We start from the raw sequence: 57,021 nt of genomic DNA, 5'->3' as shown, positions 1-57,021 counted from the left end.
CGTGCGCAGCCTTGAGCTTTGCGCCTTCGTCGGCGGTGATGACACCTTTCTTCACGGCTTCGCTCCAGTCTCGGATTTTTGCGGCGTGCATTTTCTTCTCGATCGGCTCGTTGGCGGTGACCAGCAGGAACGCACGCTCCAGCCGCGCCAGCGGACCATCGTCGTTGCCATGATAGAGGCCCGCGGTCAGCCGGTCGCGCACCGCACCCGGCGCAAGGATCATTTGCGCGCAGTGGTGCACAACTTTATCCGACGGTCCGAGCGGATTGGCGCCGAGCGGCTGGATCAGGAATTTGAGGATCACGCCCACAAAGCGGTTCGGCAGGTTGGCGATCACCTCCGCAAGACGGCTCTCGATGGTGCGGATGCCGTTCGCCATCACCCATTGGAGCGCGGGGAAGTCGGCGTCCTGACGGCCCTCGTCCTCCCAGCGTTTCAATGCCGCCGAGAGCAGATACAGTTCGGAGAGAATGTCGCCGAGCCTTGCCGACAGCATTTCCTTGCGCTTGAGCGCACCGCCGAGCGTCAGCAGCGCCATGTCAGAGCACAGCGCAAACGCTGCCGAATAACGCGAGAGCTGGCGGTAGTAACCGGTCGCGGCGCCAGCCTCGGGCGCCGGGGCAAACGCGCCGCCGGTCCAGCTCCGGCCCCAGGCGCGGAATGTATTGGTGATGGCGTGGCCGACATGCTTCCAGAACGACGCGTCGAAATCGGCGAGACCCTTCTTCCGGTCGGGATCGCCGATCGCATTCATTTCGCTAAGCAGATAGGGGTGCGCGCGCACCGATCCCTGCCCGAACACAATGAGATTGCGTGTCAGGATGTTTGCGCCCTCCACCGTGATGGCGACCGGCACCGATCGGTAGAGATTGCCCATGTAGTTCTGCGGCCCGTCGATCACGGCCTTGCCGCCATGAATGTCCATCGCATCATCCACCGTGATGCGCAGCCGCTCGGTGGCGTGCAGCTTCATGATGCCCGACACGACAGCCGGATGAATGCCCTGATTGAGCGCGGCGCAGGTTAGCCGTCGTGCGGCGTCGAGCTGGTAGGCCGTGCCCGCGATGCGCGCCAGCGGCTCCTCGATACCCTCGAACTTTCCGATCGGCACATGGAATTGCTCGCGGATGCGCGCATAGGCCCCCGTGGCGCGCGCGCAGTACGCCGCGCCTGCGGAGGATTGCGACGGCAGAGAGATGCCGCGGCCCGCGGCCAGCGCTGTCATCAGCATCTTCCAGCCCTGTCCGATGCGCTCCTGTCCGCCGATGATGAAGTCCATCGGAATGAAAACGTCCTTGCCCCAGTTCGGACCGTTCTGGAACACCTGCATTGCCGGCAGATGGCGATGACCGATGCTGACGCCGGGCAGGTCAGTCGGAATCAGCGCAACCGTGATGCCGAGTTCTTCCTCGCTGCCGATCAGATGATCTGGATCGTAGGCCTTGAACGCAAGACCAAGCAGCGTCGCCACCGGGCCAAGGGTGATGTAGCGCTTGTGCCAGTTCAGCCGCAGGCCGAGTGTCTCCTTGCCGTTGAACGTGCCCTTACAGATGATGCCGGTGTCGATCATCGACGCGGCGTCGGAGCCGGCCTCCGGGCTGGTCAGCCCGAAGCAGGGAATCTCGCGGCCTTCCGCAAGACCGGGCAGCCACCTGTCACGCTGCTCCTTGGTGCCGAAGTGCATCAGCAGTTCACCCGGCCCGAGCGAGTTGGGCACCATCACCGTGACCGCCGCCGTCACCGACCGCGACGAAATTTTCCGAACCACTTCCGAATGCGCATAGGGCGAGAAGCCGAGGCCGCCATAGTCCTTCGGGATAATCATGCCGAGGAATTTGTTGCGCTTGATGAACTCCCAGACTTCGGGCGGCAGGTCGCGCCATTCCCAGTTCACCCTCCACTCGTCGACCATCTCGCAAAGCTGCTCGACCGGGCCGTTCAGGAAAGCCGTCTCTTCGTCGGTGAGCTTTGCCGGAGCGAAGGCCAGCAGCTTCGACCAGTCGGGATTGCCGGTGAACAGATCGGCATCCCACCAGACGTCGCCGGCCTCAAGCGCCTCGCGCTCGGTGTCGGACATCGGCGGCAGCGCCTTATGCGCCCACGCGAAGATCGGACGGGTGATGAGATCGCGGCGGAAGGAGAAGCTCATGGGACGATCCTTTTGTGGAAAGGCCAGCGTAACCACGGGACTGAAATGCTAGGGCATGAACCCGAAATGCGGGAGTGGATTTCGTTTAGATCATGCCTCATTCTAGCGGCGGCAGTGCTGAAAATAGCTTCGGCGGTGTGTCGCGTTTAAAGCGAAAGCCCCCAAAAATTCCTATGTTTCAATAACCTGCAGAGCGGCGCAGCGTTCCGCGCCGGCCTCCCGAACAATCGGAAAACGGTCAAAAATCACCAAGACTTGAGCCAAAACGCCGCTACCGCGGCCGGATCATCTCGAACATTATGTCGGGCCGGATCTGGGCGTAGTCGCCCATCCGTCCCGCGCGCAGGATCGGATAGGCCTCGGCAGTCTGATAGACGCCGTCCCTGATCAGGCTCTTGTCGATATGGACCGCGACAACTTCGCCGAAGGTGACCCAGGCGTCGGCTTTTTTTCCGTCAGCGCCCTCGAGCTGGATCATCTGGGTCAATTTGCACTCGAACGAGACGAGACTTTCGCCGACGCGTGGCACATCGACCTTGCGGCTCGGCGCCTTGGTCAGCCCGGAAATCGTAAATTCGTCGGTTTCGTGCGGCACGCTCGCCGACGTCATGTTCATCTGCTCGGCGACGTGCTTGGTCACCAGATTCCAGGTGAACTCCTTCGTCTCCTGAATATTGGAAACGCTGTCCTTCCAGCCGGTCGAGGAAAAGCCGATGATCGGCGGCACATAGCAGAAGGCGTTGAAGAAGCTGTAGGGCGCAAGATTGATGTGTCCCTTGGCATCCTTCGATGAAATCCAGCCGATCGGCCGGGGACCAACGATGGCATTGAAGGGATCGTGCCGGAGGCCGTGGCCTTTTGAGGGTTCGTAGTAGTGAAAATCAGCCATGACCTGCTTTGCCTTGCCTGGTGGAGTGGATTTGACATTCGCGCCCCGCTGGCAGCGAGTCCCCAAAGCGAATGTCAAATCCTAAACTCCACCAGAAACTTATATTTTGCTAGTGGTTCTTTGATTCTAACATTCGCAGGAATGCCTGCTGAAACGCGATGCGAATGTTAGAATCTAACCACTAGCGCTGGCCACCCGAGAGGTCGGGAGTGCCCAGCGTAAGGCCGGCGATAATAAAGTCTATCATTTGATCGAGGCTCGGCCCCGGCTTTTTCGCGCTCTGTTCGATCATCTGCGGATGGAAGAACCGCAGCATCCCGGCGCAGACACACTTGGCGGCCAGCTCTACGTCCTTGACGTTGAACACCCCAGCCTTGGCACCGTCGGCAATCACGGCGCCGATGGCCATGACGATGCGCTGGATATGCGCATCGCAGACATCCCAGCTTTCTTCCATTGCGATGGCGACCATCTCATGGATCTTGGCATCACCAACGAAGCGTTCGGCATTCATCACACTGACCGTGGCGAGCAATTCCTTCATCCGCTCCCGCGGCGGCGTCGGTTTGGCCGCAATCGCGTCCGCGGCATCCTCGACCTCAGCCATCAGCCGCCGCGCCACACCTTCATGGATCGACTTCTTGGAATCGAAGAAGCGATAGATGTTCGCCGGCGACATCTTGAGCGTCTTGGCGATATCCGCGACCGTGGTCTTGAGATAGCCGACATCGCGAAACAGGCGCTCCGCAGTCGCGAGAATGCACGCCTTCTTTTCGGAATCGGTATCGTTGTCGTGAAGCAGAGTCATGTCAGTGTCATACTCAAGGTTCGATTATTCGGCGGCGGTCGCCAGCGGCGGCGCTTGCCGGATCTGGCCCGGTTGCGCGGGCGCCGGAACCACACCCTCACCCCGTTCGTCCAGACTCTTCCTGAACCATAGCGCATAGAGGCCGGGCAGGAACAGCAGGGTCAGGAATGTTGCAACGAACAATCCACCCATGATGGTGATGGCCATCGGGCCCCAGAAAGCCGACCGCGACAGTGGAATCATCGCCAGGATCGCAGCCAGCGCCGTCAACACCACCGGCCGCGCGCGGCGAACCGTGGCTTCGACGATGGCTTCGCGCCGGGTCAGGCCATGCTCGACGTCGGTCTCGATCTGATCGACCAGAATCACCGAGTTGCGCATGATCATGCCGGCCAGCGCGATCAGCCCGAGCAGCGCCACGAAACCGAACGGACTGCCCGCGACGTTGAGGCCCAGCGAAGCGCCGACGATGCCGAGCGGCGCGGTCAGGAACACCAGCACCAGGCGCGAGAAGCTCTGCAACTGGATCATCAGCAGCGTCAGCATGCCGATCACCATCAACGGGAACAGCTTGTTGATCGAGGCATTGCCCTTTTCGGACTCCTCGATCGCGCCGCCGATCTCGATGCGGTAAGCCGGTTGCAGGCTCTTGCGGATGCCTTCAAGCTTCGGCCAGATCGCATTGGTCACGTCCGGCGCCTGTACACCGTCGACGATGTCGGCACGCACGGTGATCGCCATGTCGCGGTTACGCCGCCACAGGATCGGCTCCTCGTGTGCGTATTCGATCTTGGCGATCTGCGACAGCGGCACGGCAACGCCGCCCCGCGAATAGATCGTCAGATCGCCGACACGGCCGAGATCGAGCCGCTCCGACGGCACGGCGCGGGCGACCACACCGACCTTCTCGATGCCGTCGCGCAGCGTCGTCACCTGCACGCCGGAAATCAGCATCGCCAGCGACTGCGAAATGTCCTGCGGCGTCAGGCCGAGCACACGGGCGCGATCCTGATCGACGGCAAGCTTGAGGTATGGGGTCTGTTCGTTCCAGTCGAGATGCGGATCGACCACCTTGTCGTTGCCGCGCATGACCTCGCGCACCTTGTAGGCGATGTCGCGCACAGTCGTTGTGTCCGGGCCAACGACACGGAACTGAACCGGGAAGCCGACCGGCGGGCCGAAATTGAAGCGGTCGACGCGCACACGCGCTTCAGACAGCGCGCCATCGGCCACGGCCTTCTCCAGCCGCGCCTTGATGCGCTCGCGCGCCGCGACGTCCTTCGACACGATCACCGTTTCCGAGAACGCCTCGTTCGGCAATTGCGGATTGAGGCCGAGCCAGAAACGCGGCGAACCCTGACCGACATAGGTCGTGTAGGTGGCGATGTCCTTGTCGTCCTTGAGCAGCGCTTCCGCCTTCTTCACGCTCTCCTTGGTGACGTTGAACGCGGTGCCTTCCGGCAACCGCAGTTGGAGGAACAGCTCCGGCCGCTCGGACAGCGGGAAGAACTGCTGCTGCACATGACCGAAGCCGACGATCGACAGCGCGAACACACCGACCGTCGCCAGCACCACGGTGCCGCGGCGACGCACGCACCATTCGATCACGCGGCGCAGGCCGCGATACATCCGCGTCTCGTAGATCGCGTGCGGATCATGGTTATGCTTGCCATGATTGAAGTTCGGCAGCAGCTTGACGCCGATATAGGGCGTGAAGATCACCGCGACGAACCATGACGCGATCAGCGCAATCGCCACCACCCAGAAGATGCCGCCGGCATATTCGCCGACCGACGAATTGGCAAAGCCGATGGGGAGGAAGCCAACGGCCGTGACCAGCGTTCCCGTGAGCATCGGAAACGCGGTAGATTCCCAGGCGAAGGAGGCCGCCTTCACGCGGTCCCATCCCTGCTCCATCTTCACCACCATCATCTCGACCGCGATGATCGCGTCGTCGACCAGAAGGCCGAGCGCGATAATCAACGCACCGAGCGTGATGCGATGCAGGTCCATGCCCATCGCATTCATCACGATGAAGACGATCGCCAGCACCAGCGGCACCGACAATGCAACGACGATACCGGTGCGCCAGCCGAGCGCGAGGAAGCTGACGAACAGCACGATCGCCAGCGCCTCCACGAACGAATGCACGAACTCGCTGACCGCGTGCTCGACCACTTTCGGCTGATCGGCGATCTGCTCGATCTCGATGCCCTGCGGCACGGCGGACATGAATTCTGCGGTCGCCTTCTTGATGCTCTCGCCGAGCTCGAGAATGTTGGCGCCCTTCGCCATCACCACGCCGACGCCGATCGCGGGCTTGCCTTCCTGGCGCACCTGATAGGTCGGCGGATCGACGAATCCGTGGGTGACCATGGCGATGTCGCCAAGGCGGAACACGCGGCCATTGCCCTCGACCGGAGTTTCGGCCACGGCCTTGACGCTGTCATAGGCGCCGGTGACGCGCAGCGGCACGCGCTGCGACGACGTTTCAACCGTGCCCGCCGGAACCACTGCGTTCTGCTTGGCCAGCGAATCGAACAGCGCCTGCGTCGTGATGCCGAGCGTCGCCAGCTTGGCGTGCGAGAACTCGACGAACACGCGCTCGTCCTGCGTGCCGTACAGGTTGACCTTGGTGACGTTCTCCGTCTTCAGAAGGCGCTGGCGCAGGCCTTCGGCCACTTTCTTGAGCTGGGCATAGTCCGTGCCCTCGCCCGTCAGCATGTAAAGAATCGAATCGACGTCGCCGTATTCGTCGTTGATGTTCGGACCGATCAGGTTCGGCGGAAGATCGTTCCTGATGTCACTGAGCTTCTTGCGGAGCTGATAGAAAAGCTGCGGCACTTCCTTCGCAGGCGTGTAGTCCTTGAAGGTCAGGGTCATCGCGGTGAAGGAAGGCTTGGTGTAGGTCTGCACCTTCTCGAAGTACGGCAGTTCCTGAAGCTTCTTCTCGATCGGATCGGCGACCTGCTCCTGCATTTCCTTGGCCGTCGCGCCGGGCCACATCGCGTTGACGATGACCACCTTGATGGTGAACGACGGATCTTCCGCGCGGCCGAGCCGCTCGTACGAGAAGAAGCCCGCGATGCCGAGCATCACGATGAAGAACAGGATCAGCGTCGGGTGCGCCACGGCCCAGGCGGAAAGATTGAATCGCTTCATCGGACCCTCGGTATGTCTGTGCGTTAAATCAGAACGACAGCGACGAAACGACACGGACCTTCTGGGCCGGGTCGAGCTTTTGCACGCCGAGCACCACGACCTTGGCGCCTTCCTCGACACCGCTGGTGATGATGACGTCGTTGGTCTCATAGGCCTTCACCGCCACCGGCTTCAGCGAGACCGCGCCGGTGTTGGCGTCGGCGACATAGAGTGAGGGTCCGTCGCCCTGGCTGAACAGCGCCGACAGCGGCAGCCGCGCCACGCGCTCGGTCACCGGATCGGCCAGCGTCAGGGTCGCGGTCATGCCGAGCGAAACCGCATCATCCGCGCCGGGCAGCGAGAACTTCGCCAGATAGGTCCGCGTTGCGGGATCGGCGGCCGGCGCGATCTCGCGCAGCTTGGCGACATATTTCTTGTTCGGCTCGGACCACAGCGTCACGCTCGCTTCGCCGGTCTTGGCAAAGCTGACCATGGTTTCCGGAATCGCGACCACCGCTTCCTTCTCGGCGGAGCGCGCCACGCGGATCGCGGTCTGACCCGATGCCACCACCTGGCCCGGCTCGATCAGCGTCGCGGTGACTACACCGCGCGTGTCGGCGACCAGATGGGCGTAGGACAGGCTGTTCTTGGTGAGTTCAACCGAACGCTCGGCGCGGTTGAGACGCGCCCGCGCCTCGTCGGCTGCCGCCTTCACCTGATCGAGCTGCGCTTCGGTGGACCAGCCCCTGGCGCGCAGTTCCTTGGCGCGGCCCTCGGCGGCGCTTGCCTGCGCCAGCACACCGGTCGCGGCGCGGAATTCAGCCTCGGCCTGCTCGGCCTGCAATTTGAGATCGACCTCGTCGAGGGTCGCCAGCGGCTGACCGACATCGACCATCTGCCCGACCTCGACGAGGCGCTTGGCGACCTTGCCGGGGACGCGGAAGCCCATGTCGGTTTCGATGCGGGGGCGGATGGTGCCGACGAAGCTGCGCTCCGGCGACTGCGACTGATAGTGGACCGTCGCCACCAGAACCGGGCGACCCTTCTCGCCCTCCTGGGCCTGCTCCTTGCTGCAGGCGCCGAGCGCCAGGGCAGGAATAATCAAGGCGAGAATGGCCAAGCCATTGCGTTGGCTTGCGAATTCGGAGATGCGGCGCATCGGAAGCTCCCTTGGGATTATCCCGGGAGCTTCTAGTAACGACTGACGATTGTCAATATTCGTCAGTAGTCAGAATGTCGCACTGCAAACACTTGGCTTCAAAGGCGTTTTTGGAACCGTTCCTTTTTATCCATCCTCGGATACCGGTGATTTCAGGCCTTCTCCGCAGGGTCGCGGTGAATCGGATCGACCCACAATACAGTCTCCGGCTTCTCCACCGGCTCGATGTCCAGATTGATGGCGACGGCTTCGCCGTCACTGCGCACCAGCACGCATTCGAGCACTTCGTCGGGGCTGGCGTTGATCTCCTGATGCGGCACGTAAGGCGGCACGAAGATGAAATCGCCCGGCCCGGCCTCGGCGGTGAACTGGAGATGTTCGCCCCAGCGCATGCGCGCCTTGCCCTTCACGACATAGATGACGCTTTCCAGATGACCGTGATGGTGCGCACCGGTCTTTGCATCCGGCCTGATCGTCACCGTTCCGGCCCACAGCTTCTGCGCGCCGACCCGCGCGAAATTGATCGCAGCCTTGCGGTCCATGCCGCTGGTGGACGGCACATTCGAGTCGAGCTGATTGCCGGGAATGACGCGCACACCGTCATGCTTCCAGCGGTCGTCGCCATGCGCATGGGAATGATCGTGCGAGTGATCGTGGGAATGATGATGATCGTGCGATCCGGACATGGCTTCCTCTAAGTTTTTGCGAGCGCTGACGCGCGACGTTGCCGGCACGTCACCAGATATGTCAGTGGTCGTCAATGTATCGGCGCGTCATGCGCAAGACGCGCGCCGTGCATGGCGTGCATCAATAAGACTTCGGCAGTCCCAGAACCTTCTCGCCGATAAAGCTGAGAATAAGCTGCGGGCTGATCGGCGCAATGCGCGGGATCATCACTTCGCGCAGATAACGCTCAACATGATATTCCTTGGCGTAGCCGAAACCGCCGTGGGTCATCACCGCCTGCTGGCAGGCGTCGAAACCCGCCTCGCCCGCGAGATATTTTGCGGCATTCGCGGCGGGGCCGCACGGCAATCCCTGATCGTATTGCCAGGCCGCCGACATCGTCATCAGCCATGCCGCTTCAAGATCGATCCAGTTCTTCGCCAGCGGATGCTGGATCGCCTGGTTCTGACCGATCGGCCGGTTGAACACGATGCGCTGCTTCGCGTAAGCCGCTGCACGATCGAGCGCGAGCTTGCCGAGACCGACCGCTTCCGCCGCGATCAGCACCCGCTCGGGATTCATGCCGTGCAGGATGTATTCGAACCCCCGGCCTTCCTCGCCGATACGGTCCTCCATCGGAATCTCGAAGTCGGCGAAGAAGAGTTCGTTGGAGTCGATCGCCTTGCGGCCCATCTTCTCGATCTCATGCACCTTCACCCGCTCGCGATCGAAATCCGCATAGAACAGGCTGAGGCCGTGGGTCGGATTCTTCACTTCTTCCAGCGGCGTGGTGCGCGCCAGCAGCAGAATCTTGTGCGCGACCTGCGCGGTCGAGATCCAGACCTTCTGGCCGTTGACGATGTATTTGTCGCCCTTGCGCACCGCGCGGGTTTTGAGTTGCGTGGTGTTGAGTCCGGTGTTCGGCTCGGTCACCCCGAAGCAGGCTTTCTCGCGGCCCTCGACAATGCCGGGCAGCATGCGCGCGCGCTGCGCATCGTTGCCGAACACCACCACCGGATTGAGCCCGAACACATTCATGTGGATCGCGGAGGCGCCCGACATGCCCGCGCCGGATTCGGAGATTGCGCGCATCATGATGGCGGCTTCCATGATGCCGAGACCGGAGCCTCCGAATTCCTCGGGAATGCAGATGCCGAGCCAGCCGGCCTGCGCCATGGCGTCGTAAAACTCGTGCGGAAAGCCGCCGGTGCGATCCTTCTCGAGCCAATAGGTGTCGTCGAAGCGGGCGCAGATTTTCAGAATCGCATCGCGAATGGATTCCTGCTGCGGGTTCAGGGCGAAGTCCATTGTGATCGATCCTCCCGATTGCTAGAAACCCTTACGGCCTAAGCAGCCCCCCGGACAATCCCAAAAAGAACAGGCAAGCCGTGCGTATCGACATCTCGAAATTCTCCGCGACCATGTTCGGTATGGTTCTTGGCATCGGCGGGCTTGGCGCCGGCTGGCGTGCCGCCTCTCATGTCTGGGGCGTGCCGGGCATCGTCGGCGAAACGCTGGCCCTGACGGCGTCCGCCATCTGGCTGATCTGGTTTTCGGTCTACGTCCTGAAATGGATTCAGGCCCCCGAAGCCGCCATGGCCGAGATCGTTCATCCCATCCAGTCCTTCTTTGTCGTGCTCATTCCCATGACGACAATGATCGCCGCCTGGTCAATCGCGCCGTACCTGCCGCGCATTGCATTCGGCCTGTTTATCTGCGGCGTGGTCGGACAGCTTGCGTTTACTGTCTGGGGCGTCGGCGGACTGTGGATCGGAGGCCGGCCGACCGAAACCACAACCCCGGTGCTTTACATGCCGACCGTGGGCGGTAGTTTTGTCAGCGCGATCGCCTGCGGCCTTTTCGGTTATCCCGACGCGGGACTGCTGTTCTTCGGTGTCGGCTTCTTCTCCATCATCGTGATGGAATCGGTCATCCTCACGCGGCTGCTCGCGCATGGCATTCCGGTTGCACTCCGCGCCACCATGGGAATTCATCTCGCGCCGCCCGCGGTCGGCTCGGTCGCCTATCTCGCCGTGACCAGCGGACCGCCCGATCATCTCGCCCACATGCTGTTCGGCTACGCGCTGTTTCAGGCGCTGGTGATGCTGCGGCTGATTCCATGGCTGCGCGAACAGCCGTTCTCGCTCGCCGCGTGGGCCTACAGCTTCGGCGTCTCGGCCCTGCCGCTCGCCGCGCTGCGGTTCATTGAGCACGGCGAAACCGGCATCATCGCCCATCTGGCGTTGCCGATTTTTGTGCTCTCCAATCTGATCATCGGATGGCTTACACTGCGAAGCCTGCTGATCGGATGGCGCTACGTGTTCTCATCCATCGGGCCGAAAGCGAAGCCGGAGACGGAGGTTCTGCCATGAATTCGGATCACGACATCCTCACTGCTCTCAACCGCGATTACATCAATTCGGTGCAGACCTGCGACGTCAAATGCTTCGATGAAATCCTGGCGCCTGACTTCTACTGCTCCAATCCCGATCGCTCGCTGGTCGATCGCGCGGGTTTCCTGAAACAGACCGCGCAACCGGTCGCGATCAGGAATCTCAAGGCCGAGGACGTGCTGATCCGGATCATCGGCGACGCGGCCATCATCCACGCGCGTACGAGCTATGTAATGCCGGACGGCAGCGCGGGCGGCGGGCGCTACACCGATGTGTGGGCGAAGATCGGCGGCCAGTGGCTCGCCGTCTCGGCGCATGTGACGCGCTAAACCTGGCGCGAGAATTTCGCTTCCATCGCGCGGCGGAAGGCGACGGCATCGTCCTTCGCGTCGATCTCCACATCCGCCCATCGGACCACCGCGCCGTGCGCGACGTCATTCGTGAGCTTGACGCGATGCGCAAGGCCGATCGGCAATGCGCCGGTCTTGAGGCTTTCAGCCGCCGGCATCAGCTTGCCCCACACCGTGTAGCCACCTTCCCCGTCAAGCATTTCACCTGCGCGCAGATTTTTCTTGGCGACAGCCGCGACATCACCGCGGAAACCTTGGGGCTGCCCCGTCGGCTCGCCGCGCAGCGCGGCCGACAGCACCGAGATGTTCAGCTCAAGCCCGATCAGATGATACGGCTTGTACATCGCTGCATAACGCCCTGAGGAATCGGTCTTCAATCCATACTGACGGAAACAATCCGCCGCATAATCGTTCGGCGCTTCCAGCACGACATAGACGCCCCAGCGCAGATCGCGGAACACGGGACGGCCATCCCGCTCCAGCGACGAAACGACCTCCACTACGCCGGATTTCTCCAGCACGCCGCCCTTGTCCGTTGGGCGCATCACATGCGGCAGATCGTCGACGCCGCAGGGCGGAAACAGAAGGCCGGTCGAGGGAACGTCAAGGCCGGTGGCGTTTGCAATCGCCGCCATTTCAATGGCCGACTTGGTGCCGTCCAGAAACGAGTTGAACATCTGCGGATTCATGCCGGCCGACTGCGCTTCGGCAGCGGTCAAACCATAGTGCCCCCAGACCCCGGCGGGCGTCACGTCGTGATAGATCGGCAGGTACTTGGTGCCCTTGCCCGCAGCGACAACCCTGAAACCGGTGGCGCGCGCCCAGTCCACCATCTCGGCGGTGAGCGCAGGCTGATCGCCATAGGCGAGCGAATAGACCACGCCCGCCTTCCGCGCTTCGTCCGCCAGCAGCGGCCCCGCGAGCACGTCGGCTTCGACATTGACCATCACGATATGCTTGCCCGCCGCAATCGCCGCGCGGGCATGGCGGATGCCGACAGACGGATTGCCGGTCGCCTCGACGATCACTTCCACATTGCCTGCGATCGCTGCGGCGCCATCCTTGGTGAAGGTGGTGGCGGCGATCCGCGCATCATCCCAGCCCACCGTGCGGCAGGCGTCCCGCGCGCGCTCCGGATCGAGATCGACAATCACCGGCACTTCGAGGCCCGGCGTATGCGGCACCTGAGAGAGAAACATCGAGCCGAATTTTCCGGCGCCGATCAGCGCGACACGCACGGGCTTTCCCGCCACGCGGCGCTTTTCAAGAAGGTGATGCAGATTCATGGAGACGAACTCTCGGAAGAAAGATGGCCGTCACCTTGTCATTGCGAGCGAAGCGAAGCAATCCACTCTCGAACTGACTGGATTGCTTCGTCGCAAATGCTCCTCGCAATGACGAGGAGTGCTATTCCGCCGCCTGACGATGGCTGCGCGCGTAGCGAACCAGCGCGTCGTCATCCACGGTCTGGATCGGCGTGAAATCGCGATGTGCGATGAACTCCGGCCGCGTCGGCGTGCGGATGTAGTTCGAAACCGAGTTCAGCGTGAGATAGACGATCTTGCGCGGATACGGCGTGATATTCCCCGCCGAGCCGTGCACCAGATTGCCATGGAACATCAGCATGCCGCCCGGCTTGCCGGTCGGCGCGACAATGCCGCCCTCCTTGACGAGGCGCGTTACGGTCTCCTCATCCAACGTCCAGAGCGGATACGACGTGGTCGCAAGATCGTGCGATGCCTTGAGGTCGCCCGCGTTCTGGCTTCTCGGCACCAGCATCAGGGGGCCGTTGATCGGCATCACTTCATCGAGGAAGACCGCAATGTTCATCGCGAGCGGCTGCGGCATGCCGTCGTCGCGCTTCCAGGTGCCGTAGTCCTGATGCCATTGCCAGACGTCGCCGGTGAACGCGGACTTCGCGTTGATCTTGTACTGATGCATGTAGACCTTCTCGCCGAAGATCTGCTCGACCGGCTCGATCATGCGCGGATGTGCGCCGAGAAGACGGAACGCTTCATTATAAAGATGCGCGGCAAAGGCGGTGCGCGGCGCACCGCTCTTCTCGCGCCAGACCTCGGGGCGTTGCTCGTCATAGATCGACACGGCTTCACGCCGCAGGACATCGACTTCCTCGGCGTTGAAAAGCTCAGGCAGGAACAGCCAGCCTTCGGTACGGAATTGCTCGAGCTGTGCGGGGGTCAGTTTCATGACGATCCTCCTTGTTTGTTGTCAGGTCGTTTCCCGGATCTTGTTCTTCGTCCCGGAGCGCTTGCTGCACCCTCGGCCGCCGGCGGCGCGAACCACCCCACGGTAAGTCAGTATTGCATTCTGAATTCAGTATTCTAAACTCAGGATGCGGCTTGCACCCCACCCTGTCAAGCAGCAACCATGCTGCCGCGCAGCGATGATTCCATCGGAGGAGAAGTGCTCGAGTCCCTGGCCCCGCCAAAAAGTCTGGTCGATCAGGTCTATGAGGTGATCCTCGATGCCCTGTGCGACGGCACGTTCAAGCCGGGCGAGCGCCTCACCCAGGAGAACATCGCCGCGCGCCTGAATGTCTCACGGCAGCCGGTGACCCACGCGCTGGCGGTGTTGAAGGCGCAGGGATTTCTTGCGCAGGGGCGTCAGGGATTGACCGTCACCGCGGTCGATCCGGATTTCTTCGCGGCGATCTACCAGATCCGCTCGGCGGTCGAACCGCTTGCGGTCAAGCTGGCGACGCCGCGCCTGACCAGGGAATCCATCGCGCGCGGGCGCGCACTGGTTGAAAACGGCCGCAAGCTGGTGGCCGCCGGCGACAGCCGCGCCAGCCTCCAGGCCGACATGGACTTCCACTCGTTCATTTACGATCTTTCGGGCAATCCGCTGATTGCGGAGACCATGCGGCTGCACTGGCGGCATCTGCGCCGCGCGATGGGCGAAGTGCTGCGCCATCCGGGCATGTCGATCAGCGTCTGGAAAGAACATGGCCGCATTCTCGAAGAGATGATCCGCGGCGACGCCGACGCCGCCGCCGAACTGATGCGCCGTCATCTGGTCGAAGCCTATGAGCGCGTCGGAAAGGCCGGCCGGTAGCGGGATCGTCCGCATCGGCGTGAACTGTCATCTCAACTGAAACGAGTTCACGCTTCCTGATCGGCTTTCAGAAGCGAGCATCCGGTGATCTTGATGGTCCCGTCAGGCTGCTGCTCCAGCGTATAGAGCGCCTCCCACGCCACCCCGTCGCTGTCGACGATGTGCACATGCTGCGCGATCTTTCCGTCGGACCCCGCCGACTTGCCGAACTCGACGCGTTTCGGACGAACGAGCGGCGCATAGTTTTGCCGGACCATGCTCATGAAAATGTCCGGCCCGGTGAAAAGTCCCTGGATGGCCGGCGCCGCGTAGGAATAGGCCACCACAGCGTCGCCACGGCCGATCGCCTCGAGCTGGGAGCTGATGACCGCTTGCGCGGACCCGGCATCATCCGCCGCCCGCACGCCGGGCACGCCGCTGAACAGAAGTGCGATCGCAAAAATAAACACGCGCATGAGAACGATCCTGACCGGCGGCTATCCTCGCAGGGATTGAACACCGTGAACAGGATACGCGTCAGCGGCGTTCAGGGTTTCAGGAACAATACTCGCCTAGACGGGCTCCGGGCCGAGCGCCCTGGCGCTCTCCATCCAGATCGGCAATTCCTGCTGATACAACGCGTTGGTTTCCTTGAAGCCCAGTGCCGGCTCCAGCACGAAAGTCGCGAGAACTTCCTTCACCTTCGAATCGCTGTTCGCCGCCACGCAGAGCTGCGCCAGCCGATCTAGGATCGGTTGCGGCGTGGCCTTCGGCAGCGCCCAGCCGGAGAAGCCGCTCACGGTGAAGAACTTCGATGTCGCGCCTTGTTCAGGCAGAGTCTTGACGTTCGGAAGCGCGTCGACCTTCTTCGAATGCACTGCGAATAGAGTGCCGCGATCGCTTTGCAGGACGGGTTGCGCAGCGGTGCAGCTGCCCATCGCGACATCGAGCGTGCCTTCCAGCAGCCCCGTCCACATCGGCGCTCGTGCTTCACGAGCCCCCAGGCCAATCTTATCAGACATAGCCCGACGAAGCTTCAAGACCATTTTGACGATCGCCTGACCTGCCGGCGCCTCTTGACCGTCGTCAATGACAAGAGGGCTCGTCCGATAAACCCTCCTTAGCATTCCTGTCGCGGTTCAGGGCCCGGGCCGCCTCGATCCGCGCGCCAGCGTCCACTCGCCCCGCGCACCTCAATAAAATCGGGGAATCGGACCAAGATGCGGGGTGGGCCGTTCCGAAAGATCGAACATCACTTCATCGACGTAACACCAGCCCCACCCTTCCGGCGGATCATAGCCCTCGATGATCGGATGCCTTGTCGCGTGAAAATGTTTTGTTGCGTGTCGATTTGGCGACTGATCGCAACAACCGACATGGCCGCAGCTACGGCAGACCCGTAAATGCAGCCAAGGGTCGCCCAATTTCAGACATTCTTCGCACCCCAGGGCGCTCGGAATAACATCACGGATAACCGAGAGATGTTTGCAAAATATCGCCATGTTCAACCGACGCGTAACGGCGCGCCGCTCTCCTTTCGTCTCAGTGTTAATCCGTTTGCAAAGCTGCGCTCTGCCATCGGCTCGAGCGACGAACTCCCTTTCCGTCCCGCAGCGAGGGCAACGTGATGCCGATGCGACGTACCCGCTCCATCGCACAAAATCGGGCGACGATAATGCTGCAGATCAGCAAGACCACCGCCGGTGCACCGAGGCAAGCCAGAGACGCGCGAAACTGAACTCCTTGTTTTGCCTGTTTCTAAATATTAGCCGATCGCGCGCCTACATCAGCTTCTCCATCGTAATCGGCAGGTCCCGCACCCGTTTGCCGGTGGCATGGAACACCGCATTTGCGATGGCAGCAGCAGCGCCGACGACGCCGATTTCACCAACTGTCTTGCCGCCGAGGGCGCTGGCGTGAAAGTCCGGCTCACCGACTGAAATGACCTCGATATCAGGCACGTCAGCGTTCACCGGTACGACGTAGTCGGCAAGGTTATTATTGGTGATTCGCGCATAGCGGCGATCGATGTGTATGGCTTCGAGAAGCGCTTCTCCCATTCCCATGATCATGCCACCCTTCCACTGACTTTCGGCGAGCTTGGGATTGTAGAGCCTGCCGCAATCGAAGGCTCCGACCATGCGGCGGACACGCACGGTTCCATAGTCTTCGTCGACACGAACCTCCACGAATTGCGCGCACCATGCATACGTCGCATGACTTGGTGACGATGGGCGCATATATTTGAAGCTATTGTAGGCATCGCGCTGCTCTGTTTCCGATGACGCCTTGTCGGCCGGCATGGTGTTGCGCGTGACCTCGATCCGATCACGCCCGACCATCCGCATCAGCTCGGCAACCGTGACGGCTTCTGCGGAGCCATCGGTGGGTGCGATCTTTCCATCCTTGATCGTGAAGTCGTTCACTCGCTTGGCCTTGAACGGTGACCCGGCGTGACTGGACGCTAGCGTCAACAGCTCCTCGCGAGCAGCGCGTGCGGTTTTATCCACGGCGCCGGTAAGGAGATTGGCAATCTGTGAGACTCCGGCGACCGGTGCGCGCGGCAGGCTGGTGTCGCCGAGCCGAACGCGCACCTGCTCGAACGGCACGCCGAGCGCGTCGGCGGCTGTCTGAGCAAGGATAGTGTAGGTACCGCCACCGATGTCAGGGCCGCTCGATGCAACTTCGACCGAGCCATCGGCGGCAATTGTGACCTTCGCCTCGCCGGGCGTATGCACGTTCGGGAAAGCTCCTCCGGCCATTCCCCATCCGATCAATTCGTGGCCATCCCGCATCGAACGCGGCTCCGGCGAGCGTCGCTCCCAGCCAAACGCCCGCGCGCCGGCTTCATAGGCTTCGCGGAGCCTGCGTGTCGACCAAGGTTTCGCAGATTCAGGATCGTGGCCAGCATAGTTGCGTAGCCGCAATTCGATCGGATCGAGCTTGAGCTTGTAGGCAAGTTCATCCATCGCACTTTCGAGCGCATAGGCGCCGATCGCTTCTCCGGGCGCGCGCTTCCAACTCGGCGTAAAGGAACTGACCCGCACCAGTTTCTGCGTCGCGCTCAGGTTCGGCACGATATACATGACCTTGGCGGTGGCCGCGCCACCCTCGACATAATCGTCATCGACGGAGGTCTCACTGGTGTTCTCGTGAATGAGCGCCAGCAGCTTTCCGTCTGCGCTGGCACCGAGCGTCAGCTTCTGCCGTATCGCAGGCCGCAAGCCGTTGCCGGTGAAGTTCTGCGGACGCGGCAGCGCCAGCTTTACCGGCCGTCGCATTTCCCGCGCAGCCATCGCCGCGAGGAGCGAGTCCGCGTGAGCTGTGACCTTGACTCCGAAACCACCGCCTACGAACGGCGAAATAACGCGGACCTTCTCCATCGGAATTGCAAACCAGTCGGAAAATGCCCTTCGTGCGCCCTCTGCCCATTGGCTCGGCATCCAAACGGTCAGACCGCCGTCATTGCTCCAGGCTGCGATTGCTCCAAGCGGCTCCATAGGACAGGAATATTCGCGCGGCGTCGTGTAGACGGCCTCCATCTGCACCGCTGCCCCCGCGAGCGCACCCTTTGCGTCGCCCCGGCCCCCACCGGATGACGGAGCCCCGGGGACGTCAATTGGTCTGGCCGTGGGGTCATCGATGTCGGCGACAGCCAGCCCGGTCTCGTAGGCGATGCGCACGCGGCCCGCAGCCTCAGTCGCATGATCGAAGCTATCGGCGACCACGAGAGCGATGGGTTGGCCGTTGTACCGGATGCGATCGTCCTGGAGCGGCAAGAAGCTCTCCATGACACTACCGGCTGGAACCATGGGACAACTCTTGAGCGGCAGAGCGTCGGCATGGGTCAAGATCCGGAGCACACCCGGCATCGTCCGCGCCGCGGCAAGATCGATCTTTTCGATCCGCCCAGACGGCACGGTGCTCTCGACGATCACCGCATGGACCATACCTGCCAAATCGTGTTCGAGGGCATAGTCCGCTTTCCCGGTGACTTTCGCGACGCCGTCAGCACGCGAGATGCGACGACCGAGAAACGCTCCGTTGCTCTTCGGCGATTCAGAACTGGTGACAGCCATCATGCGATTCCTCCAACGGTCAGCAGCGCACGCGCGACGACGCGGGGAGCCAAGTCGATCTTGAAGCGATTTTCGCCATGGTCGACGGCGCCTTCGGTGGCCAGGCGACTGGCGGCCCGCACCGTGGGCTCGTCGAAAGTACGTCCGACAAGCGCCTCTTCGACGGTCCGAGCCCGCCACGGCTTCGTGGCGATCCCGCCGAGCGCGATCCTGACGTCACGGATCGTGCGACCGTCCGCCTCCAGTTCCAGGCCGACAGCGGCGCTTGCCGCCGCGAACTCGTAAGATTCGCGGTCGCGTACCTTGAGGTAGTGCGAGCGGCGCAGCGCTGCGCTGGTCGGAACCTCGACCGCGACGATCAATTCACCGGACGAAAGGGGGTGCTCGACATCGGGCGTGTCACCGGGCAACAGGAAGAAGTCATCGATCGGAATGCGACGTTGTTTGCCGTTTTCGACATGGACAGTGGCGTCGAAGGCGACAAGAGCAACCGCAAAATCACCAGGATTCGTGGCGATGCAACTTGGACTCGTGCCCAAGACAGCATGGCCGCGATTGATGCCCTCAAGGGCTGCGCAGCCCGAACCGGGATTGCGTTTGTTGCATGCGCCGTAGACCCCTGGTTCGCGGAAATAGCTGCAGCGTGTCCGCTGCATGAGATTGCCACCGATGGTGGCCATGTTGCGCAGTTGCGCCGAAGCGCCGCGCCACAGCGATTCCGCCAAAACCGGGAAATCCTTCCGGATCGTGGGGTGATCGGCGACATCGCTCATTTTTGAGAGAGCGCCAATGCGCACGCTCGCCGGACCAGCTTCGATGGTATCGAGTCCGCGCACGCGCGTAATGTCGATGAGCGCTGAAGGAACCTCTACCCCGCATTTCATGAGGTCGACCATGGTCGTGCCGCCAGCGAGGAAGCGGGAACCAGCCTGACGGGCAATGGCGCCAAGCGCGTCGGGAATGGCGGTGGCCCGAACATATTCGAAATTGTTCATCGTGCTCGCCCCCTATCAGACTCCATCGCCTGCGCCGCTTCGCGTACAGCCGCGACAATGTGCGGATAGGCGCCGCAACGGCACAGATTGCCGGACATATATTCGCGGATGCTCGTGTCCGTCTCGGTCCGGCCTTCGTCGATACAGGCGACGGCCGACATGATCTGACCAGGCGTGCAGTATCCGCACTGGAAGGCATCGTGGCGGATGAACGCCTCCTGCACCGGGTGCAGGCTGCCGTTGACTGCCAAACCCTCGATCGTCGTAATCGACAGCCCTTCGACCTGGGACGCAAGCGTGAGGCAAGCGAGGACGCGCCGTCCATCGACGTGAACCGTGCAGGCCCCGCACTGCCCCTGATCGCATCCCTTCTTGGTACCGTTGAGATGCACGTATTCTCGCAAAGCATCCAACAGCGTGACCCGCGGCTCGATCTGCAACAGATGATCGGAGCCGTTAATGCGAAGCCTGACCCCCGCGCCCGTGATGGATGATTTCGCCATGGGTCGACTCCTGCGATGATTGTTGCGCCCAGAACAGTTGATCGGTTTCGAAGGCAGCACTCACTCTCGTGACACCCGGATGCAACATGCGCCTTGACAACCGTCAATTTCAGCAACGCCTACACCGCCTCAACCGATGCCGACGCAATATTGCGCACGGATTCTTGAGGAGCCGGCTCCAAATTGGTTTGAGCAGCAGCATTGTTGCCACCGAACCATCGACCATTGGTGATTGCCGAACGGTTCGGCACGCTCGAGCACCCAGGAGAGAGGGAGCCTGCCGCCACGTTGGCTGATCCTGATCAGAATGGTCTACGGCGTGGAACAGTCGCTCGCCAAAATTGATGGCCGTCATGGCGCGCCGCGAATACGAGGACTTCATGACCGGGGTCGTTATTTCCGACAAGCAGGTCTGCGGCTGGGCCGTCGGCGTCGCGGCCGCGAAGCACGGTTCGCTCCTTGTCACCGAAGACAGCAACGGCAATATCTGGCGCGTCAACCATCAGAAGGTCGCGTCCAATAATTGACAGGATCCGGCTCAAGCGCTGCAGGTGCGACGACCATCCTCGCACCACTGATCGAAAGGCTCAAGCGATGACGATCAAAGCAATCAATCCCGCCACCGGCGAGACATTTGCGAGCTATCAGGAGATGACGGAGGATGGCATTCGAGAGGCTATCAGCAGAGCGCACAACGCGTTTCTCGATTGGCGACGAACAGATTTTTCGAGCCGCGCCGCCCTGATGCACCAGGCAGCGGAAGTATTGCGGAAGAACGCCGGCAAATATGCTGATCTGATGGCGAGGGAAATGGGAAAACCGATCCGCGACGGTGTTGCCGAGGTCCAGAAATGCGCCGCTGCCTGCGGCTACTACGCCGACAACGCCGAGCAGTTTCTGGCGACCGAACAGATCAAGACCGAAGCCCGCAAGAGCCATGTCATCTTCCAGCCGCTCGGAGTCGTGCTCGCGGTGATGCCGTGGAATTTTCCATTTTGGCAGGTTTTCCGGTTCGCCGCGCCGGGGCTTATGGCCGGCAACGGTGGAGTGATGAAGCACTCCTCGAATGTGCCGGGCTGTGCGCTTGCCATCGAAAGCGTTTTTCAGGATGCGGGTTTTCCAAAGGGTCTGTTCCGGACCTTGATGATCTCCAGCGCGCAGGTCGACGCGGTGCTCGAAAACCCGCTGGTGCGCGCGGCTACCCTGACCGGCAGCGGCCCCGCCGGACGCGCGGTAGCCGGCAAGGCCGCCTCGCTCCTGAAGAAGACCGTGCTCGAGCTCGGCGGCAGCGATCCCTATCTGGTCCTTGAGGACGCCGACCTCGAGCTCGCGGCAGCCGTCTGCGCCAGAGGACGATTGATCAATGCCGGCCAAAGTTGCATTGCCGCCAAGCGCTTCATCGTCGTCGACAAAGTGCACGACCGGTTTGTCGAACTTTTCGTCAAACGCATGGCCGCCGCCAAAATGGGTGATCCTCTCAAACAAGACACTGAAATCGGTCCGTTGGCGCGCCATGATCTTCGGGACGCGTTGCATCGACAGGTCGAGAGCAGCACCGCAAAGGGCGCGCGCTGCGTGCTCGGCGGAGAGATTCCGAGGGGGCCGGGCTCCTATTATCCGCCAACCGTCCTTACCGGCGTGACGAAAGGCATGCCCGCTTATTCAGAAGAATTGTTTGGCCCGGTAGCGTCGGTGATCCGGGTCGGCAACGAGGATGCTGCGATCGCGGCGGCTAATGATTCGATATTCGGACTTGGCGGCGGCGTCATCACAGGCGATATCGCGCGCGGTGAGCGCGTCGCCGCCGAGATCGAGAGCGGCAATGTGTTCGTCAACGATAACGTCCGCTCCGATCCGCGGCTACCCTTCGGTGGTGTCAAGCAAAGCGGCTTTGGTCGCGAGCTTTCGCACTATGGCATCAAGGAGTTCGTCAATATCAAGACGGTCGTGGTAAGCTGAGGCGGAGCTAAGTTGATGCCCAACGCGGCGATTGACCGCCGCGCGATCGTGATGGCTAAACCGGCTGAAAGGATAATGCGATGGACGTCGGCTTCATCGGGCTCGGCAACATGGGTGCGCCAATGGCGCGGAACCTGCTAAAGGCAGGCCATCGTCTCATCGTCTACAATCGTACGCGCAGCAAGGTTGAATCCCTGGCGCGCGAGGGCGCGCAAATTGCTGATCGCATTGCCGATGCCTGCCAAAGCGAAATCCTCATCACCATGCTCGCCGACGACCCCGCCGTTGAGGACGTCGTGTTCGGAGAGCGCGGCGCGCTTTCTGCGCTTCGCCGCGACGCCATCCACATTTCCATGAGCACGATCAGCGTAGGACTGTCCGTTCACCTGACTGAGGCGCATGGCAAAGCCGGCCAGGGTTATGTCGCTGCGCCTGTGTTCGGCCGGCCGGAGGCTGCGGCGGCAGCCAAGCTTTTCATTATCGCGGCCGGCGCTGACGCGATGCTCAAGCGTTGCCATCAGCTGTTTGATGCGATGGGTCAGGAGACTTTTGTTATCAGCAACAGACCTTCCGATGCCAATCTGGTAAAATTCTCCGGCAATTTCCTGATCGCATCGGTGCTGGAGTCGCTGGGAGAGGCATTCGCGCTGGTGCGCAAATCTGGTATCGACCCGCACCGTTATCTCAATATTCTGACTAGCACGCTGTTTTCAGCCCCGGTCTATCGAACTTACGGAACAATTATCGCCGACGAGAAGCTACCCGTTAATGGCTTCAAGATGTCGCTCGGGTTGAAGGACATGCGGCTGGCGCTCGCCGCAGCCGAGGCGCTGGCGGTCCCGATGCCGGTCGCGAGCCTGTTGCGGGATCATTTCATCGAGGGCGTCGCGCAAGGCGAGAGTGACGCCGACTGGTCCGGTCTGGCGCGGCTCGCCGCGCGAAGGGCGGGCCTGTAAGGCCGCGCGGCAAAGCCGGCTGTTCTCGGTCTCCGGCAGCACCGGCACCTACTTCCGCAAACCGGCGGGCGAATTCGAGAGATAAGCACCGGGCAGGCAGTCTATGGCATTGCTGACGAAGTGCCGACAGCAGGACCATCCCTTGCGGGCCGATTGGCGTTGCTCGAAGAAGACACCCTGATCGCGATGCGTCCCCTTGTCGACTTCGCCGTGCGACATTTGCCGGTCAGCCCCGATCGCGATCGTCGGCGCGGCGCTGTGCTTTGGACTTCGCGTCATAGCGATCCGGCCCACGCTCCTACTGATTAGTCGATGAGGTTGCTCGACCGACCGAGCCGCTCACTCTCCAGACCGTGTTCCCGACATCGTCAGCGACGACAAGAGCACCGGTCCGGTCAAGTGCCACGCCGACCGGTCGCCCGTGAACAGTGCTTTTATCCGCCGCAAGGAAGTTCGTCAGTACCGGGGTCGGCATCCCGCTCGGCCGTCCATTGACGAAGGGGACGAAGATCACCTGGTAGCCATTCAGCGGGTCGCGGTCCCAACTGCCATGTTCACCCACAAACGCGCCGTCGGCGAACTGCGGTGACAGCGTTTCTCCTTGACTGAATGCGAGGCCGAGTGCCGCAACGTGGGAGCTAAGGCCGTAATCCGGCTTGATCGCCTTCGCGACCATCGCAGGATCCTGCGGATGGACGCGTTCGTCCACGTGCTGTCCCCAATAGCTATAGGGCCAGCCGTAGAAACCGCCGTCCTTGATGGACGATAGATAATCCGGAACCAGATCCGGCCCGATCTCGTCCCGCTCGTTGACCACAGCGAACAATTGCCCCGTTCCAGGCTGGATGGCGAGGTTGGTCGGATTGCGCGTTCCGGTCGCGAAAAGGCGCTTGGCTCCCGTCAGGCGATCGACCTCGTAGATGGCCGCTCGCCCTTCTTCGATGTCTATCCCATTCTCGGTGATGTTGCTGTTCGAGCCGACCCCGACATAGAGCTTCGAGCCATCCGGGCTGGCCGCCATCGACTTGGTCCAGTGGTGGTTGATCGGGCCTGCGGGCAAATCGGCAAGCTTTGTGCCGGGCGCCGTGATCTCCGTCTGTCCCGGCGTGAACGGAAAGGCGATGATCGCGTCGGTGTTGGCGACATACAAGGTGTCCGCCACCCACGCTATGCCGTACGGCGAGTGCAGGTGGTCGACCAGAACAGTCTTCATCTCCGGAACGCCGTCGCCATTAGCGTCCCGCAATAAAGTGATGCGATTGCCGCCCTTGTTGGACGCCCCTGCGCGCGCCTTAATTTTTCCCGAGATGTAATCCTTGGGGCGGAATAACATGGTGCCGGGACCGTTGCTTTCGACGACGAGGATATCGCCGTTGGGCAACGGGTAGACGATGCGCGGATGCATCAGTCCGGTCGCCATCGCCTGGATGCGCATGCCGGCGGGAACCGTTGGCGCTTCCCCGGTCTTCCAGCCAACCGCCTGCGGTACGCTCATGGGCGGCACCAGATATTGGTGCGCTTCGGGAAGCTCCGGATTCGGTCCATATTGTTTTGATGGATCGCCACCTTGGTCACTACAGGCGGAGGCCAGTGCGGAAAGCATCAGTCCCGAAACCGCTCGAACTCGATTCGCGATCATTTGCTTTCTCCTCAGCCCGCAGTCTTTACGGCGGTAACACGCCAGCCTCGAAGACCGGCGGCAAGCAACAAGATCGTAACGATGGTTGATAGGGTAATGCCGGTCGGGACAACCGAGGTCCACGCATCTCGCGTATGAACGAAGACGTTGACCAGCGAAAGAATTGCGGCAGCCCCGACCAAACCAAAATCGAACCAACGGATCGGCCCAGCCCTCCCGAGCGCGAAGTCAATTACCAGGAAAATCGTGGCGATCAGCGCCAGCACGAGACCCCCAGTGATCAGCCAAACAGAGAAGTTGGCCCACTGCATCAGCGAGTTGCTCGTGTACATATAGTCGGTGAACAGAGCGGCCATGAGCAACGCACCCCCTAGGCCAACGAAAAACGGATGCAGTGGCGAATCCGCACGGCTCTTGTCATTTGGACCGGCCATATTTTTCCTCCTCGTTTCGACACTCGCCTGAGATCTATTGCATAATTCTGCATGAACTCCGGGCGATAACAACCGGCTTCGCCGTCTCTATAAAATAGCGGAAGGGCCTTATCGGCATGCTACGCGATAACAATCACTATAAATTGATGCTGAGGCGGCGAAGGAAACGCAGCCTCCGTTGAACAATGCCCGCCGTTATCAGCAACGTGTCGCCCGCACTCAATGGTGCAAGTGAGACGCGTCGACGCAAGACGTTGAACAGCGAGCGACACGTTCCATACTTTTTCGATTACATTTCGAACAAGTTATCCAACAGTGCTCGGAAGCGCTCGGCGTCTCCGAATGGAGAATTATGAGCGTGCTGGCACGCACACCAAAGCTCAGCGCGGATCAACTTTCCTAGATGCTCGGTATCGACAAGGGAGCGATAAACCGTAGCTTGCAGAAATGGAAAAGATAAAGCTCCTCACGCTGAGGCAGATCAAAGGCGGCAACCGGGACAATCAAGTTATCGACGACCGAACTTATTTGCACGACAGGATTATTGGGGTTGCGCTGGAGCGAGAGCGGATCTTGCTGTGCTGCTGGCAGCAGATGAACGGGAATCTTTTCTGACCGCCTTACAGAAGGGCCGTGAGGCGTTGCCGGCAACGTTGGGAGCCATAACTGTGTGGTGCGCCCGCCGGCACGGCAGAAACGCTGATGACGACGATGTCAGTGTGTATCCGAACTCGTTGAACCGACACCTGCTGCGGACGCGCGAAGCCAAGGCGCTCGATGGGCTACCGTACTACTCGTTGCATCTGGCCAGATCAGTGATGACCAACTTCCTCGACACCAAGGTCTCACCGGTCGCATCGTCACTGGTGCTCGCGCACACGCTGCAATCCTGCAGCAATGAGGCACGGCGGCGGACCGCCGCGCCGAAGATTGTGAAATTTATAGATCAGCGCCTCTCGGACGCGGCTTAGCGGCCGGTGAATTTCGGCGCGCGCTTGCTGTTGAAAGCCTCGACGCCTTCCTTGAAGTCGTCGGATTGCCGCAAGCGGCTGTAACAATGGCCCTCAAGCTCGATCGCAATAGCCAGCGTCGAGTCCTCGGTGTCGTTGAGCAACTTCTTCGCGGTCCGCTGGGCCAGCGGCGAGAAGGTGCGCAACTCGTCTACCAGCTTGTCGGTCGCCTTTTCAAGATCGGCATCCGGCACGCATTCGGTGGCAATGCCCCATTCCTGTGCCTGCTTGCCAGGAATGCGCTTCGAGCGCATCACGATGTCCTTGGTGCGTGTGATACCGATCATCTTCTGCAGACGGGCCGAACCGCCGGACCCCGGGATCTGGCCGAGCTTCTGCTCCGGAAGCGCGTAGAGCGCTGTCTCGGACACAAGGCGGAAGTCGCAGGCCAGCGACAGTTCGAAGCCGACGCCGAAGCAATAGCCGCGGTTCGCGACGATCACCGGCTTGGCGCAACGCGCCGGCGCGGCGATGTTCCAAGCGAGCTTCGAAACGTGTTCCGGCGTCGCCTCCATGAACCCGCCGATATTGCCTCCGCTCGAGAAGTGCTCGCCTATCGAGCGAACCACGATCACGCGGACTCGCGCGTCCTCATCCAGCGTTTCGAACACCAGCCGAAGCTGGTCTCGCTGCGGCATGGAGACGATGTTGTACGGCGGCCGGTTGAGAATGATGTCGGCACGCTCACGGGCTTCGTCGATTTCTACCTGAAAACCGTCGAGCTTTCCGAGACGCGGGTCAACAAACGAATAGGGGGATGGCATAGAGCTACTTCCTTCTGTTTAAAACTAAGAATCAAGCCGTACTCGACGGCGGAAACCGTTCGAGGTCGTACTCGCCGGCGACGAGCAATCTGCGCAGCAGCTTCCCGACCGGTGATTTCGGAATGGCATCGACGAACACAAACCGCCGCGGCCGCTTGAAGTTCGCAAGACCCGATGTCTGACAGAACTGTTCGAGGTCTTTCTCCGACACCTGGGCATTTCGCTTCACGAAGGCGGTGACGATCTTTCCCCATTTTTCATCGGGCAGGCCTACCACCGCGACTTCGGAGACCGCCGGATGAAGCGACAGGCAGCTTTCGATCTCAACAGGCGATACGTTTTCACCGCCGGTAATGATCATGTCATCGACACGGCCGGTCACGAACAGATCACCATCCTTATCCATGAAGCCAGTGTCGCCTGTGAAGTACCAGCCCTCACGCAACGACTTTTCATCCGCATCGGGACGGTGCCAATAGCCCTCGAAAGCCTCGTCGCTGGCCAGCAACGCAATAATCTCACCTTCTTGGTCAACGTCCGCCAGATCGTTGACGGACCGTGCATTCAGCTTCGCCACCCGGATGTGCTGATTGATCCCGGCTTTGCCCGCGGAGCCAGGCTTGGCAACTGCGTTCTGGTCGATGGTGAAGGTGTAGACTTCGGAGCTGCCGTAGTGATTGACAAAAAGGTCCGGCTTAAATTGCTCGTCGAGCTTCTTGAGCAGACCGTCCGTCATCGACGCACCAGCAAAGCCGAGCTTGCGCACCGTCGAGACGTTGGTTTTTTCAAACGCCTCATGATGGACTAGATCGTGATAAAGCGTCGGCACGAGATAGAGATTATCGATTTTCTCAGCCTCAATCAGTTTGAGCGCCTGAAGGGCGTCATAGCGCGGAAGACAAACGAACGTGCCGCCGATCAGGGACATGGAGATTAGCGAGCGAACACCCATCGTGTGATACAGCGGCATGACGCCGAGCGTCCGCTCGCCACGGCGATACAGATTCTGGGCCACATGGGCGACCCCGGCAGCGCGCTCCGCACGATGGCGGCGCGGTACGCCCCTTGGCTTCGATGTCGTACCCGACGTATACAACATGATCGACCAGGCATCAGCGCTCACACGCTGAGTCACGTCCGGCATATCGCCGGTGATCATGCTTTCGAACGGAATCTCGTTCTGATCCGTCGTAGCTACGTCGACAGAAATACGCCGCAGCCGCCGCGCCATTTTCGAGTCCCGAACGGCCTCCGCTGAAACGTCCTGATAGACGAGCGCGCAGGATTGCGAGTTCTCGACGCAATAATCGATTTCGTCGGCCTTTGCGCGCCAGTTGATCGGGGTGATGACTATACCCGCCAACTGGCACGCCCAATGGATGGTCGCCGCTTCCCAGCGGTTCTGAAGCACCGTAACGAGATGATCGCCAGGTTTTAGCCCGATCCGGTCAAATGACATGACGAGCGCCGAAATACGGCTGTACCACTCGCGATAGGTCAGGCGCAGGCTGCCATCGACGATGGCAACAGCACCGGGATCGCGCGCCACGCTGGCTATAAAGCTGCTTCCGAGATCAAGCATCTACTTTCTCGCTCCTTCATTGATTCGCGAGTTCCTCCGCGGCTTCGAGCGCGGCCTTGATGATTGGCGTGTAGCCCGTACAGCGGCATAGATGACCGCTGAGGACATCGCGAATTTCACTCTCGTTTGGCGATGGATGGCGACGCAGGAAATGGTCCAGCGAAATGAGAATACCGGCAGTGCAGAATCCGCACTGCAACGCATGATTTCGCTGGAAGGCGGCCTGCAGAATACCGAGCCGGTCCATCGCCGGCGCGAGACCTTCGACGGTTCGCAGATCACAGCCGTCGATCTGGACGGCCAATGTGAGGCACGCACGCCCGAGCATACCGTCGATCTCAATCGTACAGGCGCCGCAGACGCCGTGTTCGCACCCCACATGCGTGCCCGTTGCGCCGATACTTTGACGCAGAAAATCCGTCAACAGCATACGGGGCTCCGCCTCGCCTTCGACAGACTTGCCATTGAGCGTAAATCGGATCGGGTGATGTGCCGTCGATGGCAGGTGGGTCATTTCAGCACCTCCAGCACCAGATCTCGGCCGATGCTGCGCACGAGATCACGCCGATAGCGTGCCGTTGCGTGAACGTCGTCGCGGGCTTCGAGTTCGTAGGCAAAGGCGTTCAGGGCGTCATCGAGAGCGCTGCCTTCCAGGCGCGGCCAGTCACGCGCCGTCGGCACGTCGGCGACACCGCCAACCGACAGGCGAACGCCATCCTTCGTCGCGACGGCCGCGCAGCACACGATGGCGAAATCGCCGTGGCGGCGCGCTACCTCGCGGAATGCGCATCGCGCCGTTCCAGCCGGGAACGACACCGCCTCGATCATTTCGTCGCTGGCTTTCCCGGTTGCCATCATGCCGGCAAAAAACTCCTTCGCGGGAAGGCGACGGCGCTTCTTGCTGCTGCGCAGATGCACTTCACCGCCAAGAGCAATCAGCATCAGCGGCAATTCGGCGCTGGGATCGGCATGCGCGATCGAACCGCAAACGGTGCCCCGGCTGCGGGTTTGAACATGACCTGTCCATGGCAGCGCGAGCGAGATCAGCGGCAATGTTTTGGAGAGATCAGGCCACGCCAGCAATTTGGCCTGACGAACGCCGGCGCCGATCGTCACGGTCCCCGACTTGACCTCGATGCGATCGAGCTCCTGCAGCCGCATGATGTCGATCAGGACTTTCGGTTTGGCGAGACGCATGTTCAGCATCGGCATCAGCGACTGGCCGCCCGCGATAATGCGCGCGTCGCCGCCATCCTTGGAAAGCGTTTCAAGCACTGCACCGAGGGCTTCGGCGCGAATGTAATCGAAGGCTGCCGGCTTCATGATCCGATGCCGATCAGACGTTTTAGCCGCACAACAAGTGATAGACCGCCGCCCCCTGACCCGCCGCCTTCAGCCTGACGGGCCAGAGCCGAGAAGAATTGTCCAATGATGACTTTCGTGGCGCCGTCGAGCAGCCGGCCGCCGATACTGGCGACCTTGCCGCCGATCGCTGCATGATAGACGTAATGCATGGTCGTGCCGCCATTGCCGTCAGGCGTGAGTGTGATGCGGCCTTCACCCCCGCCAAATCCGAGCACGCCCTCGGCAGAGCCGCTCAACGTGACCGCGTGCGGCGGATCGAGGTCCGACAGCATCACATTGGCGCGGTAGCGGCCAGTCACAGGCCCGATCCCAAGCGTCACATCCGCACGGAAATGCGTATCAGAGACTTTCTCGACACTCTGACATCCCGGAACCACGGCTCTGAGCGTTTCGGGATCGAGCAACATGTCCCAAACGCGCTCAGGCGGCACATTCACGCTGGCGTTTCCCTCGCCGCGCAGACGACGATCATTGCCGCCGGCTTTGGGCCCACTCACTGCCCGTCCCGCAGGCGCGCTTGGCTCAGCGCCGCGCACGATTTCAGCCAGCCTTGCAGGGACTAGCGGCAGTGTGAGGTCTTTCACATCAAGCGCATCTGCAACCGCATTGGCAATGCAGACCGGGGTCGACATGCAATTGCCCTCGCCGACACCCTTTGAGCCGAGCGGTGTAAACGGCGATGGCGTTTCCATATGAAGAATGACTGGCTCGGGAACCTCTGTCGTGGTGGGCAACAGATAGTCCGCCAGCGTCCCGGTGAGATAGCTTCCGTCCGGCCCGTAGGCATACTCCTCGTACAACGCGGCACCCAGCGCTTGCACAAAGCCGCCGCGAATTTGTCCGTCCACCATTCCGGGATGCAGAATGGTGCCGCAGTCGTGCATCGTCACATAGCGGTCGATACGCGTCTGGAGGGTGGTGCGGTCGATCTCGACACCACAAAAATCGAAGATAAAGCCGTGGCACAGAGATGAGTTGATGAGATCGTGGTCGTCCGGAGGAGTCAGTTCGGGCGGCGTCCAGAACACCGTCTCGCGAATGGTATCGCCGACATCGTCCGGCAGTGAACCGGGCGACCAATGGCTGAGCGCTGCGAGACGCGAGAACGAGATCTTGTTTTCCGGATTGTGTTTCGAGCCGACGCTCCCGCCCGCAAATACGATATCGGATGCATCCACATTGAGCTGACTCGCGGCAATGCGCGCCAGCTTCGCAGCAAGACGCTGCGCCGCAAGCTTCGCCGTGCCGGCAACAGCCGGAGCAAAGCGGCTCGCATAATTGCCGGACGCGATCGACCAGGCGTCCTTTGCCGTATCAATCTCGGTATTGACTCGAATGTCTTGCGGCAACAGCCCGAACACGTCGGCGACCACCTGCGACAGCACCGTTCGGTGCCCCTGCCCTTGTGGAACAGACGCCACGTGAACCGTCACACCGCCAACCGGATCAAGGCCGATGGTCGCGGTCGCCTGCGCGCCGTTCTTCGGGCCAGCCTTGCGGCGCTCCTCGGCCGTCAGGACTGTCGTGATGTAGCCCATGTTCGACACGCTGGGCTCGACCACCGCGGTGTAGCCGATACCGTAAAGACGCCCCTCCGCACGAGCCTGGTCGCGCCGCGCCTTCAATTCGGCGAGCTGGCCATCACGCGCGCCCCGGATCAGCGCCTCTTGGTAGTTACCAGAATCGAGTAACGCGCCCGTTGCGGTCCGATAAGGAAACGCATCAGCCGGCACCAGATTTAACCGGATCACCTCAAGCGGATCGAGACCAAGCTCGATCGCAATCCGGTGGAGAAGGCGCTCCAGTGCGAAATAGACTTGAGGGCCGCCGAAACCGCGATTCAGTCCCGTCGGCATCTTGTTGGTGACGACGACGCGGTTTCTTACGGCCACATGGCGAATGTCATACGCACCGGTGAGATTCCCGTGCATGCGGTAGAGCGTTGCTGGCTCCGGCGCGCGCAGATGCGCGCCGCAATCTTCGACCTGATCCCAATCCAGCGCGAGAATTTTACCTTCAGCTGTGACGGCAGCGGCGAGCGTCGTTGCGCGGTTGGTGGCCGACACCGACGCAGTCAGATGCTCGAGCCGGTCTTCGATCCACTTGACTGGCCGGCCCACCACCCGCGAAGCCGCCGCAATAAGGACGATGTAAGGAAAGATGCCTTGCTTGACACCGAAGCTGCCGCCGGAATCCGGCGGCGTCCGCAGGCGCAGGCGGTTACCCGGCACTTTGAGCGCTCGGGAAATCACTGCATGGATGCTGAACGGCCCCTGGAAATTGGCGAGAACATCGAACGCATTCTCCGCCGGGTCGTAGTCCGCGATCAATCCATAGGTTTCAATCGGCGTACAGGAATTACGCGGATACTTGATGTCGATGGAAATGCGATGCGCTGCCTCGGCGAAAGCCTTTTCGGGATCGCCGTAGCGAAAACGCCTGTCGCTGGCCACATTGCCCGAGAAACCGTCATGCAGCACTGGCGCATCGGCACGCACGGCGACAAGCGGATCAATCACAGCTGGCCGAACGCTGTACTGGACCTCGACGAGATCGATCGCATCCTCGGCCAGATAACGATCGGAAGCCACAACCACCGCAACGGGCTCTCCGACGTAGCGGACACGTCCCACGGCAATCGGCCAGCATTCGACCGGCGCTTTCACGCCAACTACAAGGCTCGATGTCAGCTTCTTGACGTCTTCGCCGACGAGCACCGCGGCAACGCCCCGGGACTTGAGCGCAGCTGAGGTATCAATCGCGACAATATCGGCGTGTGCGTGAGGTGAGCGCAGAATGGCAGCGTGCAGCGTGCCGGGACGCGTGCCGAGATCGTCAATAAAGCGACCGCGCCCCATGAGAAGCGCGAAATCCTCGACACGTTGAATCGATCGACCGACCCATGGACGATTGAGTTCGACTTCCGCTGCGGCGGGTTGCGTCATCCCGAAAAGCGCTCCTGATCGCGCTTGTTTTGCCGCGCGTACAGGTGTTTTTCAGCGATAACAGAGAGCAGGCCATACCGGCTCTTCTCACGACTTACCAAACCGTCTCATTTGGTAGCTGTGCGTAGCAGCATCAACTCGCAAGCCGCGAGACGGTGCGGAACTCGCGCGGCCCCACACCGGCATGATTGCGGAAAAAGCGGGTGAAGTGCGCAGGCTCGGCGAAACCAAGTTGCTCGCCGATCTCTCCTACCGCCGCATCCCGATGAAGCACGGCATCATATGCCCGCTCCATCCGTACGACGTTGAGATAGACCCTCGGAGGCAGGCCAATCGATGACTCAAAAAGCCGGAAGAAATGCGCCCGGGACAGGCCCGCTTCCTTGGCGAACCTGTCGATGTTGGTGGTCCGTCCGCCATCGGAGCGCATCGCCTGTGCGACCTTGCGGATCCGCCAGTCGCCCCCCTGCGTGCGCATATCCCTGATCGAAGCCGGAAAACTGCGCCAGGGCGTGAAGCGTTCGATCACGGTAATCATGAGTTCGGATAGCAGCGCTTCGAGGTCGGACACGCAGTCGGGCCGCGTCATCATGGCGGCCGCAAGCGACATCGTGAGCTCACGGATACGCGGAGACACCTCGCCGCTCGGGTTTCCAAAGAACCCCGGAGAGCCGCTCGCGGCCCAGCCCGGCCGGAACTCCATCAGCCACTTCGGCTCCACATAGAGCGCCAGGATCAAGGTGCGGGGGCGGCGCGGATCGTGGACATAGGCGTGCGGCTGCCAGCCATCGACCAAGACGGCGCTGGTATCCGTCAAAGGGCACACAAGATCGCCAACTGCGAACTGGGTATCAGCTCCTTCGACTTTCAGCAGAACGTGACAGTGCGGGTGCGCATGCCGCACCAGCGAACAATCCATGTCCAGCAAAGCAACCCTGCCGAACGCCCCATGCGCGATGCGTAATGCCGTCGACATTCAAGCCTCCCTGCTCAGACGCTCGACTTCCAAGGGATCAGCCAGCGCTCAATTTCGTCGAGCACGAAAGAGAATACAAAACCAAGGATCGCGATAACAAGCAATCCTACATACATCGTGTCAACCGTCAGGACTTGCCAAGCGTTCCATATCATGAACCCGATACCATCATTGGCCGCGACCATTTCGGAGATTGCGATAAGGATCAGCCCCATTCCCGCGGCCAGCTTGACGCCTGCCATAATCGAAGGAAGGGCACCCGGCAGGGCAATCGTGCGGAACACCTGCCAGCGGCTGGCGCGGAAATTGTGGCCTACATCAAGATAGATGCGATCCAAATTGACCACGCCCACGACGGTGTTGATGACGATCGGATAAAACGCGCCGAGCGCGACCATCACGACCTTCCAGGTTTCACCGAGACCGAAGATCAACAAGACCAGCGGGAGAATCGCACTTTTCGGGATCGGATAGGTTGCGGAGATCAAGGGATCGATGGCCGCACGCAGCGGGCGCGAAATACCCATGGCAAGACCGAGAAGCAGGGCCGGCACGCCGCCGAGCAACATCCCGAGTGCAAGCCGCCGCAAACTTGCCAGCATATTTGTCACAAGTTCGCCGGACGCCAGAAGCACCCCGACCTGGTGCATGATGCTGCTTGGCGGCGGAAAGAATCTTACATCGATCAAGCCGAAGCGCCCTGCGATCTCCCATGCCAGCAGCAACAGAAGCGGCGTCGCTATCCCCATGATACGCTCAAATCCTTTCGATCCAGCGTTCATCGCGAATTGCCTTCCAATTGGCGCGCGCGATTGACCTCCTCGCGAAGCTGCTCCCAAATATCGAAGACGAGTTCGCCATATTCGGGCTTTTGCCGCAGTTCGAGAACGTTGCGCGGACGACCAAACGGTACATCGATCACCGTCTTCGCGCGTCCGGGGTTAGCGGTCATGACCATGATGCGATCCCCCAGCGTCACCGCCTCATCAACGCTGTGCGTGATGAAGACGACAGTCTTCTTGGTCGCGTCCCAAATTCGCAACAGTTCCTCGTGCAGCAACAGCTTATTCTGTTCGTCGAGAGCCGAGAACGGCTCATCCATCAACAGTATCTCGGGATCGTTGGCGAATGCGCGAACGATGGAGACGCGCTGACGCATGCCGCCGGAAAGCTGACTGGGATAGCGATCGCGGAAACGCCACAGCCCGATCCGCTCGAGCCAGAGGCGCACGGTATCTGCGACGTTGTCTTCCGCAACCTTGCGCATCCGCAGACCGTAGGCGGCATTGTCATAGACGGTCATCCACGGAAACAGCGAATCCCCCTGGAAGATCATCGAATTTGAGGGGCGGGACGGATCGGATTGATGAACCTCGACTTTGCCTTCGCTTTCCTGATCGAGTCCCGCCAGTATCCGCAGCAGTGTCGTCTTGCCACAACCGCTCGGTCCGACGATGACAAAGAACTGTCCTCGTGGGATATCGATGGTGATGCCATCAAGCGCGACGAATCCCGACGTGCCGAAGTACTTTCGCACGCCGGACAAGGAGATCTGGGTCTCTGGTCGAGACACAAGCCGGTCGTGGGTAATCTGAACCACGGGCATTTTGTCTTTCGCTTTTACCTGGGCTTGTAAGGACCGAGCAGCTTGACCGCAGTCTCCGCGAACGACATGTCGATCACATCGCCGACTGCCACGGGCTTCTCAATCTGCCCCTGATCGACGAAGAACTTCAGGTCGTCGGTGAGGCTTTTAATATTGACCGCCGCGTCGGGCGAGATGCCGTTCGGCACCATGGTGTCAAACATTTCACGGTTGGTCAGCCCCGTCGTCTTCATGATGAGGTCGACAACTTCCTTCGATCCTGTACCACTGAAGCGCCCTTCATGCGTCGCGTCGTTATAAACGCGGGCAGCTTTGACATAGGCAGTCATGAAACGCTGACCAACATCGCGACGCTTTGTCAGCATATCATTGCCGTAGAGCAATACCGCGACCTGTTGCCCCGGATAGAGCACATCCTTGGAAAGCCGTACGGCAACGCCGCTTGCGATGGCCTGGCTCGTCGAAGGCTCTGTGGTGATAGCTCCGTCGATCGCCTTCGAAGTCAGGGCGAGCACCTGCTGCGGATAGCTCATATTGACGTTATCGCTGTCCTTGTAAGTCAAGCCCCCCTGTGTAAGCGCCACATTGAGCTTGGCATTGGTGGCCGACCCCGGCCCTGCGGCAGCGAGCTTCAATCCCTTGAGGTCGGCAAATGTTTTGACCCTCCCGGAATCGACGAGATCCTTGCGTATGATCAGCGGCATGTAGTCATACGTCATTGCCGTGGAGCCCTTGTCCGCGACTATCTTCACGCCGAGGCCGCGCGCCACCGCATTGAACAAGCCCGCTGAGGAGGCGCCCGCGCCGATATCGATCTGGCCTGCGGCCAACGGCGCAATCATCCGCGGCCCGGAATCAAACGGAATGAGTTCGACGGTGAGCTTTTGCTCGTCGAAGAAACCACGTTCCTGCGCGATGTAGAAAACAACGTCGCTGATGACCTTGTTGACGCCAACCTTGACCGTCTCGGTCTTTTGCGCGTGTGCGCCGTTAAAGCTCCCGAGCAGCAACCCGCACGTTGCCGCCATCGCCAGAACCACCGTTCGCCTGTTCATGTTTCCGTCCTCTCCCCTTCCCCGCCTTACGTGGGTGTTTCGCTGACCGGTTGCGTGAAACTGCTGGAATTACAGGCCGACGATGCGCGCAAACGCGGCTTTCGGATCGTCAAGCAACACGCGGGGCAGATCGACGTCTTCCTGGCCTTTGACGTGAATGCGTTTGAAAGTCATCGGCTCCGATTCTATCGGTTTTGTTGCGTCGAGACCCATCTTGGCGCTGATACCGCCGTTGCTGCTGGGGTCGAGCTTCGAACCTTGCGCCCCCGAAACAACCAAAAGATCCCTGTCTGCTTGGAAACGCGTCGCAACGGCCCATTCGACTTCGTGCGGCTTGTCGATATCAACATCCATATCGACGACAATGACCTGCTTCACATCGTAATGGCCGCCAAAAGCGCCCATGATGATGTTCTTTGGCTCGCCATTGCTGGTTTTATCGATTTTCACGACGAGGTGGTACCGGCACGTTCCGCCCCATGTGAGCCGTACGTCACGAACGCTGGAGAAGCTGCGCTGCATGTGCTCGAGCAGCGTTGCTTCTCGCGGAATCTCGCCGAGCACCAGATGCTCTGCACCTCCTCCAACGATGGTGTGGAAGATCGCGTTCTTGCGATGCGTAATCGCATCAACCTGAATAACCTCGCGATTGGCGCGAGGACCATAATACTGCGGGAATTCCCCGAATGGCCCTTCAGGTTCGCGAACCTTCGGAAGAATACGCCCCTCGATCACAATCTCGGCGTGAGCCGGCACCCGGACCTGATTGGTGCGGCATTTCACCATCTCGATGGGATGGCCGAGCAGCGCACCCGCAATCTCCATCTCGTCTTCGTCAACCGCGGCGATCGCCTGCGATGCAAGAATGCAAGCGGGATGAACCCCGATCACCAGCGCGATCTCCAGCCCCTCTCCGGCCTGCTCTGCCATCTTGTAGTAATGGAGCGTGTGACGCGGCAGCAAAAGAACGCCAATCCGGTCGGGACCGCTGACCTGACAGCGGTGGATCGATACGTTCTGGATTCCGGTCTTGGGATTGCGTGCGATCAGAAGCGCAGCCGTAATGTAAGGCCCGCTGTCATGCTCGTTGTGCTTTGGTATGGGCAACTGCTTCAGCAAATCCACGTCGCGATGAACCACCTCCTGCGCGGCGGCGTCCTTGACTTCCACCCACGGAATTGGCGCGCGGACGGCATTCTGGAACCGCTCCAACAGATCGCCTGCCGCTATGCCAAGCGAGTCTGCGACCCAGCCGCGGTTCGCAAAGATATTCGCCACCACCGGAATATCGTGCTGGCTCGGCGACGGAAACAGAACGGCGCTCTCATTCTCCAGTCTCTTGGAGACGGCCGCGATTTCGTCAACCAGCGACAATCCGCCGCGCGTCACGGCCAGACGATCGGTTGCAGCGAGTTGCCGCAACCAGCTTCGCAAATCAGGAGTCGCGTTGTGGCCGGCCGCTGCTTTGGTATTCCTGGCTTCCATCATCTAGTCCTCAGCATGATCGTGGTGTCGGAGTTCAGGAGGGGTCGCCACGCAGCGCCGGACGGCGCTTCAGGCCGAGGCCTTCGCCCCACCGCTCAACCACGCCGACATCGATGTCGAACATGTCGAGCACGCGGCCGACCGTATGGTCCACCATCGCATCGAGACTTTCGGGCTTGGCGTAGAACGCAGGCACCGGCGGCGCGATGATCGCCCCCATTTCCGACAGCGCGGTCATGGTGCGCAAATGCCCTGTGTGAAGCGGCGTTTCTCTCACCATCAGAACCAGACGGCGACGCTCTTTCAGAGTGACGTCCGCAGCGCGCGTCAACAGCGTCGTGGTGACACCCGACGCGATCTCGGACATCGAACGCATGGAACACGGCGCTATGATCATGCCGGCGGTGCGGAATGAACCGCTGGAGATCGAGGCCGCCATATCTTCGATGGAATGAGTGGTGTGAGCCATCGCCTTGACGTCCGAAATCTTCAGCGAAGTCTCGTAAGCAAACGTAACCTCGGCGGTCTTCGACATGACCAGATGGGTCTCGACGCCGGCATTGCGCAGCAGCTGCAGCAGCCGGACGCCATAGACCACGCCTGATGCACCGGAAATGCCCACGACGAGACGCCGCTGCGAAAACTCGATCATTCATTCCGCCCTTGAGCTTCTTTTTCAGTTTGAACACGACGCCTCGGAACAAGGCGGCACGTTTACCGATGAAGCTACGCAGGGCCATTAATCAATACAAATAATAGATTTTGATTTTTTCAATCATTTATACTTATGATATAAATGCTCACTTTGCGGAGGCGCCCGGATGGATTTCAAGCAACTCCAGTATTTTCTGTGCCTTGCCCGGGAGGGCAACGTGACCCGTGCTGCACGCCAACTCAACATCGTGCAGCCTGCCTTGAGCATGCAGATCGCCAAGCTGGAGAAGTCTCTCGGCAAGCAGCTTTTCTACCGTTCCGCGCACGGCGTTTCGCTGACGCCTGCCGGAGAAACGCTGGCTGGCCTCGCAGGCTCGATCATACAGAACGTTGATCACGCGAGAGACGAGATGGCGCGGCTGGACGGCAAGATTTCCGGCCGTGTCAGTATCGGGATGATCACGTCCGCGGCGCAAAGCACGCTCGCGGCGTCGTCGGCCAAAATCGCCGTGCAGTATCCGGAGATTCAGCTTCTCGTTTGCGAGGGCTATACCGAAGTTCTGGTGGACTGGGTCGCTACCGGCCAGCTCGATATCGCTATCGTCAACCTGCCGCCAGGAAGATCGTCGATAGCAGCACGACATATCCTCGACGAAGAGATGATGCTGGCCTACGGTCCGAGCAACAAGGTTGAGTTGCCCACTGTCGTGCCCTACCGGCGACTGAAGGATCTCAGCATCGTGATTCCCTCGCGCCGTCACGGATTGAGGCGCATCCTCGACGCGACCGCTGCCGAGGTCGATTTCACGCTGAAACCGCGGCTGGAAATCGATACCCTGTCGGCCATTTGTGAAATCATCGCCACCACCGATCTCATCACGGTACTGCCTGGCATCGCGCTTTATCCGGACCTCTCGGCGGGGAGGATCGAGGCCCATCGCCTGCGCAAGCCTGGGATCGTCAGAACAATCGCGTGGGTTACGAATCCACGAAGAGTCGTGTCCGCAGCCATGACCGCGGTTATGGACATCATCGCGGAAGACCTTCAGACGGCCGCGACCTCGGCGTCTCGTCTTGTGAACCGCTAGGCATTCGCTGGACCAGGTCGTGTCTATCCTGCGGATGGCGCCGACGCCGCCCGGCGCGACGGTCTGCAAGAACTTCGGATTCGGAGCGCTAGACAGCGATGACATCCATCAGCCGAGCCTTGTCGGTTTCATCCTGTGCATTGCCAGCCAGAACGACCGAGCCGCGCTCGATGGCATAGAAGCGGTCGGACACGCTGAGTGCACCTTTCACATTCTGCTCGACAAGCAGAATGATCGAACCGGCAGCTCTCATTTCCTCAATGATGGCGAAGATATCCGCAACGATCATCGGCGCGAGTCCCTCGCTGGGCTCGTCGATTAGCGCGAGCTTGGGTCGGCCCACCATGACGCGAGCGATCGCGAGCATCTGTTGCTCGCCGCCGGACAACGTCGTCCCGACTTGCTGCCGCCTTTCGGCCAGACGCGGCATGCGCTGGTAGATGCGATCGATCTCCGCCTTCTCCTCGGAACGTGAGCGGCCCGCGCGCTGCCTCAGACCAAGTTTCAGGTTTTCCTCGACGCTGAGCCCGGGAAATATCCGCCTGTCTTCTGGTACAAAGCCGATGCCATGACGGCACATTTCATCTGGCTCAAGACCATCGAGCCGCGTCCCGTCCAGCTCAATCGAGCCGCCGCTCGGCGCGACCCAGCCCGCGATCGTCTTCATCAGCGTGGTCTTGCCGACGCCATTGCGGCCGAAAATACCGATCACCTCGCCGGGTGCGGCTTGCATCGTGATGCCCTGGATCACGTGAGAAAGTCCGTAATGGACATGGAGGTTCTCGATCCCGAACATCATGCGTGCCCAAAATAAGCAGCCTTAACGGCCGGATCGGCTCGCACGACAGCCGGTGCGCCCTCGGCGAGCTTTTTGCCCTGATGCATGACGACGATATGGTCAGAGATATCCATCACAATACCGATGTCGTGCTCGATCAGGAGAATGGTCACATCGTGCGCGAGGTCCCGGATCAGGCTCGCCGTATCCGCCGTGTCTGAGTGGCTCATTCCTTGCGTCGGCTCATCGAGCAACAGGATGGAGGGCTCCGCAGCCAGCGCCACCGCGATTTCAAGCCGCCGTTGCTCGCCGTGGGAGAGCGCGCCCGCAAGTTCGCCGATCTTCGGGCCGAGAGCAAAACGTTCGATCAATGCGTCCACACGTGCCAGCGCCAGCTTGCTGCTCCACACCGGCTTCCAAAGCCGGCTTGCAGACTCCAGCCGCTGGGCCGCCAGTCTCAGGTTCTCGAACACAGTCAATTCAAAGAACAGATTGGTAATCTGAAACGAGCGGCCGAGCCCCGCGCGCAGCATCAGATGCGGCGGGACGCCAGTGCGGTCGACGCCGCGCAGGATGACGCGGCCGGTATTGGGGCGGATCAGACCACTGATCAGATTGAACAAGGTCGACTTGCCGGCTCCATTCGGACCGATCACCGTCGTAATGGCATTCGGCTCGGCGGCGAAAGAGACGCCATCAACCGCACGGATGCCGCCGAATGCGACGCCAAGGCCGTCAACTTCGAGAATAGCCGTCACCGCGACTCTCCGCTCAGTATGCGTTCGATCCGCGGCCTTATGACACCCATCAGGCCCTTGGGAAGGAAAATGACCACAGCCATGAACAGCAGACCAATGACAATGAGGTGGTGCTCGGTCATCGACCCGATAACGGATTTCAGAACGGTCAAGATGACCCCGCCATACAGTGCGCCCGCAAGAGTACCGACGCCGCCGGTCACCACCGTGATAACCGCGTTGCCTGATGTCGAGAAGAACATCAGTTCCGGCGACACGAAACCCCGCAGCATGGGATACAGCGCGCCGGACATGGCCGCGACAACGGCCGCCAGCATATAAGCCGCCAGCCGCGCATTGCGGGTGGAATAACCGAGGAACGGGACCCGGCGTTCATTGGCGCGAAGCGCCACAAGGATGCGGCCGAACGGCGTATCCAGGAGGTAAGCGCTAACCAGATACAGGATCACAATGAAAGCGAGCGTGAAAAGAAAGAAGCTCGCCGGCGCGCTCGACATAATGGTTCCGACGCCCAGATTGATAGGCACGATCGGAATTCCGATAAGACCATCGGAGGCGCCGATGGCACGTGTGTTGTAGACGGCGCGGGCAGCGACCTGGGCCAGCCCGAATGTAACGAGCGCGAAGTAGACGCCTCGCACGCGATTGGCGATCAATCCCGCTGCGGTACCGACCACAAGCGAAGCGACAAGCACGGCGGCCATCGCGCCCCAGAATGAAGGAACCTCTTTCAGAACAAGCGCGGAGATGTATGCTCCCATCCCGAAATACAGCGCCTGACCAAGGGACAACAACCCGGTGTAGCCAAGCAAGATATCTACGGACAGCGCGAGGCCTGCGAATATCAACGCTTCCGTTCCAAGCCGAAGGTAAAAAGTGTCGCCCGTAGATGCACCCACCGCGGCCAATATCAGCGCCGCGACAACGAAGATCGCTACGAGGACGTGACTTGCACGCATGGAAAGACCAAGCCGGTCGATGATCTGGGGCTTACCCATTTTTGCGTCAGCCATGACCCAGCCGCCCGAACAGGCCCTGCGGCCGGATCACCAGCATCAGGACCATGATGCTGAACAGAATCGGATCGCTCCAGACCGGAGACACGATCAGGCTTGAGATCGCCTGCACCTGTGTAAGAAAAAGCCCCGCAACAACGGCGCCAGCGATTGACCCCATGCCTCCGACAATCACCACGGTGAATGCCAGAAAGATGAAGTCGCGGCCCATGGTCGGAAACACCGAATAGATCGGCGCGAGCAGCACACCGGCGAGGCCTGCCAGCGCCACACCTAACGCGAAGGTAACCGCGAACACTCTTTTAACCGGCACGCCGAGGGATGCCGCCATGTTGCGATCAAACGCGGCGGCCCGCACCATGGCTCCAAGCGAGGTCTTGTTGATGACGATTGCGACCGCGGCAACAATGGCAAAGCCGATCAGGATCAAAAACAACCGGTACGACGGCAGCAACACGCCCATGATTTCGATCGCACCGGCGATCGGGGTCGGCGGGCGCTGGGTGTTGGAGCCGAACACGATCTTCAGGACTTCCTCAATGACGAGTCCAAGTCCGAAGGTCAGAAGCAGCGTGGTCACATGCCGATCCGGCAGGTTGAAAACGCGCTGGATAAGTCCCCGTTCTACGATATAGCCGAGCGGCAGCATCAGCAGTGGCACGATCAGCAGGAGCAGCCAGAAACTGATGCCGGACGCGCCGAGCGCCAGCGCAAGATAGGCACCAACGGCGTAGAACTCGCCATGCGCCATGTTGATGACATCCAGCAAGCCGAAGATGATGGTGAGGCCGAGCGCGACAAGCACCACCGCCACGCCGAGAGCCAGCCCCGTTATCATTTGCGGAGCAAGCACGAACTGGAAATATTCAAGAAATCCGGACATCCGCTATCACTGCTATGGGTCTGTGATGTGGTGACCGCCGCTCGCAAAAGGCCGAGAGCGGCGGCAACCCTATCTCGGGATCAGAAGCGCTTGCACTCGTCGGGGCCGATCGCTTCGTTTCCGCCGACGTCCCCGACGATCTTGAACTGGCCGCCATCAACACGGACCACATACATCGGCTGAATGGCCTGATGGTCACCTCCGCGCATGGTCTTCTTGCCTTGCGGGGTGTCCCACGACAGATCCTTCATCGCCTCACGAACCTTGTCCGTCTCGGTTGATTTCGCTTTCTCGACCGCAGCCTTGTAGAAATAGATTAGGCCGTAACTGTCGGCGCCGTAGAGATCCGGATCTGCCTTGTTTGCCGCCCTGAAGGCATCGACGAACTTCTTGTTCTCCAGCGAATCGATCTGAGTCGAGTAACCGACGCCAGTTCCGAAGCCGTTGGCAGCCGTACCTATGGCCGCAATGTTCTGTGACGTCACCGTGCCCGATGCACCGACCACGAGAAGATTACCGAGCAGGCCGAAGTCCTGCATCTGGGTCAACAGGCGGACCGTGTCGTTGCCCGCCACCGATGTGTAGAGCACCTCCGGCTTGGCCTGGCGAAGCTGGCCGAAGTATTGCGTATAGTCCTTGCTGTCGAGCGGTGCAAAGACTTCGCCTGCCGCGGTTGCACCAAGTCCCTCGATCGTCTTCTTGAAGGTCGCAACCGTGGAGCGGCCCATTTCATAGTCGGGGCCGAGGAAGAAGACCTTCGCCTTCGGCTTCTGCTTTGAGACCCACGCGGCAAGCGCTGTGGCCTGCTGACCTGCCCGCGCGTTGACGCGGAAGACGTTGGGCGAACACTTGTCGGTGGTGATCGAATCCGCAAACGAAACCGTGGTCGCGATTAGCTTTCCGGCGCGTTCAGCGATCTGCCCGACCGCGAGCGTAGAGCCAGAATTGACGGTGCCGGTCAGGAAGTCCACCTTTTGAACTTCAAACAGCTTCTCTGCCTTCTGCACTGCCACTGACGGGTTCGCTTCTTCGTCTTCGAAGATGAGCTGAATCTGACGGCCCATGACACCGCCGGCCGCATTGACTTCCTTTGTTGCAAGCTCGAGCCCCCAACGCACCTGCTGTCCAATCGGCGTGTACGTGCCCGACAGCGGCGTAACCACCCCGATCTTGATCGGATCGTTGGCCAAAGCCGGAACGGTAATGGCTGTGGTAGCGAGCAGACTCGCCAGTACGACAGCGGTCTTTGTCATGACAGTGCCTCCCTCAAACGCTCCGCTGACGCGAGCTCTTGTTTCCATCAAACACAGTGGCTCGCGCCGACGACGGCACTTGAGACCACAGCAAAAAGTCTAGAAGGACCGGAAGGTATGCGAGTCCCGCATGTCGCGACGAACGCCCCGTCCAAGCCGGAGCGAAACACCCATCCCCTCGTCCTCTGCTGACCGTGTTCTTGATGACACGTTCGCAAAAGTTCTCGAAGATGTTGCGCGCTGCGGCGATACCGAGCGTTCTTACAAACTACCAATCCGTCTCATTAAACATGCTGCGTTGCGACACGCAGAAGCTTGCTCGTCTAAAAGAGCCTGCGTGAGAAGCTGCTATGTTGCCAGCAGCGCATCCGATATTTTCTCAGCGATCATAATTGTCGGAATGTTCGTATTCGCCGTCGGCAGACGCGGCATGACAGAGGCGTCGGCGACGTAAACGTTCTCCGTTCCAATCACCTTCCCGTTTGGATCAACGACCGCTAACGGATCAGACGGGTCACCCATCCGGCACGTCCCGCTCGGGTGCCAGACACCGAAAACGCTGCGCAGAACGAAATCCTCAAGCGCTTTGTCGTCGGCGAGCACATCGCTGAAAGTAATACCGTTCAGCAAAATAGTTTTCACCATTACATGGCGAAATGCGGCCGGAACGTCGAGCATTGCGCCCATAACAGATGCCAACAGCCTGTTTGTCAGATTGAAGCTGCTCAGGCGCTTGATGCGAGGCGAAAACGAAGCCGGAAAGAAATCGTCCGCCGCCGCGTTGAGACCGGACACAACGACAAGGCGAGCGAGCAGCCGCACGGCGGCCATCATTCGCTCAAGATCGCGCCGATCCGAAAGCAGATTGAGGTCGACGGTCGGGTAAGCTCTCGAATTCGGCGATGTCAGTGCGACGTTGCCCGCTGAGTGCGGCTGGTTGCACCAGAGAAAGTAAAGACCAAGGCGCTCTCCCAGAGCATGCCATCCTGCGCGCGCGGACGCAGTAAGATACATATCGGACGCATTGCATCCTTCGACCTGCGACGAATAACGCAGGGCAACAAAACTCGCGCGACGCACCGACATCGGCAGACGAAGGTGACGCGGCAAGAACTGACAGAACGTCAGCGCGGGGTGGTCGCGCAGATTCTCTCCAACTCCCGGGAGAGCGACCTGCACATCGATACCAAGATCCCGTAGCACGGCCGGAGCGCCAACTCCGGCGCGCAGCAAAATCGCCGGCGATTGTATTGCCCCCGCGGTGACGATCACACGTCCGGCGTTTACTGCAATACGTTGACCGGAGCGAACGATCTCCACTTGCGACGCACGAGGCCCGCGCATGACAAGCCGATCGGCAAAACTGTCCGTCCATACCGCGAGATTCTTGCGCCTGCGTATCCGGGCATCGAGATAGGCGGATGCCGCCGAAACGCGGCGATCATCCCGATTGGAAAACGCGGGCGGATAAATGCCGTCGTCAAACTCCCCGTTCTGATCCTCCCTGAAAGGCAATCCGCTGGCGAAAAAGGCATCTCCCACTGCTCGTCCGAACGCCGGCCAATCCTCGCGCTTAATGCGCCGGATAGGGATCGGGCCGTCTGCGCCGTGCAACGGGCCTCCGAAATCGAGATCGGTCTCCAGTTTTCGGAAATAGGGCAGCACATCCTCCCAGCCCCACCCTCTCGCACCGAGATCACGCCATTGATCATAGTCCCGCGGCAGCCCGCGGTTAGCGGACTGTACGTTGATGGATGAACCGCCACCCATCACACGGCCTTGCTCATAAGGCCGCGTGATGGCGCCACCACTTGCGGTGCGCCCGGCCATCGCAGAGAGACCAGGCCAGATATAGCGATCACCGAAAAACAGCGGCATTGGATAGCTGTCGAGAATTTCCGCCGGCGTATTCTCCGGGGGCGTATCCTGTCCGGCCTCCACGAGAAGAACGCGGCGGCGGCCATTGGCGGAGAGACGATTTGCAAGGACACATCCAGCAGACCCTGCACCAAGAATGACGTCGTCAAAACGAGCAGTGTCCATCGCCTAGGCCAATTCGCCGTTGCGGCCCGCAACCAGGTGCTCCTGCGAAAACTCTGTCATCTGTTTCCGCCCTTGGGTTTGCATCCAGCTTGTCTTTCTGAGCAGTGCGACGCATGCTTGCTCCGCAGGCTAAGCAGGCCCCGCAATCAAAACAAATAGTTGATTTTGATTTTCTCGATCATTCATCCTGATAGCAGACGCTGCGAGTGCTCGCAGACCCACGTCAGATGCAAATTTCCGATGCGCCGATTTCAAGCAACTGCTCTGGCGTCGCCTTGAATTTCAGTCTGCTGTGGCAGCTTGGGCTGAATGATCCGACCTTCGGATCGGGGCTAGGACAGTTCCGCCATCACGCGTCGGAATTGATGGGGTGATGCGCCAGTGTGCTGCTGAAAGAATCGCGTGAAGTTACCTTGCGCAGTGAATCCGAGATCTCCGGAAATCACGCCGATATCGGAGCTCTCTTTGCGCAGCTTGCTCACCGCAGCCTCCACCCTCCAGGCATTTGCATAGAGACGCGGACTGACGCCGGTGCAGTTCCGGAACAAATAGTTGAAGTGCGGACGAGACAACCCCGCCCCCGTTGCAATGCCATCGAGGTCCGGCCTTTTTTCCCCTGTATTTTCATGGATCTGGCGAAGCGCCTTGAGTATCCGGAAATCACGCGCCACGTGCCGCCCACCTCTCCCGAATGATTGTGCACGCCAGTCTGAGAAGCCATGTACGACCTCCAGAGTGAGGTCGAGAATCAGTTTTTCCAATTGCCGTGCATCAATATGAAGCTCCGTCTGGAGAAGGCGCACGAGTTTCGCGCGCAATCGCATGATCTCGCATGTGATCGAGATCGCGGATTGCGCGAAGAATCCCGGCCTCGTGCAGTTCGCAAAGGAGCCATCCGCTTCGGCGAGCCAGTCTGGTTCAATATACAACGCAAGAAAAACGGTTCGCTCAGGCTTGGCGCGGTGCAGGTATTCGTGCCGCTGCCATGTGTTGACCGCAACGGCCGTGTCATAACGCAACGGGAATACCCGTCCTTCGACGATGAAGTCCTGATCGGGACCGCTGGCCTTGAAGATCAGATGGCAATGAGGGTGCGCATGGGCGACCAGCGAGGTGTCCATATCAAGAAGAGCGACTCGCCCGAAAGCTCCGCTCAAGATGCTCAACGCCTTGGTCACAGACGTACCCCGGCAAGCCGCTGCCTTCTGCAGCACAGAATAATTCTAGCATGCATGGCGGATCGGCGAAACACGGACGACGACGCTAAAGAAACATCTGAAATGATAAAAAATCCGCCTCGGTGCAAAGTAGCCCTTTAGCATGGATTCTAGATTTCTTCCGGTCAATTCCCGCGCAAAGCGGGGTCTGGAGGAAAATATGAAAATGGATGTCGTTTTTCAGGATGAGAACCGTGACCTGCGCGAACAGCGCCGTCAGCAAGTATTCCGTCAAAAGTTCGTCGAGGAAACCCCGCCGTGGTACCACGGCGCGATCCATCTCTGCTTTACGCTGCTCATTACTGGCGGCACTCTTTTCTATTGCTGGCAGCATATCCATAACGCGACATGGGAATGGTGGCTGGTCATTCCGATCGCATTGTTCGGGAACTGGATCGAATGGGCCGCACACCGCTACATCCTGCATCGGCCGGTCAAGGGACTGGAGATGATCTACAAGCGCCATTGCACTGTGCATCACCAGTTCTTCACTCATCACGATCTTGGATATAATGGGCACAAGGAATGGCGGGCACTTCTCTTTCCGCCTTTCGCGCCGCTCGGTTTTGTGCTCGCGTCACTGCCCGCCGCGCTTATCTTCGGCCTGCTGGTCAATGCGAACGCCGGTTACATCGTCGTATTTACGATGTCGGCCTACTATCTCCTGTATGAGGGTTTGCATACATTGTCGCACCTCGATGACGAGGACTATCCGTTTCTCAAGTATGTCCCGCTCATCAACACGGTCCGGCGCATGCACTATATCCATCACGTGTTGGGATTCATGCAGACCCGCAACTTCAACCTCACCTTTCCGATCTGCGACGCACTATTCGGGACGAGTGATCTTGATCGCGGCTTGATCGGCACGTTGTTTAACGGCAACTCGAACAAGTACATGCGCAAGGATCTGTTGCCGAACGACCCGGAGATTGTTGTGCCTCAGCTCGATGCACACAACGAAGGAGCCGTAGCGCGTTGAAACATCGCTATCAGCGCAGATGATGTCGTTCATCATAAATGACTATTTGCGCTGATAGTTCGATGGACAATAGCTTGCAGCATAAAAATAATACTTCGGGGGAAAAAATGAAAATTGTCCATGCCGCACTCTGCGGCAGTCTCTTTGCAGCCATTGTCAGCACTGTGTCGCCGGCAGCCGCCAAAGTCGGAAGTTGCACCGACCCGATCCTGCTCGGCACCACCATTTCCGAGACGGGCCCGTTCTCGACGCTCACCGATCGCTGGCGTCAGATGACGGAAAATTTCTTCGACGAGATCAACAAGGATGGCGGCATTTTCGTCAAGTCCTGCGACAAGAAGCTACCAGTCAAGGTTGTCATCTATGACGACCAGAGCAATCCCACCACCGCCGTCTCTCTTTATGAAAAGATGGCCACTGTCGACCAGGTCGACTTCTTCCTCGGACCCGACTGGACGTCGCTGGGTTTACCGGTGCCGACAGTGGCCGAGCGAAATCAGATTCCTCTGGTCGCAGCAAATGTTGCAACCAAGTCGGCCTACGAACGCGGACTGAAATACATGTGGGGCACGCCCTATCCAGTCGTGCCGCTCTGGTCCGAGCGTTACTTCGACATGATCGCGAACGTTCAGCCGAAGCCGAAAACGATCTTCTTTGTCACCCACGATAATCCTGTGATGAAGGCAATCACGGAAACCTGGAGCAAGAAGGCCGAAGCCACCGGCTTACAGATTGTTGGACGCGAGATGTTCCCGGCCGATACCAAGGACTTCAGCGCCATCGTCCTGAAGGTCCGCGCCGCCAAGCCTGACATCGTCTACATCGCATCGTTCGATAATGTCTCCGGGCCGCTGGTTCAGCAGATGCGCCAACAGCGCATCAAGGCGATGGACGTTCATCACACCATGCTGACGGGCGCGCTCGCCCGTCAAACCGGCAAGGATGTCGAGGGAATGACCGGCGAGTTGGCGTGGTATCCCGGCATCGGCGGTGACTACAGCGATCTGGTCAAGCGGGTTCTCGAGCGATCGAAAGTCGATATGTTCGAGAGCATTTTCACCATGGGCCGCATTTCGTCCTATCTGGTCATGGTGCAGGCCATCGAACGCGCCGGCGCCGTCGACCGCGAAAAGGTTCGCGCAGCGCTGACGAAGGGAACGTTCAAGGCTCCGACCGGCGATGTCGTATTCGACGATACCGGCTTCCCGACCACGAACGGCGCGTTCACGATCCAGATACAGGACGGAAAAGTCGCCGTCGTGTGGCCGCAGAAATCCGCAACCGGCAAGCTGCGCTGGCCATCGCCTAGCTGGCAATAAGTAAAGACCGCATCATGTCTTTTGACATTGTGGCACAAGTCGCCATTGGAGGCCTCCTCATCGGAGGCCTCTATGCCTTGTTCGCGTTTGGCCTGTCCCTGATCTATGGCGTGGCGCGCATTCTCAACTTCGCGCACGGAACATTGCTCGCAACCGCCGGCATCGCGGCCAGCGTGCTTTATGCCGCGCTCAACTGGCATCCGGTGGTGTTGCTGGTGATCCTCGTTCCGGTGTTCTTTCTGTTCGGCTGCGGGTTTTTCCTTTTTCTGCTCAGTCCGTTGCGCAAGCGCAACCACTTCCAGACCACGGTCGGCACCGTGCTGACGACGGTTGGCGCGCTGATCATCCTGAGCGACGTCGCCGCGTGGCTTGCAGGCCCCCGACCGCGCAACATCCCGATCCGTTCGGATGTTTTCGAGATCGGCGACATCCTGATCCCGACGTCGCAGGCTTATATGCTTGCAGGCATTACGTTGTTTACGATCGCACTCCATTTTTTCCTTCAGCGCTCATGGTTCGGCCGCTCCGTTCGTGCCGTCACGCAGGATCATGTGGGCTCCGAGATCTGCGGCGTACGCAGCGCCCGGGTCCACGCGATGACGTTCGGTCTCGGCTCCGCACTCGCGGCCATTGCCGGCGTTCTTTATGCCATGACGTTCCCGATCGATCCTTACGCCGGATTTCATCTGACCGTGAAGGCATTCACCATCATCGTTCTGGGCGGAATCGGAAACCTGATTGGCGCGCTGATCGCCGGCCTGTTGCTCGGCCTCGCCGAGGCCTTTACGGCCTTCTTCTGGTCCTCTGAATGGGCGCCGGCCATCAGCATCGTCCTTCTCCTCCTGATCCTTGTGCTGTTCCCGCGCGGGCTTACCTCCTGGAAAAGAGCCTGACATGCCGAGCCGCTCTCTCGCTTTCTCCGCCGGAATTGTCGTTGTCGCGGCTTTTGCGGCGCTTCCCCTGCTCGGCATTGCCTATGCAACAAGCATTGGCATGACGTTGCTGGTTGCCTTTGTCCTCGCGCAAAGCTGGGACTGGGTTGGCGGCGAAGCCGGTTACGTCAATCTCGGCCATTTCGTATTTTACGGCCTCGGCGCGTACGTTTTCTGCATTCTGCTCGTCAGAGGCGTGCCGATGCCTGTGTGTCTCGGCGTGGCCTGCGTGTTGACGGCAGCAGTCGCCGCCTTGCTCGCTTTTCCCCTGTTCCGATTGAGCGGCGATTACTTTGCTTTCGCCACACTCGCGCTGCTTCCGCTGTTTGAACTGCTTGCCTTTAATCTGACTCCGGTCACCGGTGGAGCAGACGGAATTGTGCTTCCGCCGCACTACGTGCTGGGTACCGCGTTCTACCTCACTCTCATCCTCGCCGTCGTGACATTCCTGCTGACCGGCATGCTGACATCCAGCCGCTTCGGCTATGCCCTCAAGAGCATTCGCAACGATGAACTGGCAGCGGAGATCGTGGGAATCCGCATCTTCCCGGCCAAGCTCGCGGTGCTTGTGCTGAGTGCCGCATTTGCTGCGTTGGCGGGCGCCATTCAGGGCTGGCAGCTCAGCTATATCGATCCGCCGACGGTGTTTGGCCTGAACGTCGCGCTGGTTCCCATCTCGATGGCTCTCCTCGGCGGCTCCGGTAAACGCTGGGGACCTGTTGTCGGCGTCGTGATCCTGTTCGCCCTGCAGCAATGGCTTCTCGTCAATATAACCATCTTGCAGGCAACCGTTTATGGTCTTGTTATCCTCCTGATCGGCCGCTTTATGCCCGGCGGATTGCTGCGGGCGCAATTTGCCCAGAACATCCCACTCGTTCGCTTGCTATCGCGGGATCATCACCGCGACATTGGCAAGCCATCCAATGTCGTGCCGCTGCATGCAGGCCAACTCCCGATCAGGACCTCGAACGAGCGCGGGAACGTCTTGCTCGAGACCCGCGACCTCACCATGCGTTTCGGTGGAAACATTGCGGTCAACGCAGTGAACATCAAAATCCGCCAGGGCGAGATCGTCGGGCTGGTCGGCGCCAACGGCTCCGGAAAGACCACGCTCTTCAACTGCATATCGAAAGTCTATGAGCCCACGGGAACGATAATCTTCGACGGCAGCCCCATCGACGGCTTACGGCGCGACGAGGTGTCGCGCGTCGGCGTCGGGCGAACCTTCCAGAATCCACGCCCGTTCGGCGACCTCACCGTACTCGAGAACATCGCAATCGCGCTGACCTATCGCGCCGACAACAAAGCACTCAGCACCGCCTTCGAAGAAAGCGCTCAATTCGCGGCGTTCGTCGGACTTCAAGACCGGCTGTCAAGTCGCGCCGACTCACTCACCTTGCAGGAAAAGAAGAGCCTCGAACTGGCCCGTGCACTTGCGCTCAAGCCGAAGCTGCTGCTGGTGGATGAAGTTGCATCCGGACTGACGCCCGCTGAGGTGAAGCAGTTTGTCGGGCATATACGGGACATCCGCGATACCTACGGCATCACGGTCATGTGGGTGGAGCACATCTTCTCGGCGCTCGCGCAGGTCGTCGACCGCCTCATCGTGCTGGAGCAGGGCGTCGTCATTGCCGATGCCCCGCTTGCAGAAGCCGTTAAGGATCCCAAAGTCCTGAAATCCTATCTCGGAACCGGCCCGGCGAACGTCGCATGACCAATATGCTTGAAGTTTCGAATCTTTCTGTCTCCCACAGCAGCCTGCAGGCGCTGTGGGACGTCTCCTTCCGTGTCGCCAAGGGCGAGTGCGTCGGCATTCTCGGTGCAAACGGTGCAGGCAAGAGCACGACACTCGGCGCACTGATCGGCCTTTATCCGCCCACGTCCGGGGAGATACGACTTCTCGGACACCAGCTCGCAGGCAAATCGCCGACCGAGTGCGTGACACACGGACTTGCGCTTGTGCCTGAAGGTCGCAGGCTGTTTCCTGAAATGACCGTTCGCGAAAATCTCGAGATGGGTGCTTATCTCCCGGGCGCGCGATGTGTCCTCGCTGAGAACCTCGATAAGGTCTACGGACTGTTTCCAGTTCTGAAGCAAAAGAACGGGCAGAACGCAGGCGAGCTGAGCGGTGGCCAGCAGCAGATGGTCGCCATTGGGCGCGCTTTGATGACGTCACCGCGCATCTTGCTGCTCGACGAGCCGTTCCTCGGCGTAGCTCCGCTGCTGGTCGATGAAGTCATGCAAGCCCTCAGACGCATCGCAGCAGACGGCATGACCATTGTGCTGGTCGAGCAGAATATCCATCGCGCGCTCGATTTCGTGGATCGTGCTTACGTCATCGAGAGCGGCCGCGTCGTCCTTGAGGGCACGCGCGAGTTGCTGCTCGGTGACGCCAGCTTCAGCGACAAGTTTCTCGGATTGGATTGACGAGCGATCTGCTCGCGGAACGCGACCTTTACGCCGCGCACCTCGAACGCCTCCGGGGCAAGCGTCCCCACGACGAGGTGTTGGCCTACTCCCGCTCGTTCCGAAAACTGATCGATACGTCGGCGGACTTCGTGGGCGAGGACCTGCAGGCAGGTCACGAGGGACTGGCTCGGTCCATTCGCGACGTGATCGAGACGACCACCGTTGTTCCGGCGCCAGCCGGTCAGCCGCCCATGATCCGTCTGAAAGGACACCCCGAAAGCCTGCTCGGAGAACCGTCGTTCTTTGATCGTTCCAGTGCGGGGGGTGTGATGGTAGCGAGAGAGGGACTCGAACCCCCGACCCCAGGATTATGATTCCCGTGCTCTAACCAGCTGAGCTACCTCGCCACACGTCCAGACCGCCTTCGCGGTCGCGAACGGCGGCATATAAGAAGTCACCCAAATGCCTGTCAAGCAACGATGGCTGAAAGCGCCCACTGATTGGCCTTGCATGCGCATTCTCCGGGAATCGGCACGCGCGAAGGCTTAAAAACCTTACTTTGGCCGCACCGAGGGATCGCCTCCGGGGCTGCCAGGCGGCGGAATCACCGGCATGGTCCCGCCCTGAGGGGTCGGCGCGTGCATCTCGGGGTCGACACCCGGCGGAGGGCACAGCACGCCATCGGATTTCGCCAGCCGGTCGCCGAGCGATTCCGGCGCGCGTCCTGTCGTGGTTCCTCGCGGCGCGACGGTGCCTTCGTGCGGAACAGCCTCGGTCGGCGTGCAGTTCGTCGAGGCTGCACGGTCGGGATTTGGCGGCGCAGTTTGCGCCGGGGGCGTCGCCGGCGCGGGCGGCGCCTGCGCAAACGCCACAGCAGGCAACACCATCAGCGCGGCGCTTACGGCAATCGGAAGCTTTATAGTCATGGAACGGAAACGGCGTCGCGGCGGAGATGTTCCCTGCGACACATCGCGGCAATCAGCCCTTGCGATAGCGGATCAGCGAAAAGTGCCCCATCGGCGCCATCGGACGGCGCTCGACCAGTGTCACGCCGCCGTGTTTCGCAGCCCAGTTCACCAGCCGCGCCCACGGAAATTCCGGCCGCCAGCCAAGCCGCCGCGCCAGCGGCGCGAACGCGAGTTCGAAGATCTTGCGCGGGCCGCTTTCCGCGCCGATGTGATTGACCAGAATGAGTTCACCGCCCGGCTTCAGCACGCGCATGAAATCGTCGAGCGTCGCTTCCGGGTCCGGCACCGCCGTGATGACATATTGGGCCACCACCGCATCGAACGTGCCGTCCGGGAATGCGAGGTTCTTTGCATCCATCACCGATAGCGTTTCGACATTGGTGAGGTTTTGTGCGCGCACGCGCTCCTGCGCCTTGCGCAGCATGGGCTCGGAAATATCGACGCCATGGAGCTTCGTGGTGCGCGAATAATCCGACAGCGACAATCCGGTGCCGACGCCGACATCCAGCACACGGCCGCCGATCGCATCGGCGACGGCGATGGTGGACTTGCGGCCCTCGTCGAACACCTTGCCGAACACCATGTCGTAAACCGGCGCCCATGCGGCGTAGGCCTTCGCCACTCCGGCACGATCGATGTCGTTGGTCATGTCCCCGCCCTGTTACGCAACACTTGTTCTTGTCCGGCACGATCGGCCGGAAGTCCCTTATTCTTGAAGGACCAGACGTTATCCGGCAAGGGCTTCGCGCTGACGCGGCACTGACACAAGGTCGCGCGGCGCGGCGCTGATGAAGCCGCCGCCGAGCACGCGCGCCTGTCCCGCAGGCGCATCGTAGAACACGCAGGCCTGTCCCGGCGACACGCCTTCTTCACCGTCGACGAGTTCGACTTCATAAGCACCGCCAACGCGGCGCAGCCAGGCCGGCTGCGCCGGACGGGTGGAGCGCACCTTGACGAACATCTCGAGGCCGTCGCCGATCGCAGAATTCAGATCGCCGCCGCCGATCCAGTTGACGTCGCGCAACAGGATACGGCGGACATTCAGCGCCTCGCGCGGGCCGACCACAACACGGCGCGTCTGTGCATCGAGATGCACGACATACAGCGGCGCGCTCGCCGCGATGCCGAGGCCGCGGCGCTGGCCGATGGTGAAACCGACGATGCCCTGATGGCGGCCGAGCACATGGCCATTGAGATCGACGATGTCGCCCGGCTCCATGGCGTTCGGCTTCAGGCGTTCGATCACATCGGTGTAGCGGCCGGTCGGCACAAAGCAGATGTCCTGGCTGTCGTGCTTGTCGGCGACCGACAGTCCGAAGCGGCGCGCGAGTTCGCGGGTCTGCGCCTTCGTCATGTCGCCGAGCGGAAAGCGCACGTCGGCCAGTTGATCGTGCGTGGTCGCGAACAGGAAGTAGCTCTGGTCGCGATCGGCATCGGCGGCGCAGACCAGTGCGCGCGATCCGTCTTCCAGACGGCGCGACGCGACATAGTGTCCGGTGGCGAGCGCCTTGGCGCCGAGTTCGCGGGCGGTGCTCAGCAGATCGCGAAACTTGATCGAGCGGTTGCACTCGATGCAGGGCACCGGCGTCTCGCCGTGCACATAGCTCTCGGCGAAGCTCTCGATAACCGACTCGCGGAAACGGCTCTCGTAATCCAGCACGTAATGCGGAATGCCGAGACGCGCGGCGACATCGCGCGCGTCGTGAATGTCCTGGCCCGCGCAGCAGGCGCCCTTGCGGTGGGTCGCGGCGCCATGATCGTAAAGCTGCAAGGTGATGCCGACCACGTCGTAGCCTTCGGCCTTCAGCAGCGCGGCGGTCGCCGACGAATCGACACCGCCGGACATGGCGACGACGACCCGGGTGTCTTCCGGGCGACCTTCGAGGTCGAGGCTGTTGAGCATGACAGGGGCCGATCTTGCTGTTGCCGGGCCACTACCGCCCGCAACCGGTCATTTCTGGGTTCGCACTTTACTTATAGTCCGACCCTAGCCGAGGCAATCACGGTCGGCCTTGATCCATTGCAATTAAACCCGGCTCTTTTGGGGGGAAAATCTTGCCGCCGGGCAGAAAGCCCCCGGTTCCACGCCCGCCTCCGCCATGGCCGTTACCCAGCAAGCCATTGAAATATATCGTCTTTATAATCCATTGCCGGTGGCCCGGTCCTTGCTCAACAAAGGAAGCAATCACCTGAAAGGCCGCCCGTGTTCAGCGTTACCCCGGAACCAGCCGCATCCAAGCCCGCCTATGCCGCTTTCGATCCGCAGGCGAGGCAGACACGCGCCGAACAGCCGCCCTCGGACGGGTTCGCCGCACTGGTGGACAGCAACGCCAACGCTAACGCCAGCTCCGACCCCCGCCCCGCGCCGGATACGCCGGCCGCGCCTCGCCGCGACTCCCGCGACACGCGGCAGGCCGATGCCCCCCCTCCCGGCAAGGACAGGCCGCAGGCCGATAGCCCCACCTCCGCGAACAAGGATTCGAGCGCCGCGCAGCAGGATGCCGGCCCCTCCACACCGGCCGATGCCAAGGCAACCGGCGGCAAGACCGACGGCAAGGATAAAACCGCGTCTGACGCCGCGAAAACCGACGACAAATCCGGCAGCGATGACGCCGCCGCGAGCACCGCGATTCCGGTAATTCCAGCCATCGTCACCGATCCGGTCGCGGTCGTGATCACCGCCGCAGCCAATCCGGTTGCCGCAGCCGCAGACGAAACAGCGTCTGCCGCGACGACCGCTGCAACGGCGGCGATCACCG

At 60.7% G+C, this 57,021-nt stretch carries 52 protein-coding genes, 1 tRNA gene and 1 pseudogene (2 of these 54 only partly in view); 15 read left to right on the top strand and 39 right to left on the bottom strand.

Translation table 11 applies throughout. The annotated features are described in order from the left end of the window. From AC1RM7_RS22150 to AC1RM7_RS22120, 7 genes are all read right to left on the bottom strand, one after another. On the bottom strand, positions 1 to 2,149 hold the 5' portion of the coding sequence (locus AC1RM7_RS22150; RefSeq protein ID WP_024919437.1) for an acyl-CoA dehydrogenase. The gene continues 113 nt to the left of window position 1, outside the view; the window shows 2,149 of its 2,262 coding nt (coding positions 1-2,149); the start codon lies at positions 2,147 to 2,149; its stop codon lies beyond the left edge, outside the window. 271 nt (positions 2,150 to 2,420) lie between these two features. Next, on the bottom strand, positions 2,421 to 3,038 hold the full coding sequence (locus tag AC1RM7_RS22145) for a flavin reductase family protein (RefSeq protein WP_006018947.1): 618 nt from the start codon (positions 3,036 to 3,038) through the stop codon (positions 2,421 to 2,423). A 181-nt stretch (positions 3,039 to 3,219) separates the two neighbouring features. Beyond that, positions 3,220 to 3,846: a TetR/AcrR family transcriptional regulator gene (locus AC1RM7_RS22140; protein ID WP_024919438.1), complete on the bottom strand. Its 627-nt coding sequence runs from the start codon at positions 3,844 to 3,846 to the stop codon at positions 3,220 to 3,222. A gap of 24 nt (positions 3,847 to 3,870) precedes the next feature. Further along, positions 3,871 to 7,008 carry an efflux RND transporter permease subunit gene (locus AC1RM7_RS22135; RefSeq protein ID WP_492837310.1) on the bottom strand — a complete coding sequence of 1,046 codons (3,138 nt, stop codon included), beginning with the start codon at positions 7,006 to 7,008 and terminating at the stop codon, positions 3,871 to 3,873. Between the two features lie 28 nt (positions 7,009 to 7,036). Next, on the bottom strand, positions 7,037 to 8,146 hold the full coding sequence (locus AC1RM7_RS22130; RefSeq protein ID WP_024919440.1) for an efflux RND transporter periplasmic adaptor subunit: 1,110 nt from the start codon (positions 8,144 to 8,146) through the stop codon (positions 7,037 to 7,039). Between the two features lie 152 nt (positions 8,147 to 8,298). Further along, on the bottom strand, positions 8,299 to 8,832 hold the full coding sequence (locus AC1RM7_RS22125; protein ID WP_024919441.1) for a cupin domain-containing protein: 534 nt from the start codon (positions 8,830 to 8,832) through the stop codon (positions 8,299 to 8,301). 121 nt (positions 8,833 to 8,953) lie between these two features. After that, positions 8,954 to 10,120, bottom strand: a complete 1,167-nt coding sequence (locus tag AC1RM7_RS22120) for an acyl-CoA dehydrogenase family protein (protein ID WP_024919442.1) — start codon at positions 10,118 to 10,120, stop codon at positions 8,954 to 8,956. Positions 10,121 to 10,200: 80 nt separating this feature from the next. On the opposite strand from AC1RM7_RS22120, the gene tehA reads away from it, so the two are divergent. Then, a complete protein-coding gene (gene tehA / locus AC1RM7_RS22115; RefSeq protein WP_034459940.1) occupies positions 10,201 to 11,184 on the top strand; it encodes a dicarboxylate transporter/tellurite-resistance protein TehA in 984 nt (327 codons plus the stop codon). Next, positions 11,181 to 11,534, top strand: coding sequence for a nuclear transport factor 2 family protein (locus AC1RM7_RS22110; protein WP_024919444.1), 354 nt, complete (start codon positions 11,181 to 11,183; stop codon positions 11,532 to 11,534). The genes tehA and AC1RM7_RS22110 overlap by 4 nt, the downstream gene beginning before the upstream one ends. Here the strand turns inward: AC1RM7_RS22110 and AC1RM7_RS22105 are convergent. Further along, positions 11,531 to 12,841, bottom strand: a complete 1,311-nt coding sequence (locus AC1RM7_RS22105) for an NAD(P)H-dependent oxidoreductase (RefSeq protein WP_024919445.1) — start codon at positions 12,839 to 12,841, stop codon at positions 11,531 to 11,533. The two genes, AC1RM7_RS22110 and AC1RM7_RS22105, sit on opposite strands and share 4 nt — an antisense overlap. Positions 12,842 to 12,962: 121 nt before the next feature. Then, the gene (locus AC1RM7_RS22100) at positions 12,963 to 13,763 is read right to left on the bottom strand and encodes a phytanoyl-CoA dioxygenase family protein (RefSeq protein ID WP_024919446.1); all 801 of its coding nucleotides are present in this window, start codon (positions 13,761 to 13,763) and stop codon (positions 12,963 to 12,965) included. A gap of 216 nt (positions 13,764 to 13,979) precedes the next feature. Here AC1RM7_RS22100 and AC1RM7_RS22095 point away from each other — a divergent pair, with 216 nt between their 5' ends. Then, on the top strand, positions 13,980 to 14,630 hold the full coding sequence (locus tag AC1RM7_RS22095; RefSeq protein WP_024919447.1) for a GntR family transcriptional regulator: 651 nt from the start codon (positions 13,980 to 13,982) through the stop codon (positions 14,628 to 14,630). Between the two features lie 47 nt (positions 14,631 to 14,677). On the opposite strand, the gene AC1RM7_RS22090 is transcribed toward AC1RM7_RS22095, so the two are convergent. The 6 genes and pseudogenes from AC1RM7_RS22090 to AC1RM7_RS22065 all read right to left on the bottom strand — a co-directional run bounded on the left by AC1RM7_RS22090 (position 14,678) and on the right by AC1RM7_RS22065 (position 20,186). After that, complete coding sequence (locus AC1RM7_RS22090) at positions 14,678 to 15,085, bottom strand: DUF4864 domain-containing protein (RefSeq protein WP_024919448.1); 408 nt, start codon at positions 15,083 to 15,085, stop codon at positions 14,678 to 14,680. A gap of 96 nt (positions 15,086 to 15,181) precedes the next feature. Next, a pseudogene (locus AC1RM7_RS22085) lies at positions 15,182 to 15,592 on the bottom strand (tripartite tricarboxylate transporter substrate-binding protein); the annotation flags it as partial. 210 nt (positions 15,593 to 15,802) lie between these two features. After that, entirely contained in the window at positions 15,803 to 16,111 is a 309-nt protein-coding gene (locus AC1RM7_RS22080) for a UBP-type zinc finger domain-containing protein (protein WP_192824435.1), read from the bottom strand. 279 nt (positions 16,112 to 16,390) lie between these two features. Beyond that, positions 16,391 to 18,691 (bottom strand): xanthine dehydrogenase family protein molybdopterin-binding subunit, encoded by a 2,301-nt coding sequence (locus AC1RM7_RS22075; RefSeq protein WP_024919450.1) that lies wholly within the window; start codon positions 18,689 to 18,691, stop codon positions 16,391 to 16,393. After that, the gene (locus tag AC1RM7_RS22070; protein WP_024919451.1) at positions 18,688 to 19,683 is read right to left on the bottom strand and encodes an FAD binding domain-containing protein; all 996 of its coding nucleotides are present in this window, start codon (positions 19,681 to 19,683) and stop codon (positions 18,688 to 18,690) included. Before AC1RM7_RS22070 ends, AC1RM7_RS22075 begins: the two co-directional genes overlap by 4 nt. Next, entirely contained in the window at positions 19,680 to 20,186 is a 507-nt protein-coding gene (locus AC1RM7_RS22065; protein ID WP_034459936.1) for a (2Fe-2S)-binding protein, read from the bottom strand. Before AC1RM7_RS22065 ends, AC1RM7_RS22070 begins: the two co-directional genes overlap by 4 nt. A gap of 380 nt (positions 20,187 to 20,566) precedes the next feature. Between AC1RM7_RS22065 and AC1RM7_RS22060 the strand changes: the two genes are divergently transcribed. From AC1RM7_RS22060 to AC1RM7_RS22050, 3 genes are all read left to right on the top strand, one after another. After that, positions 20,567 to 20,713, top strand: coding sequence for a hypothetical protein (locus AC1RM7_RS22060; RefSeq protein ID WP_492943920.1), 147 nt, complete (start codon positions 20,567 to 20,569; stop codon positions 20,711 to 20,713). 67 nt (positions 20,714 to 20,780) lie between these two features. After that, on the top strand, positions 20,781 to 22,145 hold the full coding sequence (locus AC1RM7_RS22055) for an NAD-dependent succinate-semialdehyde dehydrogenase (protein WP_024919454.1): 1,365 nt from the start codon (positions 20,781 to 20,783) through the stop codon (positions 22,143 to 22,145). 80 nt (positions 22,146 to 22,225) lie between these two features. Then, on the top strand, positions 22,226 to 23,101 hold the full coding sequence (locus AC1RM7_RS22050; protein ID WP_024919455.1) for an NAD(P)-dependent oxidoreductase: 876 nt from the start codon (positions 22,226 to 22,228) through the stop codon (positions 23,099 to 23,101). Positions 23,102 to 23,399: 298 nt separating this feature from the next. Here AC1RM7_RS22050 and AC1RM7_RS22045 read toward each other — a convergent pair whose 3' ends face one another. Together AC1RM7_RS22045 and AC1RM7_RS22040 are read right to left on the bottom strand one after the other, a co-directional pair. Then, the gene (locus tag AC1RM7_RS22045) at positions 23,400 to 24,740 is read right to left on the bottom strand and encodes a PQQ-dependent sugar dehydrogenase (protein ID WP_024919457.1); all 1,341 of its coding nucleotides are present in this window, start codon (positions 24,738 to 24,740) and stop codon (positions 23,400 to 23,402) included. Positions 24,741 to 24,751: 11 nt separating this feature from the next. Next, complete coding sequence (locus AC1RM7_RS22040) at positions 24,752 to 25,174, bottom strand: DUF2231 domain-containing protein (RefSeq protein WP_006018928.1); 423 nt, start codon at positions 25,172 to 25,174, stop codon at positions 24,752 to 24,754. A 447-nt stretch (positions 25,175 to 25,621) separates the two neighbouring features. Between AC1RM7_RS22040 and AC1RM7_RS22035 the strand changes: the two genes are divergently transcribed. Together AC1RM7_RS22035 and AC1RM7_RS22030 are read left to right on the top strand one after the other, a co-directional pair. After that, a complete protein-coding gene (locus AC1RM7_RS22035) occupies positions 25,622 to 25,789 on the top strand; it encodes a hypothetical protein (RefSeq protein ID WP_492943919.1) in 168 nt (55 codons plus the stop codon). Continuing rightward, positions 25,753 to 26,145 carry a hypothetical protein gene (locus AC1RM7_RS22030; protein WP_152544119.1) on the top strand — a complete coding sequence of 131 codons (393 nt, stop codon included), beginning with the start codon at positions 25,753 to 25,755 and terminating at the stop codon, positions 26,143 to 26,145. The genes AC1RM7_RS22035 and AC1RM7_RS22030 overlap by 37 nt, the downstream gene beginning before the upstream one ends. Here AC1RM7_RS22030 and AC1RM7_RS22025 read toward each other — a convergent pair. The 11 genes from AC1RM7_RS22025 to AC1RM7_RS21975 form a co-directional block, all read right to left on the bottom strand. Then, entirely contained in the window at positions 26,142 to 26,948 is an 807-nt protein-coding gene (locus AC1RM7_RS22025; protein WP_006018926.1) for an enoyl-CoA hydratase/isomerase family protein, read from the bottom strand. The two genes, AC1RM7_RS22030 and AC1RM7_RS22025, sit on opposite strands and share 4 nt — an antisense overlap. A 31-nt stretch (positions 26,949 to 26,979) precedes the next feature. Continuing rightward, positions 26,980 to 28,530, bottom strand: a complete 1,551-nt coding sequence (locus AC1RM7_RS22020; protein WP_024919458.1) for an AMP-binding protein — start codon at positions 28,528 to 28,530, stop codon at positions 26,980 to 26,982. A 16-nt stretch (positions 28,531 to 28,546) separates the two neighbouring features. Next, on the bottom strand, positions 28,547 to 29,044 hold the full coding sequence (locus tag AC1RM7_RS22015) for a (2Fe-2S)-binding protein (RefSeq protein ID WP_006018924.1): 498 nt from the start codon (positions 29,042 to 29,044) through the stop codon (positions 28,547 to 28,549). After that, a complete protein-coding gene (locus tag AC1RM7_RS22010; protein ID WP_024919459.1) occupies positions 29,041 to 29,853 on the bottom strand; it encodes an FAD binding domain-containing protein in 813 nt (270 codons plus the stop codon). Before AC1RM7_RS22010 ends, AC1RM7_RS22015 begins: the two co-directional genes overlap by 4 nt. Then, complete coding sequence (locus tag AC1RM7_RS22005) at positions 29,850 to 32,840, bottom strand: xanthine dehydrogenase family protein molybdopterin-binding subunit (protein ID WP_024919460.1); 2,991 nt, start codon at positions 32,838 to 32,840, stop codon at positions 29,850 to 29,852. The genes AC1RM7_RS22010 and AC1RM7_RS22005 overlap by 4 nt, the downstream gene beginning before the upstream one ends. A 133-nt stretch (positions 32,841 to 32,973) precedes the next feature. Continuing rightward, positions 32,974 to 33,816 carry an AraC family transcriptional regulator gene (locus AC1RM7_RS22000; RefSeq protein WP_006018921.1) on the bottom strand — a complete coding sequence of 281 codons (843 nt, stop codon included), beginning with the start codon at positions 33,814 to 33,816 and terminating at the stop codon, positions 32,974 to 32,976. 14 nt (positions 33,817 to 33,830) lie between these two features. Then, positions 33,831 to 34,598 carry an ABC transporter permease gene (locus AC1RM7_RS21995; protein WP_492837321.1) on the bottom strand — a complete coding sequence of 256 codons (768 nt, stop codon included), beginning with the start codon at positions 34,596 to 34,598 and terminating at the stop codon, positions 33,831 to 33,833. Then, complete coding sequence (locus AC1RM7_RS21990) at positions 34,595 to 35,422, bottom strand: ABC transporter ATP-binding protein (protein ID WP_081758570.1); 828 nt, start codon at positions 35,420 to 35,422, stop codon at positions 34,595 to 34,597. The genes AC1RM7_RS21995 and AC1RM7_RS21990 overlap by 4 nt, the downstream gene beginning before the upstream one ends. 14 nt (positions 35,423 to 35,436) lie before the next feature. Next, positions 35,437 to 36,450: an ABC transporter substrate-binding protein gene (locus AC1RM7_RS21985; RefSeq protein ID WP_157223935.1), complete on the bottom strand. Its 1,014-nt coding sequence runs from the start codon at positions 36,448 to 36,450 to the stop codon at positions 35,437 to 35,439. A 96-nt stretch (positions 36,451 to 36,546) separates the two neighbouring features. Continuing rightward, a complete protein-coding gene (locus AC1RM7_RS21980; RefSeq protein WP_024919464.1) occupies positions 36,547 to 37,962 on the bottom strand; it encodes a UbiD family decarboxylase in 1,416 nt (471 codons plus the stop codon). Positions 37,963 to 37,996: 34 nt separating this feature from the next. Then, entirely contained in the window at positions 37,997 to 38,614 is a 618-nt protein-coding gene (locus AC1RM7_RS21975; RefSeq protein WP_024919465.1) for a UbiX family flavin prenyltransferase, read from the bottom strand. 169 nt (positions 38,615 to 38,783) lie between these two features. Here AC1RM7_RS21975 and AC1RM7_RS21970 point away from each other — a divergent pair, with 169 nt between their 5' ends. Continuing rightward, positions 38,784 to 39,704: a LysR family transcriptional regulator gene (locus AC1RM7_RS21970; RefSeq protein WP_024919466.1), complete on the top strand. Its 921-nt coding sequence runs from the start codon at positions 38,784 to 38,786 to the stop codon at positions 39,702 to 39,704. A gap of 88 nt (positions 39,705 to 39,792) precedes the next feature. Here the strand turns inward: AC1RM7_RS21970 and AC1RM7_RS21965 are convergent, their stop codons facing one another. The 7 genes from AC1RM7_RS21965 to AC1RM7_RS21935 all read right to left on the bottom strand — a co-directional run bounded on the left by AC1RM7_RS21965 (position 39,793) and on the right by AC1RM7_RS21935 (position 47,613). Beyond that, entirely contained in the window at positions 39,793 to 40,437 is a 645-nt protein-coding gene (locus AC1RM7_RS21965) for an ABC transporter ATP-binding protein (protein WP_492837325.1), read from the bottom strand. A 62-nt stretch (positions 40,438 to 40,499) separates the two neighbouring features. After that, a complete protein-coding gene (locus AC1RM7_RS21960) occupies positions 40,500 to 41,240 on the bottom strand; it encodes an ABC transporter ATP-binding protein (protein WP_024919468.1) in 741 nt (246 codons plus the stop codon). Beyond that, on the bottom strand, positions 41,237 to 42,253 hold the full coding sequence (locus tag AC1RM7_RS21955) for a branched-chain amino acid ABC transporter permease (RefSeq protein ID WP_006018912.1): 1,017 nt from the start codon (positions 42,251 to 42,253) through the stop codon (positions 41,237 to 41,239). The genes AC1RM7_RS21960 and AC1RM7_RS21955 overlap by 4 nt, the downstream gene beginning before the upstream one ends. Further along, the gene (locus tag AC1RM7_RS21950; protein ID WP_006018911.1) at positions 42,246 to 43,139 is read right to left on the bottom strand and encodes a branched-chain amino acid ABC transporter permease; all 894 of its coding nucleotides are present in this window, start codon (positions 43,137 to 43,139) and stop codon (positions 42,246 to 42,248) included. Before AC1RM7_RS21950 ends, AC1RM7_RS21955 begins: the two co-directional genes overlap by 8 nt. A gap of 80 nt (positions 43,140 to 43,219) precedes the next feature. Beyond that, positions 43,220 to 44,392: an ABC transporter substrate-binding protein gene (locus AC1RM7_RS21945; protein ID WP_006018910.1), complete on the bottom strand. Its 1,173-nt coding sequence runs from the start codon at positions 44,390 to 44,392 to the stop codon at positions 43,220 to 43,222. Between the two features lie 348 nt (positions 44,393 to 44,740). Next, entirely contained in the window at positions 44,741 to 46,435 is a 1,695-nt protein-coding gene (locus tag AC1RM7_RS21940) for a GMC family oxidoreductase (RefSeq protein ID WP_024919469.1), read from the bottom strand. A 332-nt stretch (positions 46,436 to 46,767) separates the two neighbouring features. Continuing rightward, entirely contained in the window at positions 46,768 to 47,613 is an 846-nt protein-coding gene (locus tag AC1RM7_RS21935; RefSeq protein WP_024919470.1) for an AraC family transcriptional regulator, read from the bottom strand. A 205-nt stretch (positions 47,614 to 47,818) separates the two neighbouring features. Here AC1RM7_RS21935 and AC1RM7_RS21930 point away from each other — a divergent pair, with 205 nt between their 5' ends. From AC1RM7_RS21930 to AC1RM7_RS21910, 5 genes are all read left to right on the top strand, one after another. After that, entirely contained in the window at positions 47,819 to 48,634 is an 816-nt protein-coding gene (locus AC1RM7_RS21930; RefSeq protein ID WP_051472491.1) for a sterol desaturase family protein, read from the top strand. 107 nt (positions 48,635 to 48,741) lie between these two features. Next, positions 48,742 to 49,953 carry an amino acid ABC transporter substrate-binding protein gene (locus AC1RM7_RS21925; protein WP_006018906.1) on the top strand — a complete coding sequence of 404 codons (1,212 nt, stop codon included), beginning with the start codon at positions 48,742 to 48,744 and terminating at the stop codon, positions 49,951 to 49,953. Positions 49,954 to 49,967: 14 nt separating this feature from the next. Then, positions 49,968 to 50,846, top strand: a complete 879-nt coding sequence (locus tag AC1RM7_RS21920) for a branched-chain amino acid ABC transporter permease (protein WP_006018905.1) — start codon at positions 49,968 to 49,970, stop codon at positions 50,844 to 50,846. Position 50,847: 1 nt separating this feature from the next. Further along, on the top strand, positions 50,848 to 52,599 hold the full coding sequence (locus tag AC1RM7_RS21915; RefSeq protein ID WP_024919472.1) for a branched-chain amino acid ABC transporter ATP-binding protein/permease: 1,752 nt from the start codon (positions 50,848 to 50,850) through the stop codon (positions 52,597 to 52,599). Continuing rightward, positions 52,596 to 53,312 (top strand): ABC transporter ATP-binding protein, encoded by a 717-nt coding sequence (locus AC1RM7_RS21910; protein WP_081758567.1) that lies wholly within the window; start codon positions 52,596 to 52,598, stop codon positions 53,310 to 53,312. Before AC1RM7_RS21915 ends, AC1RM7_RS21910 begins: the two co-directional genes overlap by 4 nt. Before the next feature lie 312 nt (positions 53,313 to 53,624). Here AC1RM7_RS21910 and AC1RM7_RS21905 read toward each other — a convergent pair. From AC1RM7_RS21905 to mnmA, 4 genes are all read right to left on the bottom strand, one after another. After that, a tRNA-Met gene (locus AC1RM7_RS21905) sits at positions 53,625 to 53,701 on the bottom strand. A gap of 147 nt (positions 53,702 to 53,848) precedes the next feature. Beyond that, positions 53,849 to 54,220 (bottom strand): hypothetical protein, encoded by a 372-nt coding sequence (locus AC1RM7_RS21900; protein WP_024919474.1) that lies wholly within the window; start codon positions 54,218 to 54,220, stop codon positions 53,849 to 53,851. 52 nt (positions 54,221 to 54,272) lie between these two features. Continuing rightward, the gene (locus AC1RM7_RS21895; protein WP_006018900.1) at positions 54,273 to 54,911 is read right to left on the bottom strand and encodes a class I SAM-dependent methyltransferase; all 639 of its coding nucleotides are present in this window, start codon (positions 54,909 to 54,911) and stop codon (positions 54,273 to 54,275) included. A 78-nt stretch (positions 54,912 to 54,989) separates the two neighbouring features. After that, on the bottom strand, positions 54,990 to 56,165 hold the full coding sequence (mnmA, locus tag AC1RM7_RS21890) for a tRNA 2-thiouridine(34) synthase MnmA (protein ID WP_024919475.1): 1,176 nt from the start codon (positions 56,163 to 56,165) through the stop codon (positions 54,990 to 54,992). A gap of 300 nt (positions 56,166 to 56,465) precedes the next feature. Here mnmA and AC1RM7_RS21885 point away from each other — a divergent pair, with 300 nt between their 5' ends. Then, a protein-coding gene (locus AC1RM7_RS21885; RefSeq protein WP_492837332.1) for a flagellar hook-length control protein FliK crosses the window boundary here: on the top strand, positions 56,466 to 57,021 show its beginning. Its footprint extends 989 nt past the window's final position; 556 of the gene's 1,545 nt are visible here — the first part of the coding sequence; the start codon lies at positions 56,466 to 56,468; its stop codon lies beyond the right edge, outside the window.

Source organism: Afipia sp. GW822-FHT03D08 (assembly GCF_058801645.1).
This window is presented reverse-complemented; position numbering and strand designations above follow the sequence as displayed.

Excerpts from the sequence above, each read along its gene's own strand:
- AC1RM7_RS21930 (WP_051472491.1), top strand. The coding sequence starts at position 47,819 with ATGGATGTCGTTTTTCAGGATGAGAACCGTGACCTGCGCGAACAGCGC.
- AC1RM7_RS21895 (WP_006018900.1), bottom strand. The coding sequence starts at position 54,911 with ATGACCAACGACATCGATCGTGCCGGAGTGGCGAAGGCCTACGCCGCA.
- AC1RM7_RS22060 (WP_492943920.1), top strand. The coding sequence starts at position 20,567 with ATGACCGGGGTCGTTATTTCCGACAAGCAGGTCTGCGGCTGGGCCGTC.
- AC1RM7_RS22065 (WP_034459936.1), bottom strand. The coding sequence starts at position 20,186 with ATGGCGAAATCATCCATCACGGGCGCGGGGGTCAGGCTTCGCATTAAC.
- AC1RM7_RS22025 (WP_006018926.1), bottom strand. The coding sequence starts at position 26,948 with ATGCCATCCCCCTATTCGTTTGTTGACCCGCGTCTCGGAAAGCTCGAC.
- AC1RM7_RS22005 (WP_024919460.1), bottom strand. The coding sequence starts at position 32,840 with ATGACGCAACCCGCCGCAGCGGAAGTCGAACTCAATCGTCCATGGGTC.
- AC1RM7_RS21940 (WP_024919469.1), bottom strand. The coding sequence starts at position 46,435 with ATGGACACTGCTCGTTTTGACGACGTCATTCTTGGTGCAGGGTCTGCT.
- AC1RM7_RS22135 (WP_492837310.1), bottom strand. The coding sequence starts at position 7,008 with ATGAAGCGATTCAATCTTTCCGCCTGGGCCGTGGCGCACCCGACGCTG.
- AC1RM7_RS21925 (WP_006018906.1), top strand. The coding sequence starts at position 48,742 with ATGAAAATTGTCCATGCCGCACTCTGCGGCAGTCTCTTTGCAGCCATT.
- AC1RM7_RS21955 (WP_006018912.1), bottom strand. The coding sequence starts at position 42,253 with ATGGCTGACGCAAAAATGGGTAAGCCCCAGATCATCGACCGGCTTGGT.
- AC1RM7_RS22125 (WP_024919441.1), bottom strand. The coding sequence starts at position 8,832 with ATGTCCGGATCGCACGATCATCATCATTCCCACGATCACTCGCACGAT.
- AC1RM7_RS22020 (WP_024919458.1), bottom strand. The coding sequence starts at position 28,530 with ATGCTTGATCTCGGAAGCAGCTTTATAGCCAGCGTGGCGCGCGATCCC.
- AC1RM7_RS21965 (WP_492837325.1), bottom strand. The coding sequence starts at position 40,437 with ATGCAAGCCGCACCCGGCGAGGTGATCGGTATTTTCGGCCGCAATGGC.
- AC1RM7_RS21915 (WP_024919472.1), top strand. The coding sequence starts at position 50,848 with ATGCCGAGCCGCTCTCTCGCTTTCTCCGCCGGAATTGTCGTTGTCGCG.
- AC1RM7_RS22140 (WP_024919438.1), bottom strand. The coding sequence starts at position 3,846 with ATGACTCTGCTTCACGACAACGATACCGATTCCGAAAAGAAGGCGTGC.
- AC1RM7_RS21950 (WP_006018911.1), bottom strand. The coding sequence starts at position 43,139 with ATGTCCGGATTTCTTGAATATTTCCAGTTCGTGCTTGCTCCGCAAATG.
- AC1RM7_RS22035 (WP_492943919.1), top strand. The coding sequence starts at position 25,622 with ATGGAAAAGATAAAGCTCCTCACGCTGAGGCAGATCAAAGGCGGCAAC.
- AC1RM7_RS22100 (WP_024919446.1), bottom strand. The coding sequence starts at position 13,763 with ATGAAACTGACCCCCGCACAGCTCGAGCAATTCCGTACCGAAGGCTGG.
- AC1RM7_RS22110 (WP_024919444.1), top strand. The coding sequence starts at position 11,181 with ATGAATTCGGATCACGACATCCTCACTGCTCTCAACCGCGATTACATC.
- mnmA (WP_024919475.1), bottom strand. The coding sequence starts at position 56,165 with ATGCTCAACAGCCTCGACCTCGAAGGTCGCCCGGAAGACACCCGGGTC.
- AC1RM7_RS21990 (WP_081758570.1), bottom strand. The coding sequence starts at position 35,422 with ATGCCCGTGGTTCAGATTACCCACGACCGGCTTGTGTCTCGACCAGAG.
- AC1RM7_RS21980 (WP_024919464.1), bottom strand. The coding sequence starts at position 37,962 with ATGGAAGCCAGGAATACCAAAGCAGCGGCCGGCCACAACGCGACTCCT.
- AC1RM7_RS22075 (WP_024919450.1), bottom strand. The coding sequence starts at position 18,691 with ATGATGGCTGTCACCAGTTCTGAATCGCCGAAGAGCAACGGAGCGTTT.
- AC1RM7_RS21985 (WP_157223935.1), bottom strand. The coding sequence starts at position 36,450 with ATGGCGGCAACGTGCGGGTTGCTGCTCGGGAGCTTTAACGGCGCACAC.
- AC1RM7_RS22080 (WP_192824435.1), bottom strand. The coding sequence starts at position 16,111 with ATGGCGATATTTTGCAAACATCTCTCGGTTATCCGTGATGTTATTCCG.
- AC1RM7_RS21995 (WP_492837321.1), bottom strand. The coding sequence starts at position 34,598 with ATGAACGCTGGATCGAAAGGATTTGAGCGTATCATGGGGATAGCGACG.
- AC1RM7_RS22045 (WP_024919457.1), bottom strand. The coding sequence starts at position 24,740 with ATGATCGCGAATCGAGTTCGAGCGGTTTCGGGACTGATGCTTTCCGCA.
- AC1RM7_RS21920 (WP_006018905.1), top strand. The coding sequence starts at position 49,968 with ATGTCTTTTGACATTGTGGCACAAGTCGCCATTGGAGGCCTCCTCATC.
- AC1RM7_RS22145 (WP_006018947.1), bottom strand. The coding sequence starts at position 3,038 with ATGGCTGATTTTCACTACTACGAACCCTCAAAAGGCCACGGCCTCCGG.
- AC1RM7_RS22130 (WP_024919440.1), bottom strand. The coding sequence starts at position 8,146 with ATGCGCCGCATCTCCGAATTCGCAAGCCAACGCAATGGCTTGGCCATT.
- AC1RM7_RS21945 (WP_006018910.1), bottom strand. The coding sequence starts at position 44,392 with ATGACAAAGACCGCTGTCGTACTGGCGAGTCTGCTCGCTACCACAGCC.
- AC1RM7_RS21900 (WP_024919474.1), bottom strand. The coding sequence starts at position 54,220 with ATGACTATAAAGCTTCCGATTGCCGTAAGCGCCGCGCTGATGGTGTTG.
- AC1RM7_RS22070 (WP_024919451.1), bottom strand. The coding sequence starts at position 19,683 with ATGAACAATTTCGAATATGTTCGGGCCACCGCCATTCCCGACGCGCTT.
- AC1RM7_RS21975 (WP_024919465.1), bottom strand. The coding sequence starts at position 38,614 with ATGATCGAGTTTTCGCAGCGGCGTCTCGTCGTGGGCATTTCCGGTGCA.
- AC1RM7_RS22090 (WP_024919448.1), bottom strand. The coding sequence starts at position 15,085 with ATGCGCGTGTTTATTTTTGCGATCGCACTTCTGTTCAGCGGCGTGCCC.
- AC1RM7_RS22105 (WP_024919445.1), bottom strand. The coding sequence starts at position 12,841 with ATGAATCTGCATCACCTTCTTGAAAAGCGCCGCGTGGCGGGAAAGCCC.
- AC1RM7_RS22120 (WP_024919442.1), bottom strand. The coding sequence starts at position 10,120 with ATGGACTTCGCCCTGAACCCGCAGCAGGAATCCATTCGCGATGCGATT.
- AC1RM7_RS22010 (WP_024919459.1), bottom strand. The coding sequence starts at position 29,853 with ATGAAGCCGGCAGCCTTCGATTACATTCGCGCCGAAGCCCTCGGTGCA.
- AC1RM7_RS22050 (WP_024919455.1), top strand. The coding sequence starts at position 22,226 with ATGGACGTCGGCTTCATCGGGCTCGGCAACATGGGTGCGCCAATGGCG.
- AC1RM7_RS21970 (WP_024919466.1), top strand. The coding sequence starts at position 38,784 with ATGGATTTCAAGCAACTCCAGTATTTTCTGTGCCTTGCCCGGGAGGGC.
- AC1RM7_RS21910 (WP_081758567.1), top strand. The coding sequence starts at position 52,596 with ATGACCAATATGCTTGAAGTTTCGAATCTTTCTGTCTCCCACAGCAGC.
- AC1RM7_RS22040 (WP_006018928.1), bottom strand. The coding sequence starts at position 25,174 with ATGGCCGGTCCAAATGACAAGAGCCGTGCGGATTCGCCACTGCATCCG.
- AC1RM7_RS22000 (WP_006018921.1), bottom strand. The coding sequence starts at position 33,816 with ATGTCGACGGCATTACGCATCGCGCATGGGGCGTTCGGCAGGGTTGCT.
- AC1RM7_RS22055 (WP_024919454.1), top strand. The coding sequence starts at position 20,781 with ATGACGATCAAAGCAATCAATCCCGCCACCGGCGAGACATTTGCGAGC.
- AC1RM7_RS22015 (WP_006018924.1), bottom strand. The coding sequence starts at position 29,044 with ATGACCCACCTGCCATCGACGGCACATCACCCGATCCGATTTACGCTC.